47 protein-coding genes and 10 pseudogenes (1 of these 57 cut by a window edge) are annotated in these 57,189 nt (G+C 70.5%); 19 read left to right on the top strand and 38 right to left on the bottom strand.

The window, feature by feature from the left end:
* The 5 genes and pseudogenes from GV126_RS29860 to GV126_RS29840 all read right to left on the bottom strand — a co-directional run.
* Positions 1-1,343, bottom strand: partial view of a CehA/McbA family metallohydrolase gene (locus tag GV126_RS29860; RefSeq protein WP_185947470.1) — the 5' portion only. It extends 298 nt beyond the left edge of the window; only the first 1,343 of its 1,641 coding nucleotides appear in the window; it begins with the start codon at positions 1,341-1,343; its stop codon lies beyond the left edge, outside the window.
* A gap of 583 nt (positions 1,344-1,926) precedes the next feature.
* Positions 1,927-3,543: a flavin monoamine oxidase family protein gene (locus GV126_RS29855; protein ID WP_159672518.1), complete on the bottom strand. Its 1,617-nt coding sequence runs from the start codon at positions 3,541-3,543 to the stop codon at positions 1,927-1,929.
* A gap of 89 nt (positions 3,544-3,632) precedes the next feature.
* A complete protein-coding gene (locus tag GV126_RS29850; RefSeq protein WP_159672516.1) occupies positions 3,633-3,968 on the bottom strand; it encodes a hypothetical protein in 336 nt (111 codons plus the stop codon).
* 827 nt (positions 3,969-4,795) lie between these two features.
* Entirely contained in the window at positions 4,796-5,359 is a 564-nt protein-coding gene (locus GV126_RS29845; RefSeq protein ID WP_159672514.1) for a cysteine hydrolase family protein, read from the bottom strand.
* A 378-nt stretch (positions 5,360-5,737) separates the two neighbouring features.
* Positions 5,738-6,035, bottom strand: a pseudogene (locus GV126_RS29840) (IS5/IS1182 family transposase); the annotation flags it as partial.
* A gap of 518 nt (positions 6,036-6,553) precedes the next feature.
* Between GV126_RS29840 and GV126_RS36805 the strand changes: the two are divergent.
* Complete coding sequence (locus GV126_RS36805; RefSeq protein ID WP_419796038.1) at positions 6,554-6,748, top strand: hypothetical protein; 195 nt, start codon at positions 6,554-6,556, stop codon at positions 6,746-6,748.
* On the opposite strand, the gene GV126_RS29830 is transcribed toward GV126_RS36805, so the two are convergent.
* Positions 6,724-8,601: a Na+/H+ antiporter NhaA gene (locus GV126_RS29830; protein WP_159672512.1), complete on the bottom strand. Its 1,878-nt coding sequence runs from the start codon at positions 8,599-8,601 to the stop codon at positions 6,724-6,726. The two genes, GV126_RS36805 and GV126_RS29830, sit on opposite strands and share 25 nt — an antisense overlap.
* A gap of 603 nt (positions 8,602-9,204) precedes the next feature.
* Between GV126_RS29830 and GV126_RS29825 the strand changes: the two are divergent.
* A pseudogene (locus GV126_RS29825) lies at positions 9,205-9,558 on the top strand (cobalamin biosynthesis protein CobW); the annotation flags it as partial.
* A 194-nt stretch (positions 9,559-9,752) separates the two neighbouring features.
* Here GV126_RS29825 and GV126_RS29820 read toward each other — a convergent pair.
* Complete coding sequence (locus GV126_RS29820; protein WP_159672510.1) at positions 9,753-10,355, bottom strand: TetR/AcrR family transcriptional regulator; 603 nt, start codon at positions 10,353-10,355, stop codon at positions 9,753-9,755.
* A 134-nt stretch (positions 10,356-10,489) separates the two neighbouring features.
* The gene (locus GV126_RS29815) at positions 10,490-11,341 is read right to left on the bottom strand and encodes an oxidoreductase (protein ID WP_159672508.1); all 852 of its coding nucleotides are present in this window, start codon (positions 11,339-11,341) and stop codon (positions 10,490-10,492) included.
* A gap of 220 nt (positions 11,342-11,561) precedes the next feature.
* On the opposite strand from GV126_RS29815, the gene GV126_RS29810 reads away from it, so the two are divergent.
* Positions 11,562-11,747 (top strand): DUF6221 family protein, encoded by a 186-nt coding sequence (locus GV126_RS29810; protein WP_159672506.1) that lies wholly within the window; start codon positions 11,562-11,564, stop codon positions 11,745-11,747.
* A 109-nt stretch (positions 11,748-11,856) separates the two neighbouring features.
* Here the strand turns inward: GV126_RS29810 and GV126_RS29805 are convergent, their stop codons facing one another.
* Entirely contained in the window at positions 11,857-12,150 is a 294-nt protein-coding gene (locus tag GV126_RS29805; RefSeq protein WP_159674248.1) for a DUF6624 domain-containing protein, read from the bottom strand.
* Positions 12,151-12,996: 846 nt separating this feature from the next.
* Between GV126_RS29805 and GV126_RS29800 the strand changes: the two genes are divergently transcribed.
* Positions 12,997-13,452, top strand: a complete 456-nt coding sequence (locus tag GV126_RS29800) for an SRPBCC family protein (RefSeq protein WP_159672504.1) — start codon at positions 12,997-12,999, stop codon at positions 13,450-13,452.
* A 146-nt stretch (positions 13,453-13,598) separates the two neighbouring features.
* Here GV126_RS29800 and GV126_RS29795 read toward each other — a convergent pair whose 3' ends face one another.
* The 3 genes from GV126_RS29795 to GV126_RS29785 all read right to left on the bottom strand — a co-directional run bounded on the left by GV126_RS29795 (position 13,599) and on the right by GV126_RS29785 (position 14,868).
* Positions 13,599-13,997 (bottom strand): hypothetical protein, encoded by a 399-nt coding sequence (locus tag GV126_RS29795; protein WP_159672502.1) that lies wholly within the window; start codon positions 13,995-13,997, stop codon positions 13,599-13,601.
* Between the two features lie 17 nt (positions 13,998-14,014).
* On the bottom strand, positions 14,015-14,323 hold the full coding sequence (locus tag GV126_RS29790; RefSeq protein ID WP_236570168.1) for a DNA-binding protein: 309 nt from the start codon (positions 14,321-14,323) through the stop codon (positions 14,015-14,017).
* A 302-nt stretch (positions 14,324-14,625) separates the two neighbouring features.
* Positions 14,626-14,868 (bottom strand): hypothetical protein, encoded by a 243-nt coding sequence (locus GV126_RS29785; protein WP_236570167.1) that lies wholly within the window; start codon positions 14,866-14,868, stop codon positions 14,626-14,628.
* A gap of 327 nt (positions 14,869-15,195) precedes the next feature.
* On the opposite strand from GV126_RS29785, the gene GV126_RS29775 reads away from it, so the two are divergent.
* Positions 15,196-15,363 carry a hypothetical protein gene (locus tag GV126_RS29775; RefSeq protein WP_159672498.1) on the top strand — a complete coding sequence of 56 codons (168 nt, stop codon included), beginning with the start codon at positions 15,196-15,198 and terminating at the stop codon, positions 15,361-15,363.
* A 458-nt stretch (positions 15,364-15,821) separates the two neighbouring features.
* On the top strand, positions 15,822-16,352 hold the full coding sequence (locus GV126_RS29770) for a hypothetical protein (RefSeq protein ID WP_185947467.1): 531 nt from the start codon (positions 15,822-15,824) through the stop codon (positions 16,350-16,352).
* A gap of 545 nt (positions 16,353-16,897) precedes the next feature.
* Here GV126_RS29770 and GV126_RS29765 read toward each other — a convergent pair.
* Positions 16,898-17,416, bottom strand: coding sequence for a nitroreductase family deazaflavin-dependent oxidoreductase (locus tag GV126_RS29765; protein WP_236570166.1), 519 nt, complete (start codon positions 17,414-17,416; stop codon positions 16,898-16,900).
* Between the two features lie 612 nt (positions 17,417-18,028).
* On the bottom strand, positions 18,029-18,904 hold the full coding sequence (locus tag GV126_RS29760) for a LysR family transcriptional regulator (RefSeq protein ID WP_159672494.1): 876 nt from the start codon (positions 18,902-18,904) through the stop codon (positions 18,029-18,031).
* Positions 18,905-19,026: 122 nt separating this feature from the next.
* Here GV126_RS29760 and GV126_RS29755 point away from each other — a divergent pair, with 122 nt between their 5' ends.
* A complete protein-coding gene (locus tag GV126_RS29755) occupies positions 19,027-20,025 on the top strand; it encodes an NADP-dependent oxidoreductase (RefSeq protein ID WP_159674242.1) in 999 nt (332 codons plus the stop codon).
* Positions 20,026-20,238: 213 nt separating this feature from the next.
* Positions 20,239-20,784, top strand: coding sequence for a phosphatase PAP2 family protein (locus GV126_RS29750; RefSeq protein ID WP_159672492.1), 546 nt, complete (start codon positions 20,239-20,241; stop codon positions 20,782-20,784).
* Positions 20,785-21,158: 374 nt separating this feature from the next.
* Here the strand turns inward: GV126_RS29750 and GV126_RS29745 are convergent.
* Positions 21,159-22,031: pseudogene (locus GV126_RS29745) on the bottom strand (aldo/keto reductase family oxidoreductase).
* 131 nt (positions 22,032-22,162) lie between these two features.
* Here GV126_RS29745 and GV126_RS29740 point away from each other — a divergent pair.
* Complete coding sequence (locus tag GV126_RS29740; RefSeq protein WP_159672490.1) at positions 22,163-22,603, top strand: winged helix-turn-helix transcriptional regulator; 441 nt, start codon at positions 22,163-22,165, stop codon at positions 22,601-22,603.
* Between the two features lie 446 nt (positions 22,604-23,049).
* Here the strand turns inward: GV126_RS29740 and GV126_RS29735 are convergent, their stop codons facing one another.
* The 4 genes from GV126_RS29735 to GV126_RS29720 all read right to left on the bottom strand — a co-directional run bounded on the left by GV126_RS29735 (position 23,050) and on the right by GV126_RS29720 (position 29,688).
* On the bottom strand, positions 23,050-25,461 hold the full coding sequence (locus GV126_RS29735; protein ID WP_159672488.1) for a prolyl oligopeptidase family serine peptidase: 2,412 nt from the start codon (positions 25,459-25,461) through the stop codon (positions 23,050-23,052).
* Positions 25,434-27,218, bottom strand: a complete 1,785-nt coding sequence (locus GV126_RS29730; protein WP_159674240.1) for an N-acetylglutaminylglutamine amidotransferase — start codon at positions 27,216-27,218, stop codon at positions 25,434-25,436. Before GV126_RS29730 ends, GV126_RS29735 begins: the two co-directional genes overlap by 28 nt.
* Positions 27,219-27,480: 262 nt before the next feature.
* Positions 27,481-28,671 (bottom strand): carboxylate-amine ligase, encoded by a 1,191-nt coding sequence (locus GV126_RS29725; protein ID WP_159672486.1) that lies wholly within the window; start codon positions 28,669-28,671, stop codon positions 27,481-27,483.
* Positions 28,672-28,941: 270 nt separating this feature from the next.
* On the bottom strand, positions 28,942-29,688 hold the full coding sequence (locus GV126_RS29720; RefSeq protein ID WP_159672484.1) for a transposase: 747 nt from the start codon (positions 29,686-29,688) through the stop codon (positions 28,942-28,944).
* Between GV126_RS29720 and GV126_RS29715 the strand changes: the two genes are divergently transcribed.
* Positions 29,687-30,220 carry a GNAT family N-acetyltransferase gene (locus GV126_RS29715; RefSeq protein ID WP_159672482.1) on the top strand — a complete coding sequence of 178 codons (534 nt, stop codon included), beginning with the start codon at positions 29,687-29,689 and terminating at the stop codon, positions 30,218-30,220. The two genes, GV126_RS29720 and GV126_RS29715, sit on opposite strands and share 2 nt — an antisense overlap.
* Positions 30,221-30,505: 285 nt before the next feature.
* Here the strand turns inward: GV126_RS29715 and GV126_RS37765 are convergent.
* A pseudogene (locus tag GV126_RS37765) lies at positions 30,506-30,616 on the bottom strand (IS21-like element helper ATPase IstB); the annotation flags it as partial.
* A 162-nt stretch (positions 30,617-30,778) separates the two neighbouring features.
* The gene (locus GV126_RS29710) at positions 30,779-31,516 is read right to left on the bottom strand and encodes an SDR family oxidoreductase (protein ID WP_159672480.1); all 738 of its coding nucleotides are present in this window, start codon (positions 31,514-31,516) and stop codon (positions 30,779-30,781) included.
* Between the two features lie 218 nt (positions 31,517-31,734).
* Here GV126_RS29710 and GV126_RS29705 point away from each other — a divergent pair.
* Positions 31,735-32,558, top strand: a pseudogene (locus GV126_RS29705) (helix-turn-helix transcriptional regulator).
* Positions 32,559-33,014: 456 nt separating this feature from the next.
* Here the strand turns inward: GV126_RS29705 and GV126_RS29700 are convergent.
* Entirely contained in the window at positions 33,015-33,908 is an 894-nt protein-coding gene (locus GV126_RS29700) for an aminoglycoside phosphotransferase family protein (protein ID WP_159672478.1), read from the bottom strand.
* 566 nt (positions 33,909-34,474) lie between these two features.
* Here GV126_RS29700 and GV126_RS29695 point away from each other — a divergent pair.
* Both GV126_RS29695 and GV126_RS29685 read left to right on the top strand, forming a co-directional pair.
* The gene (locus GV126_RS29695; protein ID WP_159672476.1) at positions 34,475-34,735 is read left to right on the top strand and encodes a type I restriction-modification system subunit M N-terminal domain-containing protein; all 261 of its coding nucleotides are present in this window, start codon (positions 34,475-34,477) and stop codon (positions 34,733-34,735) included.
* Between the two features lie 313 nt (positions 34,736-35,048).
* Complete coding sequence (locus GV126_RS29685) at positions 35,049-35,465, top strand: GNAT family N-acetyltransferase (RefSeq protein WP_159672472.1); 417 nt, start codon at positions 35,049-35,051, stop codon at positions 35,463-35,465.
* A gap of 39 nt (positions 35,466-35,504) precedes the next feature.
* Here GV126_RS29685 and GV126_RS29680 read toward each other — a convergent pair.
* Together GV126_RS29680 and GV126_RS29675 are read right to left on the bottom strand one after the other, a co-directional pair.
* Positions 35,505-36,199, bottom strand: a pseudogene (locus tag GV126_RS29680) (IS5 family transposase); the annotation flags it as partial.
* 278 nt (positions 36,200-36,477) lie between these two features.
* Positions 36,478-36,858 (bottom strand): winged helix-turn-helix transcriptional regulator, encoded by a 381-nt coding sequence (locus GV126_RS29675; protein ID WP_159672470.1) that lies wholly within the window; start codon positions 36,856-36,858, stop codon positions 36,478-36,480.
* Positions 36,859-36,949: 91 nt separating this feature from the next.
* Between GV126_RS29675 and GV126_RS29670 the strand changes: the two genes are divergently transcribed.
* Positions 36,950-37,879, top strand: a complete 930-nt coding sequence (locus tag GV126_RS29670; RefSeq protein WP_159672469.1) for an NADP-dependent oxidoreductase — start codon at positions 36,950-36,952, stop codon at positions 37,877-37,879.
* A 140-nt stretch (positions 37,880-38,019) separates the two neighbouring features.
* Here GV126_RS29670 and GV126_RS29665 read toward each other — a convergent pair whose 3' ends face one another.
* Positions 38,020-38,184, bottom strand: coding sequence for a hypothetical protein (locus GV126_RS29665; protein WP_159672467.1), 165 nt, complete (start codon positions 38,182-38,184; stop codon positions 38,020-38,022).
* A gap of 446 nt (positions 38,185-38,630) precedes the next feature.
* On the opposite strand from GV126_RS29665, the pseudogene GV126_RS29660 reads away from it, so the two are divergent.
* Positions 38,631-38,993: pseudogene (locus tag GV126_RS29660) on the top strand (SDR family oxidoreductase); the annotation flags it as partial.
* A gap of 343 nt (positions 38,994-39,336) precedes the next feature.
* On the opposite strand, the pseudogene GV126_RS36800 reads toward GV126_RS29660, so the two are convergent.
* From GV126_RS36800 to GV126_RS29640, 5 genes and pseudogenes are all read right to left on the bottom strand, one after another.
* Positions 39,337-39,636, bottom strand: a pseudogene (locus GV126_RS36800) (ATP-binding protein); the annotation flags it as partial.
* Positions 39,630-40,285 (bottom strand): annotated as a pseudogene (locus tag GV126_RS36795) (formylglycine-generating enzyme family protein). The pseudogenes GV126_RS36795 and GV126_RS36800, both read right to left, overlap by 7 nt.
* Before the next feature lie 490 nt (positions 40,286-40,775).
* Positions 40,776-40,898: a hypothetical protein gene (locus GV126_RS37760; RefSeq protein ID WP_419796037.1), complete on the bottom strand. Its 123-nt coding sequence runs from the start codon at positions 40,896-40,898 to the stop codon at positions 40,776-40,778.
* A gap of 145 nt (positions 40,899-41,043) precedes the next feature.
* Positions 41,044-41,334 (bottom strand): hypothetical protein, encoded by a 291-nt coding sequence (locus GV126_RS29645; protein WP_159672463.1) that lies wholly within the window; start codon positions 41,332-41,334, stop codon positions 41,044-41,046.
* Position 41,335: 1 nt separating this feature from the next.
* Positions 41,336-41,896, bottom strand: a complete 561-nt coding sequence (locus tag GV126_RS29640) for a DUF308 domain-containing protein (RefSeq protein WP_159674238.1) — start codon at positions 41,894-41,896, stop codon at positions 41,336-41,338.
* Between the two features lie 808 nt (positions 41,897-42,704).
* Between GV126_RS29640 and GV126_RS29630 the strand changes: the two genes are divergently transcribed.
* On the top strand, positions 42,705-43,289 hold the full coding sequence (locus GV126_RS29630; RefSeq protein ID WP_159672461.1) for a TetR/AcrR family transcriptional regulator: 585 nt from the start codon (positions 42,705-42,707) through the stop codon (positions 43,287-43,289).
* 337 nt (positions 43,290-43,626) lie between these two features.
* Here the strand turns inward: GV126_RS29630 and GV126_RS29625 are convergent, their stop codons facing one another.
* The 7 genes and pseudogenes from GV126_RS29625 to GV126_RS29595 form a co-directional block, all read right to left on the bottom strand.
* Positions 43,627-44,274, bottom strand: coding sequence for a chorismate mutase (locus GV126_RS29625; protein WP_236570163.1), 648 nt, complete (start codon positions 44,272-44,274; stop codon positions 43,627-43,629).
* A 64-nt stretch (positions 44,275-44,338) separates the two neighbouring features.
* Complete coding sequence (locus GV126_RS29620; protein WP_159672459.1) at positions 44,339-45,721, bottom strand: FAD-binding oxidoreductase; 1,383 nt, start codon at positions 45,719-45,721, stop codon at positions 44,339-44,341.
* Between the two features lie 170 nt (positions 45,722-45,891).
* A complete protein-coding gene (locus tag GV126_RS29615) occupies positions 45,892-46,617 on the bottom strand; it encodes an alpha/beta fold hydrolase (RefSeq protein ID WP_201299890.1) in 726 nt (241 codons plus the stop codon).
* 679 nt (positions 46,618-47,296) lie between these two features.
* Positions 47,297-47,854, bottom strand: a complete 558-nt coding sequence (tpg, locus tag GV126_RS29610) for a telomere-protecting terminal protein Tpg (RefSeq protein ID WP_159672455.1) — start codon at positions 47,852-47,854, stop codon at positions 47,297-47,299.
* Positions 47,855-47,866: 12 nt separating this feature from the next.
* Positions 47,867-49,813 (bottom strand): annotated as a pseudogene (tap, locus tag GV126_RS29605) (telomere-associated protein Tap); the annotation flags it as partial.
* A gap of 553 nt (positions 49,814-50,366) precedes the next feature.
* Positions 50,367-52,199: a cholesterol oxidase substrate-binding domain-containing protein gene (locus GV126_RS29600; protein ID WP_159672451.1), complete on the bottom strand. Its 1,833-nt coding sequence runs from the start codon at positions 52,197-52,199 to the stop codon at positions 50,367-50,369.
* Positions 52,200-52,454: 255 nt separating this feature from the next.
* On the bottom strand, positions 52,455-53,348 hold the full coding sequence (locus GV126_RS29595) for an NADP-dependent oxidoreductase (RefSeq protein ID WP_159672449.1): 894 nt from the start codon (positions 53,346-53,348) through the stop codon (positions 52,455-52,457).
* Positions 53,349-53,418: 70 nt separating this feature from the next.
* Here GV126_RS29595 and GV126_RS29590 point away from each other — a divergent pair, with 70 nt between their 5' ends.
* The 3 genes from GV126_RS29590 (at position 53,419) to GV126_RS29585 (ending at position 55,905) form a co-directional block, all read left to right on the top strand.
* Positions 53,419-54,033 carry a TetR/AcrR family transcriptional regulator gene (locus GV126_RS29590; protein WP_159672447.1) on the top strand — a complete coding sequence of 205 codons (615 nt, stop codon included), beginning with the start codon at positions 53,419-53,421 and terminating at the stop codon, positions 54,031-54,033.
* Between the two features lie 268 nt (positions 54,034-54,301).
* Positions 54,302-54,964, top strand: a complete 663-nt coding sequence (locus GV126_RS36780) for a hypothetical protein (protein WP_236570162.1) — start codon at positions 54,302-54,304, stop codon at positions 54,962-54,964.
* Positions 54,922-55,905 carry an outer membrane protein assembly factor BamB family protein gene (locus GV126_RS29585; RefSeq protein WP_236570311.1) on the top strand — a complete coding sequence of 328 codons (984 nt, stop codon included), beginning with the start codon at positions 54,922-54,924 and terminating at the stop codon, positions 55,903-55,905. The genes GV126_RS36780 and GV126_RS29585 overlap by 43 nt, the downstream gene beginning before the upstream one ends.
* A 129-nt stretch (positions 55,906-56,034) precedes the next feature.
* On the opposite strand, the gene GV126_RS29580 is transcribed toward GV126_RS29585, so the two are convergent.
* Positions 56,035-57,189: FAD-dependent oxidoreductase (locus GV126_RS29580; RefSeq protein ID WP_438947869.1), on the bottom strand; the 1,155-nt coding region annotated here is incomplete at its 5' end.

Here is a 57,189-nt window from a genome sequence, read left to right as displayed (position 1 = left end):
GGTACCTTCAACGTCTCGCCGATGCCGGCCTGTCCGCCGTTGCCGGTGGCGGTGAAGTCCAGTGTCACGGACGCCGATTCGGCGATCCAGCTGTGGCCTGCGCGAATGCCTTCCATGATCGCGTCGGTGGCCAGGCCGTCGGCGCGGACGACGTTGTGCGGCAGGCCGATGACCTGCGGGTCGCTGTGGGCGTCGCTGTTGCCCATGGCCGGCAGCCAGCGCGTGCCGGTACGCACCGCCTCACCGAGCTTCTGGTCCCAGGTGCTCACCGCGTGCTCGTCGTCGTAGGTCCACGGGCCGGTCCACACCTCGGTGGCGTCGGCGTCGTCGAAGCCGAACTTCCACTGGGAGGCGACGTATGCGCAGTACATGTGCGCGGGCACCACGAGGCCGCCGCCGCGGCGCACCTGGCGCGCGAAGCGCTTGAAGACGTCGTCACGCGAGCGGTAGCGCCAGTCGATCCACTCGCCGGGCGGCAGGCCGAGGGCGAGCCAGTGGCCGTTGCGGGTGGTGACCTCTTCGCCGGGGACGATCAGCAGGTCGGGCCCGGCGTACTCACCCCACACGCCGTGCGAGGCAGGGGTGTTGTGGTCGGTGGAGACGATGAAGTCCAGCCCGGCGGCCCGGGCGCCGGCCGCGACCTCGCCCGGCAGGCGCTTGCCGTCGGAGTGGACGGTGTGCAGGTGGCAGTCCCCCCGGTACCAGTCGCGCCCGCGCCCTTCGGCTCGCTGCGGCGGGTAGTGGTTCACATGCGCGGGGCCGGACTCGCCGTAGGTCAAGGTCGTCTGTACTCGGTAGTGCATGCCCTGCGGCGCCACCTGGTACGGGCCGAGCACGACGTGCCAGGTGCCGGGGTTGACGGGGCCGGGCAGATATCCGGGGGTGGCGTCGCTGTTGCTGATTTCGAAGGAGGAGCGGAAGCCGCCGGACCAGCCGCGGAATCCCCGGCTGCCCAGTGCGATACCCCGTTCGTCGAAGACACCGATGTCGCAGGAGTTGCCCGGGGTGCCGGGCGGGACGGCGGGCTTGTCGTAAGAGTAGGAGACGGCGATCTTCTGCACGCCCGGGGGGACTTCGACGGGCAGGTGGACGAAGTCCACGGCTCCCGTCTCCAGGAACCCGGTGATGGTACGGGTCACCTCGCGGCCGGCCGGCGGGGCGGCGCCGGAGAAGTCGTCGGCGGCCTGCGCGAACGAAGCCGGAGGCAGGGTGAGGGCGGCCGCGCCGCCCAGTCCGACGGTGAGCAGCCGCCGCCGTCCTACCGCGGCGCCCGGCTCGTGGTCGCCGACGGCGTCCGGGGTGAGGGGATCCGCGTGGTGCTCGCAGTGTCCGTCACGGCACATGGTGTCCTCGGCAAGGTCGGGGCGGCAGGCAAGGTCGGGGTGTCGGTACCTGCCGTATCGTGCAGGTTGTATCGATGCACGTGGTATCGAGACATACGGCAGCGATGCAGCGGCGGCGTTCAGACCCTGGTCTGCCCTGGTGGACTGTGGATGACGACGGGCTGAAGGGCGCACGGCACATGGGCATCGGCCTGCCCGCGCCGCATGCCCGGAAACGTCAGCCGCAGAAACGGCGCGCGGGGACGCCGGCGCGGGGCACAGGCGCTCACACGACGGTACCCTCACCCGCGTCCTGCGCGCCGTCGGCGGGCTCCGCGTCCATGTGGAAAACTGCCCACGACAAACCTGCACACCGGCATTCCCGATCCGGACACTCCGAGGGGGTGGCCGGATCGGTGCCCATCTGGCCCCACGACCGGGACGCCTCACACTACGGCCCGGCCCTCGGGCAGGGGGCCGGGCCGGGGTGTTCGCCGCACGACGACTTCACGTGCGCCTTCTCTACACGGGCATCGTTCTCCACGGAGCGGGTGGTGCTGTCCTCGCCCCCGGAGGCTTCGGGGTTCGGGAGAGGTACGGCAGGTCAGGAGGCCAGGACCCGCTGATGCAGTTCGGTGACGACCTTGCGGGCGGAGGAGATCGCGCCGCACTGCCAGGCGTCCAGATAGCTCAGGTAGTCGCCGGCGAAGTAGACGTTGCCTTGCGCCTGGTTGAGCGGGGCGAACGCCGGGGCGTCGGGGCCGCCGGACATGGAGTGCCAAGCGGCCTCGATGTGCGGGACGAGCTTCCATTGGTGCGAGTACCAGGCGGTGAGTTCCGACCGGTACTTCTCACCGTGGATCTTCACACCTTGAGCGACGGCACGCTCCAGGCGCTGGGCCGGCGTGAGCGCCGAGTAGGTCTCGGAGTGGGCGCCGGTGTTGTAGTAACCGATGACAGTGCCTCGCTCGCCGAGGTGACCGTGGGACGGGTACCAGATGTGGTCGAGGTCCAGGTCGGTCTCGGTGATACCGCCCATGATCTTGAAATCGGTCTCCCACCAGCGGCTCTTGTACTCCAGGCCGATCTTGGATGCCTGGGAGGGCCGCACCGCCCGAAGGGCGCTCTGCACCGCGGAGCCGAGGTTGTGGGAGGTCCGGGCAAGGATCCAGGGCGCCAGCGTGGCGATGCAGTAGTCCGCGTCGATGACCTTGCTGCGGCCGTTTCGGGTGTAGGTGACCTCGACACCGCGGGAGGTGTTCCTGACCTGGGTGACCGCGGCGCCGGTGAGGATCTTGCCGGGCCCGATGGCCCTGGCGAAGGCCACGGGTATCGCGTCCATGCCGCCGACCGGCTGGAACATCAGCATGGCCTGGTCGTAACCGAACTCGAAGGAGAAGTAGCGGCCGACGTTGGAGGCGAAGACCTCGGACAGGGACGGCAAGCCGCCGAGTTCCACGCCCGGGGTGCCGGCGGCACCGGGATCGACGCTGAAGCCGCGGTGCTCGGTGCCGGTGTACTTGTAGTCCGAGCCGAGAGAGCCGTAGCTCTTCAGGAAGGTGAGCAGCCGCTCCTTGTCGTCGGCGGTCAACTCGGCGTCAAGGGCTCCTGCGTTCGCGGCCTTGGCGAGCAGCTCGGAGACGTAGCCGTACACGTCGGCCTTGGCGGTGCGGTAGGCGACCGGGGCTTTCATACCGGTGGACTCGTTGTAGATGAGGGCGCTGGCGTTGGTGTTGGTGAAGACCTCGACCGGCACCCCGAGTTCGCGGCAGTAGTCCAGGGTGCTCATCCACTGGGCGAGACGGCCCGGGCCGCAGTTCATGTACTGGCCCCGGCTGAAGGTCACCTCCTGAGTGACACCGTTCAGGTCGGTGACGGTGTCACCGCCGCGCACGGTGAAGTTGCGACCGCCGACGCGGTCGCGGGCCTCGAGGACGATGCAGTCGTATCCGGCCTTGCCCAGTTCGTAGGCCGAGGTGAGGCCGGCGATGCCTCCGCCGATGACGACGACCTTGGCGGGCTTGCCGTGCCGGCCCTGCAGAGTGAAGTCGCTGCGTCGAGGAGCGACGAAGGGCACCTCCTTCTCGGCGGCGTAGGCAGCGGAGGGGGCGAGTCCGAGAGCTCCCATGGTGGCGAACATGGCCCCGGCACCACCGGTGACCCCGACGGCCCGCAGGAACCCACGTCTGCTGGTGCCCGTTCCCGGTTGAGGCTCTGCCATCTGGCGGATCCCCTTTCAGTAGGACACACCACCCGTCTCCGAGGACCGGTGGTGATCTTGAAAGACGAAGAGATCCTCACAGTGGCGTGTTACAGGTCGTCCCGCTCCGGCGTACCGAGCGCGTTTCCCTCTGTTACATGCCGCGCACGTGCGGTGCAGGCACGGCTGACACGGCGCTCTCCCAGCCAGTCGGCGGCCGCCACGGCCATGGCGCTGTCGGGCGCGAGCAGCGCGTACTGCAGCAGGTTGGACGGCAGCAGCGCGGCCACCCCCACGCTGCACGGGTTGAAGAAGCACTGCAGCACGCACCCGGCGACGACCGCAGACTGCGGGACGTGCGAACTCTCCTGTCCCGAGGAGGCGATCACGGCGGACCGCAAGGCCGACCCCGCCTTCCGCGAGGACAACCGGCGGCGCTTCTTCACGGAGGTCCTTCCCGGTCGCGACAGCCCGCCGGCTCCCCTGGCGGCGCGCGCCCCCCTCGGCCCGCCGGACGATCCGGTCCCAGTCGCCAGCCCTCCACCATTTCGCATGGCTTCGCGTCGGTCGGTGCTGGAGGATCGGATCTCGGGCAGCGCCTCCGCGAAGCTCGCCGATCCTCATCGGGCCACTTCGGGCCGACTTGGCCGCCACCGCCATCGGGTGCGCTCCGTCAGTGGTGAACCGCCGCGATCGGAAGGTGGCCGACAGCCGGGTGCGGTGAACATGTGGTCGTCCACACTGAGCCGGCGTGGAGCCGACAGGGCACGCAACCCGTGCTGGCCATGGAGACGCGGGGCCGGTTCGGGAGTCGGGCCCACGGGCAGATCGTCGGTCGTCCGCCCATCATTCCCGACCACGCCCCGGTGGCTCCGGGCCCGGCCGGTCAGCCACCGCGGTCATCTGGGCGCGGCCCGCCTCGCCGACTTCGACCGGGCCCGGCGCAGTTGTTCCGTCTCAGCGAGGCGTTCAGCCTCGGGCAGCGCGATGGCGGCCTCAAGAACCCCTGGCGTGCCGGCGGACGTCGGCGTCGTACAGGGCCGGGGCCGGGGCGGACGAGAAGGCATGAGCAGGGCGTCGCGCGGGTGGGCGTTCGGCGCTCGACGACCTTGTCGGCTCCTGTCTGGGCGGGGGATGTGCTCGGCGCTGCGCCACCTCCCATCAGTGATCGGTAACCGGACAGGCATATCCGACCAACTGACGAGCCCAGCAAAGAGACACGGCCGAGACGATGCCGCTTTACCATGCACGAGAGGGCGTGGAGGGCCTCCCGCTATTGCGGCGCGATGGCTTTGATCCAGTCCTCGACGGCGACCACATCTGCCCATTGCGGGAACAACTTTTCGGTGAGCATCCGGTGCACCTCGGGATCGGTGTCGAGGCAGGCATCCGCCAGGACGGTCAGGCCGAAGTCCAGGTCGATGGCGTGCCACAAGGTGGACAGCACCACAGCGCTGGTGGCGATGCCGGTGAGAACAAGGCTGTCGATACCGCGAGCCCTGAGCACCAAGTCGAGGTCGCTGCCCGAGAATGCGCTCCCCCGTCTCTTGGTGACCACAATGTCTCCCTGCTGGGGTGCGACGTCGTCGTGAATCTCGGTGCCAGGGGCCCCCTCGGTGAACAGGCCGGCCCGCACGACGTTTGTCATCACCTTGTTGCGGGGGCTTACTTCTGGATCGCCCGGCCGTAGTCCGAGCACCACATAGATCACGGTGACGCCTGCAGCCCGAGCACCGTCGATCGCCCTGCGCAAGCGCGGCAGATATCCGGAACCGTCATCGGCGATCGCCACGACGTCCCGTTGGACGTCCATCACCAGGAGTGCGCTGTTCGCCATGCTTGCCGCCCTTCTCCGTCGAGATGCAGGAGCAAGTCTGGTGGAGCAACCGGGCTGCGGTGGAGTTTCGGAGATACTCGCAGCGCTGCCCCGCAGTGAAGCGCTGCGGGCCTGACGGGGACTCGATTTCCTGAAGTCGAGTCAAGGCCCGTCCGTCCCCTCACCCTGCCGGGTTTCGTGAGTCGGGGTACGCAAGGTTGCGGAGTTCCGCCCCCCTACCCAACTCAGCGGGCCGCGATGAAGGCGGTCGCCGCGAAGCTGGACATCTTGGGGGCGCGCGAATTCGTCTGCGGGCGCCATGGATTCCCCTGGCTTCCCCTGCTTGGACCGCGGGCCGCCCTCTCCTGCCGCCCGGGTCAACACATCCGACCGGAATTACTAGAGCCTGTCTGACAAATGATCATCTGGTCGGTTCGCGGAGCCAGAGGATGAGGGAGGCCAGTACGACTCCGGCGCGGTAGCGGTCGGCGAGCTTGTCGAACCGGGTCGCGATGGCGCGGAACTGCTTGAGACGGGCGAAGCATCGTTCGACTACGTTGCGGTCGCGGTAGGTCTCCTCGTCGAAAGTGGGCGGCCGACCGCCGAGGCGCCCTCGTCGTCGGCGGTCGGCCGTCTGATCGCGGCGCTCGGGGATCGTGGCGCCAATGCTCCGGCGACGACGCAGGTGGCGGATCGCCGGTCGGCCCTGCCTCCCGTGTGAGATCACCTGTGAGACCGGCGACGCCAGCTGCATCGGCGAAGCGACCAGCAGCCTCGGCCTCGGCTCGTGCACCGATCACATCGAGGTGACCGCCCGGGCCCCGCGCCGACTGCGGACCTACGAGGCCGGCCTGCGCGCCTCGTTCATCACGGCCCGGGATCATCCCCGCCCCGCAGCACGACCGCGGCCCCGGCGAGGACGTCATCCACGGCAACCTCCCCGGCTCCGGAGCCCGCGACCACTCCCACTCTGCCGCCGACGTCATGTTCGGACGCTTGCCCCGCTGAACGGCCACGGTCCGGCCCCACGGGGCCGGGCCCCGCTGAGCGGAAAGGAAGGGGCCATGCCGATCCACCTGGCCGAATACACGCTGCGAGAGCCGGACGACCCGGTGAAGACCGACCTCGAACCGGTCCACACGCACTGCCGCACCCACCTGTGCGACGCCGAGGCCGGAGACCGCATGGAGACCCTGTTCGGCGTCATCGTGCGCGGTGGGCACCGACAAGCTGCACGTCATCGGCGACTGGCACGCCGTCTTCCCCGAGGCCGGCGCCGTCACCGAAGTGAAGGTCAGCCACGTCGAGTCTGAAGACCTCGGGATCAGTCCGGGAGACCTTGTAGGGGACGTTCACGAGTGTGGCGCAGACATGACCGTGTTCCGTCATGTGGAGACAGATGCGCGTTGACGGGCGGCGCGGACGGCGGCGGTGAGGCCGGCGAGGTCGTAGGCGCCATGGTGTCTGCGCCCGTTGATGAAGAAAGTGGGGGTGCCGGCCACACCGCTGAGGTCGGCCGACTCGACGTGCTCGGCGATGCGGGCTGCGCCGGCGTGGGCGCGCAGGTCCTGTTCGAAGCGCTCCACGTCCAGGCCGACGACGGCGGCGTGGGCACGCAGGTCTTCGACACGGAGGGCTTGTTGACGGCTGAGCAGCAGGTCGTGCATGTCCCAGAAGCGGCCCTGGCGTGCGGCTGCTTCTGCTGCTTCGGCGGCGAGTTGCGCGTGGACATGCACGTCGGTGAGGGGAAGGTGGCGCCATACGTAGCGCAGGTCTCCGAAGTCGGCAAGGAGTTGCCGGACGACGGGCTCGGCCTGACCGCAGTAGGGGCACTCGTAGTCGCCGTACTCCACGACGGTCACAGGTGCGTGGTGTGGCCCTCGGATGTGATCGCGGTCGGCATCCACGGGCACGGCCAGGTCGACGATCGTCTCCGCCTTTCCGAACAGGGCCCGCAGCCGCAGCGCGGGTGGCAGAAGTTTGATCGCTGCGGTGACGAGCCGGGCTGTCAGGAAGGAGCAGACGGGTGTGGCGAGGATGCCGAGCTTGGCCTCGTCCAGGCGTGCGCCGTGGAAGGCGAGGGTCGCGATGAGCAGGGAAACGGTGAATCCGACGCCGCTCAGCGCGCCGCCGGCGGCTGCCGCTCCCCAGCCGACCGGGAGGCGCAGTCGCCCGCGGGAGGCGAACGTGGTGAGCGCACAGGACCCGACGATTCCCAGGGGCTTGCCCAGAACGTAGGCGATGAGAATGCCCAGGGTGACGGGCGAGGTGAAGGCCCGTGCCAGTTGGTCGCTGCTGATCTCGATGCCCGCGTTGGCCAGGGCGAACAGTGGAACGAACAGGTAGCTGGTCCAGGGGTGGTAGATCCGTTCCAGACGCTCGTTGGGGGAGATCGCCGAGGCGATGCCGGCGCGGACGGACCGCTCCAGTTCCGGGGTGGGCTGCTCACGGAACAGCCGGAACAGGCCGCTCGCGTGTTCCAGGTCGGCTCGGGAGGCAGGGGAGGCGTAGGTGAGCAGCCCCAGAGCGAGACCGATCACCACCGGGTCCACACCCGACTCGAGCAGGGCGACCCACGCGACGACGCCCAGCAGCGCGTACACGCTGCCGTGGCGTACCCCGAGTCGCAGGCTGAGCAGGACGAGAGCGAGGATGCCGATGGCCACGGCGAGTGCGGGCGCGGCGATGCCGTCGCTGTAGGCGAAGGCGATGACGCCGAGGGAGAGGAAGTCATCGACCACGCTCAGCAGGAGAATGAAGACCCGCAGCCCGGGCGGCATGCCGCGGCCCGCGACGGCCAGCACGCCCAGGGCGAACGCGGTATCGGTGGACATCGCCGCGCCCCAGCCCTGCTCACTGCCGTGACCTGCATTGACGGCTAGGTAGAGGACGATGGGCACGATCATGCCGCTGAGCCCGGCGACGAGCGGCAGCGTGAGCCGCTTGCGCTCGCGCAGTTCGCCCATGTCGAACTCACGGCGTGCCTCCAGACCCACGACGAAGAAGAAGAACGTCATCAGTCCGCTGTTGACCCACTCCCGAAGGCCGAGCGAGATCCCGTACGTGCCGAAGTGGACAGACAGGCGGGTGTGCCAGAACGACGTGTATGCCGAGGGTGCCGCGTTGACCCAGACGAGTGCGGCGAGCGCGGCGGTGCCCAGTACCGCGGCACCGCCGGTCTCGGTGTGCAGGAAGGCACGCAGCGGGGAACGCGATCCGCGGCCGCAGAGCGTCTGGCGTGTGTAAGCGTCTGATGGGGACACGGGTCAGATTCTCATCCGTGACGTGCCAGCGGGCCTGCGCACGAGAGCCGGTGTGTTGGCCATGACCGTGAGGGGACAGACGAGCCGCCCCACCGCATGGCCCTGTCCTCGTACGCGGACAGCTCCGCACGCGTCTCCCGGTCGGCCAACTCTGCCAGCCCCTGCCCGACGGCCGCATCAACCGCCTGCTGATGCCGGGAACGCAGTTCGTCCGACAGCACCCATAGAAAGTGCCCTGCCCCCGGGCGCTCAGCCGTGATCGGCTGCCTGCGCGCTGCCCTGGCACCTGCACTGTTCGAATCACAGCCGGGCGCGCCCACAGCTCGAACTGGTGAGCAACTGCTGCTGGTACTCGCGAACAGAGCCACCGGTGCAATGCACGGCAGCGGATGCACTCAATCGCCGACCTCCTGACCGCGGTGCGGTCCGGGCTGCTGCGGGTGGTGCATCAGGTCGAAGCCGGTGACCTTCCGTCCGCCGCCCGAGCGCCCCGCCCCGGCGCGCGGCCGAGGACTTCTTCCCGGCGGCGAGCCGGCCGGCCCCGATCCGGTCGGCGTGCGGGTGCCGGCCCTTGCCGAAAAGGTGGCGCAGTTGCCCCTCGGTGACGAGGTCCCCGAACTGCTGCGGCTCGCAGGGGAGGACAGGTACCGACTTGCCGTCGTGGAACTCTGGGACTCCGTCGAACCCCAGGCCATGGCCGGAGTCATCGCCGCCGCAGGCGCACCGCTCGCGCTGACCGGGGTGGCCACCGTGATCGATCCGGCCCTCGTCCTGCCGTACCTGTCCGACGGCGACGACCTGGCCGACGTCGGCCTCGCCGCGGCCCCGACCGACCAGCGCACGGTCGCCGACACCTTCGCCCGGCAGCTGGAGTACCCCACGGTCATCGCCGTCGGGGAGGACGGCTCGCACGGGCAGGACGTCGAGGCCGCCGACGGCACTGACCACGCGCTGCTCCGACGCGCCCGACGGCCAGGGTCCGGCCACACGTCTGCTGTCACATGTCGCCAGGGGCGGGTTCCGCTGCGCGGTGAAGCTGCGGTGCCTTTCCGGTCCAGGCGGGCGGCGGGGGCGAAAGGCGACCGGACGGCCGCAGGCCGCCGCGCCCGCGCAGTCGTACGGCGGCCTCTCGCGACTCTGAGCCTGCCCCGTCAGGCCGTCATCACCTTGCGCCAGACCTCGATGATGGTCGCGCTCGCCCGGCCCAGGTCCCCGCCCGGGGTGCTGGAGGCACGGTAGAAGGTGCGCTCCGTCATCCAGCACAGGGCGTCCGCCACGGCCTGAGCGCTGGTGGGACCGTCCCCGTCGGGGAGGCCGGCGCTTTTCAGGACGTGCGTCATGGTCCGGGCGAACCGTTCGACGGTCTGGTTCCAGGCCTTGCTGATGACCGGGTGGAGCGCCGAGTACTCGACGGCGGCACGCATGACGGTGCCGTGGTCCCGCCACACCTGCTCGGTCGCGTGGACGGCTCGTTCCATGGCCTCCACCGGCGGGACGGATGTCTGCTGGTCCGTGGCGTCGGCGTACGCCTTGATCGTCCGCATGGTCCGTTCGACGAGGGCCGCCAGCACCTCGTGCTTGTTTCCGAAGTAGAAGTACAGGGATGCCCGGGAGATCCCGGCCTTCTGCGCGATCGCCTCCACGGTCAGGTTCTCCGGACTCGTGTGAGCGAGCAGCGCTTCGGCGGCATCCAGAAGAGCCTGCTCACGCAGGTCTCCCTTTCGGGGGGCATCACTGCGCCTTCCCACGGTCATCTCCCCTGTGTTCGACTCCGCAGCACTTTACTTCGACGGCGGGGCGGCGGTCCGGCCGCGGGTTACGGCGCTGCCCGGGCCGTCCGGCCCACGGGCCCGGCCGGTGTGAGCCGGCCGGGCACTCGTCCGGTGTGTCAGTTGCTCGTGATCTGCGCTCCGTCGGGGAAGTCCGTGGTGCGCGACAGGGCTTCCCAGGCACGGATGTCGTCGTCCACTGCCTCCCGGGCCTGCCGGATGAGGCGCAGGGCGTCCGACCCCAGAACCAGGTGGGCGGGCGGCTCGGGCACGTCCAGGATGTGCAGCAGGGCCTCGGCGGCCTTCCGGGGGTTGCCCAGCTGGTTCCCGCTGGCCTTGAGGCGCGCCGCGCGGATCGGCTCGAACAGCTCGTCGTAGTCGGGGATCGACCGCTCGGCTCGGGTCATCGACCGGCCGGCCCATTCGGTGCGGAACGAACCGGGCTCGATGGCCGTGACGTGGATACCGAAGCCCGCCACCTCCTTGCGGAGGCTTTCGAGCATGCCCTCCAGGGCGAACTTGCTGCCGCAGTAGGCGGACATGCCCGGCACGGCCATGAGGCCGCCCATCGAGGTCACCGCCATCAGGTGTCCCGAGCGACGCGCGCGCATCTGGGGCAAGGCCGCCTTCAGCGTGGCAGCGGCACCGAACACGTTGGTCTCGAACTGGGCGCGGACGGCAGCCATGGGGGTTTCCTCGAAGACACCCTCCAGGCCGTAGCCGGCGTTGGCTATCACCACGTCCAGCGGGCCGACGGTCGATTCGGCGTCGTTGATCACTTGGAAGACGGCCTCGTCATCGGTCACGTCGAGAAGACGCCCGTGCGCCCTGCCCGGCGCCAGCGCCTCGAACGCGGCCAGGTCGGCTTCCTTGCGGACTGTGCCCACGACGGTGTGTCCCGCGTCCAGGGCCCCCTCGGCGAACGCCCGACCGAGTCCGCTGCTGACCCCGGTGATCAGAAAAGTTTTCACGCCACACTCACATCCTTTGTCCGTGGCGGCGTGCCGCCATGACAGGTTCCCCGCCACGTCTTCCAATCTACATCGTGTCGAGTTTTTTCGACACCGCGACGATTTTTCCGCCCCGCGCCTGTCCGCCGCGCCGCACACGGCAGAGCGCCGGGGCTCGAAGCCCCGGCGCTCTGACGTGCGGATGTGAGGTGCTCGCACCGGGACACGAGGTGCTACGGCGATGACGAAGTCCCAGCCGGCCAGCGGCCCGGCGGGCGCCGACCAGCGACCCGGCGTGGACTACCCGGCCCTGAAGAACGGCCTGGACTACGCGGATTCACGTCACGCAGGGCTCGCGTACGCGCTCAAAGTGCTGGCACAGTCCTACGCCGAGCACCCCCAGTACCGCCCGGAGTGGCGGCCGTAGGCCGACCAAGAGACATCCCCTAGCGGTGTCGGTCACGGCTGTCACCCGAGCGCGCAGCGCGGCGGAGGCCGGTCTCGCGCCCGTCCACTTCCGTCCCAGCTCGCCCGCCCTACCCGACGCCAGCCGCGACCTGCTCGATGTACCTTTCCAGCGGCTGGAACCCCCAGGCGGCTCGAAGCGCCTCAAATTCGTCCGGGTTCCGATGGGGGTACCGGACGAGCGTGCCGTCGGGACCCTGCGTCAGCTGGGTGCGGAAGATCTGCTCCTCTCCCTGGGCGATCCGTACCCGGTCCTCCAGCAGTGCGCCGTGCTGCGGATCGGCGTCGCCCGCGGACACGGCGCCCGCAAGCAACTCGAGGCACTCCTGCTGGAAGTCGGGCTGCCGGTCGGCATGCTGAGCGATCAGTCAAGCGGCCCCGGCGGCCTGCCGTCCGACCATCGCCTCGCCCGGCCACCCGGCTCGGCAATCAGCTCTCGCAGCCACGTGGTGTTCGCCTGGTCGACGGCCCGCCACCGACGCCGTCCACCAGGGCGCCGTGCGCGCGGGCCAGGTGCACGGCGTGGTGCCCGGCGCGCTTCCTGTGCGCGGACGTCGCCGAGCACCTCCGCCAGGCCCCGCCCTACGAGGCCGCCTACGGCCTGCGTACCTTCTTGCGTCGGCCCCCGCCATCTGCTGACGGCCCTGCGGGACGGGCTGGTCGACAACGCGCCCCTCGTCTTCTCCGCGCTGCACAGCGACGCCGAAGGCCGGGGGCCGTCCGCCACGGTGGCACCACGCCAGGAGTTCATCCGGCTGCGCGGCGAGGAGCCCATCCCCCACCCGACTGTGGATGCTCGCCCCGCAGGTGTGGCAGGACCCGCTCACCGGGCACGGCTTCGACGTCGAAGCGGTGGAGCTGTTGCGTGGTGCGCCCGAAGACGACAATCCGGTGACGGTCCAGCTCGTCCGCGCACGCGCCGAGCGCCCGCCCCGCCCTCGTCAGGGCCTGGGAGGGCGAGCCGGCGGACCAGCCGGCGAGAGGGTGAGCGGCTGGCGGTGGTTCGGCCTCGACACTCTTCCGCAAGGGCTGTTCGTCTGCTCCACCCAGATCCTCACCGCCTGGCGTCCAGACCTGCCCATCGCAGCATGCCCCGACGCACTTCACTCCGTTCCGGTCGCCGACGACGGCGGTGGGACCCTGACAGGTTGTGGTGTTCCTTCGGCTCCGCACCGGAGCCGACGCGTACATACCGCTGTACCGTGCCGTCCATGAGGTCTGTCACCGTGTCCATCGACGTGCCGCACACGCCCGAACAGGTCTATGACTTTCTTGACGTGATGGCGCATCACGAGCGGTTCACCGACCATTACTTGACCAACTGGCGTCTCAGCGGCCCGGATCGGGGCATCGGCTCGTGCGCCACAGTCACCGCCGCGCTGGCCGGCACGAAGACCGACGTCACCATCGAGGTCGTCGAGGCCGACGCGCCGCGCCGCATCGTCGAACGCAACGTCAGCGCGGGCGGCCGGCGACTGGCCCACGGCACCTACACCATCGAGCCCCGAACCGGTGGGAGCCACGCCTCGTTCACGTACGCCTGGGTGCGCGCCCCGCTCGCCGACCGCCTGCTGGCCCCCCTCGTCCGGGCCACGATGCGGCGCGCCAACCGCACGGTCATGCGGCGCCTGGCCGCTGAGTCGGCACGCCACCTGTCCGGCTCCTGACCACGGCGGGGTCGGAGATGTGGCCTGTCCTCAGAACGCGTGGAACGCCTCACACGGCGGCTCGAACGAGGGATCGGGCAGGCGTGACGCACGGAGGTCGGAACTGGTTGGTCCCGCCCTTCAGCGGCGCTTTTGAGAGCGCCGGATCAGCACTGCCACAGGAACTTCGCGCGGCCACACAGTTCGCAGGCGAACGCATAGGCGCCGCCGCAGCCGCCGAAGTTCATGGCGGTGCTGTGGTCCGGACCTTCCTCAAGCTGGACGACCAGCGACATAGGAGGGGCGCATGACAGGCAGGACGGGGTCTCGTCGCCCTGAATCCAGGCGGGCCTACCTCCGAAGTGGCCGAGCACGGATGACGCGGAATGGGCGTTTCTCGCTGACCACTCTTCGCTGGCTTTGTCGTAATCGGGCTCGTCGACATGCACCAAGCTGACCGCCCGCACGGAACCGAGCAAAAGCAGGTCCTGATCGACATCGTCAGGCTGGGGCAGTGGCTGAAGACCATCCGTCGGAAAGAGCAAAGCCTGATGAGCTATCGTCAAGACCTGTGGATCACCGATCAGAACCAGTTGATCGTGTCCTTTAGGAGGCGAGTGAATTTCGCGCGGATTGTCGCGTTCGCTCGCCAGGTCTTCTCGGCCTCGACGCTGGCGGTTGTCACTCCGGCCTGCCCGACCGAGTTTTCCGCGGGTGTCAGGTGACCGTTGGCGATCAACATCCCGACGCGGGTGAGCGCGATGCCCAGGTAGCGGCCGGCTTCTGGCTGGGACATCCACGCGTCGTCCTCGACGCGATCTGCCTTGAGCAGGAAGTAGCCGTGTTCACTTCTCGGCCTTGACCGCCGCTGCTGGCGTTCTTCGCGCATCATGCGGCCGTCGCCTTCGGCCGCTCGACCAGGTGGCCGCGTTCGAAGCGGGCGCCTGCCCGGACGAGGGCGACGAGGTGGGGTGCATGCGAGGAACTGCATCGGGCCATTGCACGAAGTGCAGCAGGGCCACGGAGTGCCGGCCGGTGCCAGAGGCACTCCACCGGTCCGGGTCACCTGAGCAGTCGACGTGACTGGACCTGCATCGATCATGAGAGTCGTCACGGCCAGGACTCTACGACAGACCGGTGACATCACCCGGAACGGTCTGGCCCGGCCCCCGCCATCGTCGTGACCAACGTGCCTCACGACCACGCAAACGTCTGACCTGCCGAGAACGTTCTCTCATCCGAGACAACCGTCGGACGAAGGGCGGGCACGTAGTAGATCACCCGGACCCCGTCGACGTCATCCACGTAGTCGCGCAGCAGGGTCTCGGGCACTGAAGTGCCCAGCTCGGGATTGACGCTGATCGCGACGATCGCGCGGTCCAGGCGGTGCGTCTCGGCCGCCGTCAGCTTCTCCAGCTGGCTCAGCGCGGGCTCCACCAGGACGACCTGGGACCGGCGCGGTGCGTGCTCAGGTGGCACCGGGCTGCTCGCCGGCGAGGCGCTCCGGGTGGCCGTCGCGGGCTTCCTCCCACAGCACGCCGGACTCCGCGGCCGGGTAGCCGTTGGCGGCGATGTCCTCCCGCACCGATGTGAGGACGTCAACTTGGCGCGCTGGTCGGTCGCGTACGCGCGGATCGACGCGGCCGCGTTCTCATCGAGGGGCTGGCGGTCGGGCACGGGGGCCGACTGCTGACGGACCTGTCCCAAACGCTGGAGAAGCTGTCGGCCACACCGACCGGCCGCATCACCGTCCGCACGCAGTACATGGAGCGGGCCATCCCCCAGTACCTGGGCATCCCCGCTCCCGCCGCACCCTGCTGGCACACCGCCCACGCAGACCTGCACTGGGCCAACCTCACCAACCCTCCGCGGATTCTGGACTGGGAAGGATGGGGCGCCGCCCCGGCAGGCTTCGACGGCGCCATTCTCTAGGCCTGTACCCTGCTGGAGCCGGCGACCGCCGCCCGCGTACAGGCGGCCTTCCCATCCTGGGCAGCCCGACCGGCCTGGCCGCCGAGGCGACCGTGTGCGCCATGCTCCTGCAGACCGTCGAGCGAGGCGACAACCTCACCCTCACCGATCCGCCCCATCAGTGGGCCGCCGCCCTGCGCCGCCGCGCTGGCGCGTGAACTCCGCAGCCATCTCGTTGCCCCGTTTGGGCCGGGCCCCAGCCACAAGGAAACGGAAGGCGGCACGGGGCTTTTCCTTAGGGGCTCTGAGCCATTGGCTTCACGTGGTGAGCCAGCTGCATGGTGATGCTGTCCATGGCCGCCCAGTTCACAGAGCTCCTCCCGCTTCGGCTTCATGACACAGGCGCTCGCCGCCATCACCCGCGGCTGCCAGGCCCAGGGATACACTGCTCAGCCCCACCCCGACCGGAGGTCCTCTCAGTGCTCCCCGCACGGGTACTCGCCATTGCCCCGTTGGTTCTGGTGATTCTCGCCCTGCCCGGCTGCTCTTCCCCCTGGGGCTGCACCGACACGACGGCAAAGCGCGGTGAGTCCGGTGTCAGAGTGCAGGTCGAGGACACCTCTGGGCGGCCTCTCGGCGTCGCCGCCGAGATCGTTGACTGGCGCCTTGAGCCCCACCCGCAGGTGCTCTCCGAAGGTGACAAGGTCCACTTCCACTACCGCTTCGACGGCGCCGACAAGACATCCGGCCCTGCAGTGGATGCTTGCGCCGTCGATAAGGAGCGCGTGGCGTTGGGGTGTCAGACGGTTTACTCGTCCGGGGCGTGGCCCGAACCGGACGGCGCCCTCACAGGCGACGACTGGCTCGCCGTCGAGCACCCTGAGCAGGTTTCCGAAGTGCTGTTGATCCCCAACGACCAGTCCTTTGACAGACGAACCTGCGAGCAGGACATCAAGGACGGCGGTGGGACGCATCCTCCGAAACCGGCCGGCAAGGGGGACCAGCTGTAAGGAGGTCAAGGTGGTTGAGCGCGATGTACGGGTCTGCGCCCCGGGTGTCTAGGCTGTTTGGTGGTCTGGTGGTGCGCCCATCGCCCCGGCCCGACCTTGCTGCGGCCGCTCCGAATAGTCAGGCTCGGCCACCGCATCGGCTTCTTGATCGCTCGGGGCCAGTCCCGGCCGGACCGGGGCGGCAGCACGCGGGACCGCGCTTCCTGGGTGGCCTCCTTGCAAGCGTTGGTCAGCGTGCGCTTGGAGTCTGCTGCCCGAAGGGCTGCGCGACCTCCCGGTCGGCGGGGTCAGCTTCGTCCCGCTCACCGGCCCCGAGGGCTACCTCGACACCGCCGTGCACGCCGTCCACCGCCCCGACCCCGATGCTGCGATCACCCGCTTGCTGGCCGTGATCACCGGCCCACGCTCCCCCTTCGGCGCGGCCGACCCCGCACGCAGCGTCACCTCCGGCTCCGCCGACTGAGCGCCGACCGCACTTCACGGCGCCGGGCCGGCCGCCTCGGCCACCACTGGCTCGGTGGCGCGGGTGAGGAGCGCGGCCTCGCTCAGGGCAGGGCGAAAGCAGGTGCCATGTGCCGTCCCGGTCCATCCGTTCTCCGCAGTTCGAAGATCGGGAACTGCCGGGTGGTCCTGGTTCGGTAGACCCCGATGCGGGGAGCCAGCCGGACGAGTTCGGCGAACAGCTTCCGGTGTTCGTCACCGGACAGTTCGTGGGCGACGACATCGTAGGATTCCGTCCCGATCTCGACGTGCGCCTCGGCGTTCGCGCGAAGGTTGTACACCCAGGCCGGGTCCTTCGGCGCACCGCCGTAGGTGCCGACGACGAGGATGCGGCCGTCGATCACGAAGTACTCCAGCGGAGTCAGCCGCGGCTGCCCGGACCTGGCGCCCGTCATGGTCAGCAGCAGGACATCGGCGCCCTCAAAGGTGCCGCCGACCTTCCCGCCATTGGCCCGGAACTCCTCGACGACATCTCTGTTGAAAGCCCTGAGTGCCGCAGGGTCACTGCCGAGATCGGATTCACGCAAGGCGGCTATGGCCTTGTCCGTGTCGCTGTCGGCCACCTGTCCCTCCCAGAACCTCTTGGCGCGTGCGCCTCTTGTGCTGCCACGGCGACGGCGGACGCAGACGCCAGACCGACAAGGCCGTCGGCCTGCCGGGACCACCGGCCGCACGGTCCAGTGTCGGACACGGTCGGCCTCCCTTCCAGGCCGGTCCTGACCGATGGACCGGGAAGCTGGGTACTGGCAGGCCCACCCACGGCCGGCGCCCACACGGGCACCGTGGGGGCGAGCAGAACGGAGCTTGAGGAGTTTCTGCGGGCGCGCCGGGCCGCCGTCCCACTCGTCCGACCCGCGAGCAGGAGCTCGCCCGATGAAGTTGCCGTCCCTCCCCTGCCGTCACGCGCGTGGTCGCAGCTGGCGCGCCCTTCCGTTCTACCTGGGCGACGATCCTGCTCATCGCCCGCATCCTGTGCGCTCCTGTAGGTCACGGCCATGCGGCACCCGGCCGACCGGTTGCCTTTCAGCAGGTTGGACTGAAGCGCCGCGCCGTTCCCACGTTCAAGGCCCGGCGTCATCGGCAAACGCTGCGCCTTGAGGTCGACCGTTCACCTTGAATAGCTGAGCGGATTGTCACGCCGTGATCATCCGCGTCCCTCGCCGGCGCGGTGCCGGTCAGGACGGCGGGGCGGTCAGGACGGCCTTGGCAGCCAGCCGGAGATTCTTGATCATCGGATTTCGATCGCCCTTGCGGCTGATCAGGACGACCTGGCTGGGGGGAGCGCCCTCGATCGGGACGGTGACGAGGTTGGGGCGCAGTGAGCTACGCCGATCGCCGATCGGGAGCACGGCGATCGCCTCGCCACTTGCGACGAGTTCGAGCTTGTCCTCGTAGCTCTCGATCGGCGGCACGTCGGTCCCGAGGATTCGGTAGGGGGCCCAGTCGGTGGTCTCCAACGCGCAGGGCGCCTCCTCTTCACCGGCCAGTTCTTCCGCGGTCACCGATGCGCGGTCGGCCAAGGGATGGTCCCGCGGGACCACGAGCATCCGGGGCTCTTCGTACAGCGGGGTGGCGAACACGTCGTCGGCGGCAAGCGGCAATGGGGCTCGCGTGATCAGGGCGTCGACGCGCTGGTCGGACAGTGCCCCGACGTCGCGGCAGCTCAGATGCCGGGTGGTGATCTGGGCTTCTGGGTGACGGCGGCGAAGCTCCTGAACGGCGGCAGTGACTACCAGGTCTTCGACGTAGCCGATGGCGATTCGTTGGCTCTGGGCTTGTTCGCGCACGGCCAGTTCGGCCTGCCGGGCGGCCTGCAGCAGGGCTTGAGCTCGAGGGAGGAATGTCTGGCCGGCCGGAGTGAGCCGGGTGCCCTGGGGGGTGCGGTCCAGCAGTCGGGTGCCGAGATACTTCTCGAGCCGTTGGATCTGGCGGCTCAGCGCCGGCTGAGCCACGTGCAATTCGGCGGCGGCCCGGCCGAAGTGCTGGTGCGCCGCCACCACGGTGAAGTAGCGCACCAGCCGCAGTTCCAGGTCCTGTCCGCGATCGTTCACGCGTCCAGCATATGCGTCATGCCGTTTCGGAATGACCAGGTTGCCGAACCGGTCTTGGACGGCCTTGCCGTCCTCGGCCTTGACTGAAGGAGCAACGTTTCCCCGAGAGAGCGACAGACTTGATGAAGGCGATCCGGTTTCACGAAGCAGGCGGCCCGGAAGTTCTGCAGTACGAGGAGGTCCCGGTTCCTGAGATCGGCCCGGGCGAGGTGCTCGTCCGGGTGCACGCGGTGGGCGTCAACCCACCGGACTGGTACCTGCGTGAGGGGATGAAGGTCATGCCGGCCGAGATGAGGCCGGCGCTGGAGTTCCCCTTGATTCCTGGAACGGACATGTCGGGCGTGGTCGAGGCGGTCGCTCCGGACGTGTCGGGGTTCACAGTCGGTGACGAGGTCTTCGGCATGCTGCGGTTCCCCGGATTCGAGGGCCGGACGTACGCCGAGTACGTGGCAGCGCCGGCTTCTGACCTCGCTCACAAGCCAGCCGTTATCGACCACGTACAGGCGGCCGGGGCGCCGATGGCCGTGCTTACGGCCTGGCAGTACCTGATTGATCTCGGTCACGACGTGCCGTCTCCTTTCACAGGCCAGGTGCACCAGCCGGTGCCGATCACGCCGGGGATGACCGTGCTGGTCAACGGGGCAGCCGGTGGAGTGGGCCACTTCGCGTTGCAGTTGGCGAAGTGGAAGGGTGCCCACGTCATCGCGGTGGCCTCGGGTCGGCACGAGCAGTTCCTGCACAAGCTCGGCGCCGATGAGATCATCGACTACACCACGACGCAGGCCGCGGACGTGGTCAGCGGCGTCGACCTGGTGATCGACACCGTCGGTGGCCCGGACAGCCGACGCTTCCTGACCGTGCTCAAGCGCGGAGGCACCATGCTTCCGGTGTTCTTCGCCCAGTACGACCCGAAAGAGACGGCGCGTCTGGGCATCACGGTCTCGAACATTCAGGTACGTTCCAACGGCCCCCAGCTTGCCGAGATCGCGCGCCTGTTCGATGAGGGCAAGCTCCAGGTCGGCGTGGACAGCACCTACTCGCTGTCTGAGGCGGGCAGCGCACATGCACGGGCCGCGCAGGGGCATATCCAAGGCAAGATCGTACTGACGGTGGTCTCGTGATCGCTGAACTCCCAGCAGGCGTTGGCGAACTTGCCCAGGCCGCCCAGACGTCAGACGACGAGCGCGTCATGCTGAGGACGGCGGCGCGCAGGGCGGTGAGGGTGAGGCGGTGCCGCCAGGGGACGAGCAGGACCGAAGACGCGCGGTGGAGGGAGATCGGCCGACCGGCGAAGTGAGGGACTGAGCCGGGATCAACGGGTGACTCGCCTGGTCATGGACGTGGAAGCAGAGCTGTGTCGGCTGGAAGCCCAACCGCTGCGGCGGGTGGCGGGTTGGCGGCCGGGGTGGGTGCGGCAGTGCATGCCGGCGGTAGCGGAGGCCGCGGAGCAGACCCGGCTGTGGTGGGCCGTCGCCGCAGTGCTGGCAGGGCGGGGCGTGCGCGGCAAGCGCGCCGCGCTGGCCGGGCTGGCTGCGATGGCGGCAGCGGAGACCGTATCGAACGCGGTGGTCAAGCCGCTGTTGCAGCGGCGCCGCCCACCCGAACATCTTGTTCCGCACGACGATGTGCAGGACCGCCCGGACTCGCCGTCCTTTCCGTCCGGGCACACCGCGGCCGCCGCCGGATTCACGGCCGCCGTGGCCAGGGTGTGGCCGGCGGCCGGTGCGCTGTGCGCCACGGCGGCCGGCGCGGTGGCTGTCCAACGCGTCCACTCCGGCGCCCACTACCCCAGCGACGTGGTCGCGGGCGCGGCAATCGGCGTGGCGACAGCCGAGTCGGTGCGGCGCCTGCCTCGCCATGTCCATCGGTTGATCTGGTGAACAGTGGGTGTCAGTGCTGCTGCGGCGGGTGTCTGCCCGCGTCTGCATGGTGACTCGGCCGACACGAAACATGCAGGTGATGACGATGGCTGAAACGAACCGTCCCGCCATCGACAGCCGCACCGCGTCGGGTGAGCAGCCGGTGGGGGAACTGGTGCAGCGAGCGTCGTAGCAGCTCACCGATCTGGGGCGGGCCGACATGCGGCCGACCCGGGCGGAGATGAAGCAGAAGGGCAAGGGCTCGGTGTGCTGATCGGGCAGGTTGGGTGACGCGGCTGGCTGGTGTTTGGCCGCTGATTCCGGTGTGGGGCCGGTGGTAGTTGTACCAGTCCAGCCAGTCGCGCGGCTTGTGGGCCGTTCAGCTCTGGGGGCGTTCAGCGGCTGATCTCGTCCAGCTCGGTCAAGTCCTCATGAGAGAGACGGAGTCCCGCGCCGGCGATGTTCTCGCGCAGGTGCGCCGTCGATGACGTGCCAGGGATGAGCAGGATGTTCGGTGATCGCTGCAGCAGCCAGGCCAGTGCGACGGACATCGGTGTCGCCTCCGATCGAGCGGCGACCGCCGAGAGCGCCGAGGACTGAAGCGGGGTGAAGCCCCCGAGGGGGAAGAAGGGCACGTACGCGACGCCGTCAGTGGCGAGCCGGTCGATGAGCTTGTCGTCGTGGCGGTGGGCGAGGTTGTACATGTTCTGCACGCACACGATCGGCGCGATGCTCCGTGCCTCGGTGACCTGCTCCTCGGTGGCGTTGCTGACCCCGAGGTGGCGGATCAGACCCTGCTACTGGAGTTCGACGAGCGTCTCGAACGCCTCGGCGAGCGAGCCGGGCTGGGGACCTTCGGCGTTGCCGAGTCGAAGGTTGACCAGGTCGAGTACGTCGAGCCGGAGGGACTTGAGGTTGTCGTGGACCTGGCGGCGCAGATCTTCGGGTCGCCGGGCCGGAGGCCAGCCACCCTGTTCATCGCGGGTCGCGCCCACCTTGGTCACGATGTGCAGCGACTCGGGATAGGGATGCAGTGCCTCGCGGATCAACTCGTTGGTGACGCGCGGCCCGTAGGCGTCGCTGGTGTCGATGTGGGTGATACCGAGGTCGACCGCTTCACGCAGAACCGCCAGGGCACCCTCGCGATCGGCGGGCGGCCCCATGACCCACGGGCCGGCCAGTTGCATGGCGCCGTAGCCGAACCGGGTGACGGTCAAGTCACCCAGAGTCCAGGTGCCGCCGGGAAGAGAGAGGGAGGGTGTGCTCATCTTGGTGCCTTTCGTCGTGCACTCGGGGGTGGCGCCTGCTGCCTCCCTGCATCAGCATGGGAGAGAAACTTCCTGTCGGGAAGTAGGCACTTTGGAGTGCGTAACCCACCCATCGGTGAGAGGTGCGATCAGTGACGACGGTGAAGGCGGACCAGAAGAGGGCTCAGGCCAAGGTCGAGTACAACGCGTTCCTGGCGGGGTGCCCCAGCCGGCAGCTGCTCGACCGGATCTCCAACAAGTGGGTCGTCCTGGTCCTGTGTGCGCTGGGCGGCGACAACGACGCCGACCAGCCCGGTGCGGCACACGCAGACGCTCCGAAGCCGATGCGTTACTCCGAGATCTATCGCCTTCTGGCCGGGGTCAGCCAGAAGATGCTGACCCAGACGCTGCGGTCGCTGGAGCACGATGGCCTGCTCACCCGAACCGTGACGCCGACCGTGCCGGTCACCGTCTCCTACGAGCTGACCGACCTCGGTCTCTCGCTCCACCACATGACGCGCGGGCTCAGAAACTGGGCGCAGACGCACATGGACGAGGTCCTCGCACACCGTGAGAAAGCTCGCACCGCCTGACGGCTCACACCCATCCGCCCGACAGCTCTACCTTCTCGGCGCTACATCCTCAAATGTGAAGACACCCCCATAACGCACAACGTACTTGTGCGCGTCCTGAGCTTCGGACCGAGGCTCACGAGGGCCGGACAGGTCTTCCCAGTCGGAAGGCTCGGGCTGGGTCGGGACAGGGGACGGCGCATGGCGGGTGCCGAGGTGGACGGTGAGGCGGGCGCCTGAGTCAGCGTGCATCTCCAGGTGGAGGCCGTCGGTGTCAGGGGCGCCGGGCGGGGTGTTGTGCACAGCGACGATCACGGGTTCGGCCATACACGGTCAACGAGCCGTACTCAGGCACCCCACCTCGTCGCCCTCGTCCGGGCCGGAGCCCGCTTCCGACGCGGCCGGCTCATCGAGCGCCCCGCCACCGCTGCGGGTGGGGGCGGAGCGGAGCGGGGACGCCTCGGCGGTCATGGAGCCCAGTGGATGGCTTCCTGGCCCAGCAGATGGCGCTGCATCCAGTCGGCCGCGGTCCGGCGGAAGAGGCGGCGGTTGTCCGCCCGCCGGAAGTCGTGGCCTTCCTGCCGCAGCAGCAGCAGTTCGGCCTCCAGGCCCCGTTCCCGCGCGGCCCGCACGAACTGCTGGGACTCCCCCACCGGCACGTTGGTGTCGTGTTCTCCGTGCACCGCCAGAACCGGGACGCGCAGCTCGTCGATGCGGCTCATCGGCGACAGCGCACGCAGCAGGTCGCGGTCGCGCTCCGGATGGCCGTACTTGTGGACGGCGGACTCCGCGATCCACGGCTCGGTGCCGGCGAAGAAGGTGAGCAGGTCGGACATCCCGCAGACCGCCACCCCGGTGCGGAACAGCTCCGGGTGCCAGACCAGCGAGGCCATGGTCAGGTAGCCGCCGTAGGAGCGGCCCATCACGGCCAGGCGGCCGGGGTCGGCGAGGCCTGCCAGAATCGCGTGGGCGGCGCAGTCGGCGACGTCCTCGATCGCCGCGAACCTGCCCGTGCCGAGGTCCGCGTCGACGAAGGAGCGGCCGTACCCGGAGGAGCCCCGGACGTCGGGGGCGAAGATGTCCAGCCCGCGGCCGAGGAGTTCGTGGTAGAGCGTCTGCAGGACGGGACGTTCCTGTTCCTCGGGGCCGCCGTGCAGGTGCAGCACGCAGGGCGCCGGCTCGTGCGCGGAGCGGCCCGGCGCCCGGTAGTACCAGCCGCCGAGGCGCAGCCCGTCCCGGGCGACGGGGCGCAGCGGGAACGGCCGGACGGGAGGGTGGCCGCCGGGGCCACCGGGGATGGCGTCCTCGTCCCTCGAGGACCAGGGGGTGCGCAGGGGCAGCCCGTGCGGCAGCCACCACACGCCGGGTCGGCGCCGGGACCCCGACAGCGCCAGTACGGGGCTGTCCGGGTCGGAGCCCGGCGCCATGCGGGTGATCACTTCGTGGGGCAGGGCCGGGCCGGTCAGGGAGGCGTCGGGCTCGGCCGTCGCTCCCTCGGTGGCCAGGGACGTCGCGCCCCCGGCGGCCTGGGTGGTGGCTCCCCCGGCCCGGTGCGTGGCGCGGTCCGCGGACCCGGCCGGCGGCAGTGCGGTGACTTCCAGGTCGCTGACGCCGCGCACGTTCCACGCGAGCAGGGCGCTGCGCGCGTCGTGGTGGAGGACCAGAAGCTCCAGGTCGCAGTCGTCGCGGGCGGCGGCCACGCGCTGTCCCCGCCACTCCCCGCGCGGACCGAGGCTCACTTCGAGGAGTGCGGCGAACTCGCGGCCGCTGTCGCTGCGCAGCCACAGGGTGCGCTCGTCCGGCGAGAAGCCGCCGATCCACGGGTCGCCGTCGGCGGCCCGCACCGCGCAGGTGACCGCGCGGTCGGTGCGCCGTACGACGAGTGCCTCCCGGCCGCCCCGCGGGCCGCGGCGCACCAGGGCGAAGCGGCCGCTGCGGCTCAGTGCGCACACGCGCAGGCTGGCCGCCCCGGGTTCGCTCACCAGCAGCACCGGCGCGCTCGCACCGTCGGGATCGACGAGGTAGGCGGTCAGGGTCCTGGTGCCCAGCGGCCGCCCGGGGTGGGTCCCGGCCCGCCCGGACTGCGGGCCGACCGGCACGGTCAGCGGCGCCCCGCCCAGCAGGACGGCGTGACCGTCGCGGTGCGCCCAGTCGCCCGGATGGACGGGGACGGGCGGGCCCGCCGGGGCGGTGCCCGCGGCGAGGCCGGCCCGGTCGGGGTCCGCGGGCCCGGGTTCCCTCACGGTCACGGCGAGAGCCGAGCCGTCGTGCGTCCAGCAGCCGAGGTGGGCGGAGGTGCCGGGCTCCCCTCCGGCGAGGAGCCGGCGCCCTGTGCCGTCGGGGCGTACGCACAGGACCCGGGTCAGTTCCCCGCCCCCGGGTGCGGTCGTGTAGGCGATCCACCGTCCGTCCGGGGACCAGGACACCTCGGTCACCGGGTCGGGCTCGGCGTCCAGCAGACGGACCTCGTCGCCGTCCACGGGCCCCGTCCACAGCTGCGGGACACCGGTGCGGTCGCAGATCACGGCGACGTGCCGGCCGCTGGGGTCGACGGACGGGTACCAGCATCCGTGCGCGATCAGGGGCCGGCGTACGTCGTGCTGCGCGGCGGTGTCCGCGAGGACGACGGACTCGGGCGCGGGCCGGGCGGCCGTCTCGTCGGTGTCTCCGGACGGCGCCGCGGGAGGGGACCACGCCGTGTCCCGCGTGTGGGGAACCGCCGCTTCGCCGGCCGGGGCGGCGCCGGCGGCTGGACCGGCGTGCAAGGCCGACCACGCACCGTCCGGGCCCCGGCCCGGCGGGGCGCCGCCGTCACCGGCGCGTGCGGGGCCGGGCCGTCCGCTCGTCCCGGTCAGCGCACGCCGTGCGTCTGCAGCCATGTCTCCCGAAGCGCTACTTGCCACAGTGTGTTGGCTCCTCGCCGGGTGCGGTGGGCATTGGGCGCCGCGAGCAGCTCGGTGACGTACTCCCGGCGGAAGACACCCCGGGCCCGGGCCTCCGGGGCGGGGAGGGGCTCACGGACCCGCTGCAGGACGGGGCCCGCCATGTGCTTGATCGCCGGAACCGGGAAATAGCCCTTCGGCCGGTCCACCACCTCACGGGGCAGCACCTTGCGCCCGGCCGCCTTCAGGACGCCCTTACCGCCGTCGGCGAGCTTGAGCTCGGGCGGGCAGGCGGCGGCGAGTTCGACCAGCTCATGGTCCAGGAAGGGGACCCTGGCCTCCAGGCCCCAGTCCATGGTCATGTTGTCGACGCGTTTGACCGGGTCGTCGACCATCATCACGTGCGTGTCCAGCCGGAGGTCGGCGTCCAGGGCCGTCTCGGCGCCCTCGGCCGCCATGTGGGCGCGGACGAACTCGGCGGAGACGTCCCGCTCGGGCAGGAAGGCGGGTTCGAGGATGGCGGACAGCTCCTGGTGGGACCGGTCGGAGTAGGTGGCGATGTAGGCGTCGGCGGCGCGCCGGCGGGGGACGTCCGCCATGGCCGGGTACCAGTGGTACCCGGCGAACACCTCGTCCGCGCCCTGGCCGCTCTGGACGACCCTGACCTCCTTGGCGACCTGCTCGGACAGCAGGTGGAAGGCGACCACGTCATGGCTCATCATGGGTTCGCTCATGGCCTGCACCGCGGTCTCCAGAGCGCCGGAGACCCGGTCGGAGGGAACCATCAGCTGGTGGTGCCGGGTGTCGAAGTGGCGCGCGACGAGGTCGGAGTAGTGGAACTCGTCCCCGTCCTCGCCTCCCTCGGACTCGAAGCCGACGCTGAAGGTCGCCAGGTCGTTCTGCCCCTCCTCGGCCAGCAGGGCGACGATGAGGCTGGAGTCGAGTCCGCCGGACAGCAGCACGCCCACCGGCACGTCGGCCACCATCCGGCGGCGGACGGCCTTGCGCAGTGCGTGCAGTACCGCGTCCGTCCAGTCGTCGGCGCTCATGGCCGCGTACTCGGGGCGGCGCGTGTAGGCGGGCTGCCAGTAGCGGTGGTCCTGGTGGGACCCGTCCGGTTCGATGACCCGCACGGTGGCGGGCGGCAGCTTGCGGACCCCGTTGAGGACGGTGTGCGGAGCCGTGACCGTCGCGTGCCAGCTGAAGTACTGGTGCAGGGCCACGGGGTCGAGGCTGGTGTCGACGTCACCGGCTGCCAGGAGGGCCGGCAGCGAGGAAGCGAACCGGAGCCGGTCCGCTGTCGCCGTGAGGTACAGCGGTTTGACGCCGAGCCGGTCGCGGGCCAGCACGACCCGGCCGGTGTCCTGCTCGACGACGGCGAACGCGAACATGCCGTGGAAGTGCGTGACACAGTCGGTGCCCCACTGCCGATAGGCCTTGAGGACCACCTCGGTGTCGGAGTCGGAGAAGAACCGGTGGCCGAGGGCGCGCAGCTCCTCGCGCAGCTCACGGTAGTTGTAGACGCAGCCGTTGAAGACGCCGGTGAGCCGGGCCATGGGGTCCACCATGGGCTGTGCGCCGCTCTCCGACAGGTCGATGATCTTCAGCCGCCGATGGCCCAGGGCGACCGCGCCGTGCGACCACACGCCGCGGCCGTCGGGGCCGCGCGGTGCGAGCCGGTCGGTCATCCGCTCCACGGCCGCGATGTCGGGGCGCTCGCCGTCGAACCGTATCTCTCCGGTGAGTCCGCACATCAGCACGCCCGCCTTTCCCTGGACACGGCGCACGAGGGGTGCCCGTTGCTCCCGCGGGGTCCGGATCCGCCGGGCCGCGCCGCGTGAGGTGTACGACTGTGTCCGGGTGTCGAGGGGTCCTGCGTGGTGCGCATGGATGTGACTCCTTCACGGGACGCCGATCCGCGGGGCGCGGACCGGCCTGTGGGCGCCGGTGCGGCACCGGCGCCCGCCTGGGTCGGTCGAAGTGCATGCAAAGACGGGGCGCGGCGGGTTCGCCGTGTCACCCGCTGCCTGTCGAGGCGGGGAACCCGGTTCCGAGGGACCGTGCGGTGGCGGAGCCCGCGGGCCCGGCGACGCGCGGCCGGCGGGCGGACGCCGGACGCGTGCCGCGCTCTCCGCGGGTCTCGGCCGCCAGAAGGTCCGTGCCGGCCAGGAGATCCTCGGCCCGGACCACGCGGCGCAACCGGTGAGCCGCGCTGCCGCAGGCCAGGGCCTCCTCGAGCAGGGCGTGCACGGTGTCCCAGTCGCCGGCCGCCTCCAGCGCCGGGCGGAGCCGGGCCAGCATGCCGGTCAGGACCACCGGGGCCGGGAGGGCCTCCCGGGTCACCGGATCGACCAGGTCGCCCTCCAGGCCCGACCGGGCCGCCCGCCAGGTGGCGGCCCGCAACCAGTCGTGGCGGCCGTCGCACAGGGGCCCCTCCACGCCCTCCAGTCGCGCGACCGCGTCGCGCACGAGGGCCCGGAAGAGCCCGGCGACGAGCACCACCGTCTCCACTCGCGGGCAGGCGTCGCAGATCCGAAGCTCAAGGGTGCTCAGGTGCGCCGAGGGCCGTATGTCCTGGTACATCATGCCGGCGTCGCTGATGACACCGGAGCGGATGAGGTCCGCGACGGCCGCGTCGTACTCGGCCGCGTCGGCGTGGCAGCCCGCTGGGCCCGCGGTGGGCCAGCGCTGCCACAGCATGGTTCGCCAGCTGGCGTACCCGGTGTCGGATCCGAGCCAGAAGGGGGAACTGGCCGACAGCGCCAGCAGGGGCGGCAGCCAGGGCGACACCAGGCACATCGCGCGTACGGCGGTGTCGCGGTCGGGGACGTCGACGTGGATCTGCGCGCTGCAGATCAGCTGCTCGTCGGCGACCCGGCGGTACTCCTGGCGCATGTGCCGGTAGCGCCGGTCGGCGGTGACGTCGGCGGCGCCGACGTCGGCGAGGGGTACTGTTCCGGCGGCGACGACCGCGAGGCCGAGTGTGGCCGCTGCCCGGTCGAGGCGCCGCCGGGTCGACGCCAGGTCGCGGTACAGGCCGTCGAGGGTGGCGTGCACCCCGGAGTTGCTCTCCACCACCGACTGCTGCAGCTCGGAGGTGAAGGGCCTGCCCAGCCCGGCGATCAGCTCGGTGGCGTGCGGGGCGAGTCTTCCGCTCTCCACATCCACCAGATGGAACTCTTCTTCGGCCCCCAGGCGCGCTGTCAAGGCTTCTCCCCAGTGTTTCGATCCCCGACGTCGGCGTACTGACCCGCGGGTCCGGTGCGCCGATCGACGGGTGACCGAGTTCCCGCCACGGCCCTCGGCACGCCCCAAGATTCGCAACTTGTGATATTTCCCCTACAAAGGAGCGATCGCGAAGGGCAGCCCGGCCCGCTGCCGCATCCGTCCCGCGACGACCCGGTCACGGTGCGCGGTATGCCTGGTCTTCCCCCGTCCGGCGCAGGCATGCGCAGGCGCGGTCGTCACGGGTGATCGTCATTGATGGCGGCCAGTTGGATCATGGCTGCTGACCGGTTGGGGGTGGGTTGCGTGGTCGCGGGCCAGGCGTCGGTGGTGCATGAGCCGGCCGAGGGTGCGCTCGATGACCCGGCGGCGGGGTTGGACGCGGAAGCCGCGGGTGGTCGGGTCGCGTTGGACGATTTCGAGGCCGATGCGGATCTGGGCGGCGAGTTCCACGGCTTTGGTCGTGTAGCCGTTGTCGGCCCAGGCTTGGGTGACAGTGGGTGTTGCTCCGCGACCGTTGCCAGAAGGTGGGTGCCGGCCGCGAAGTCGTGGACGCTTGCGGCGGTGACGGCGACGGGGGGGAAAGGCCGAGTGTGTCGGTGTCGACGTGCCGTTTTGCGGCCGGTGCTCTTCTTGGCCGGATCGACTCCCCCGGCGGGGCTCAGGTCGCAGCCGTGTCGCGGTAGCGGGCGACCACAGCGTCTCGCTCCGGCGCCCAGGTCGGGCGCCGGCTCGGCCGGCCAGGGCGAAGCCGACCATGGCCTCTGCGGTGACGACGACACCGCTCAGGTCCAGCTTCTCCAGCAGCGGGGTGAAGGCGGGGACTTCGTTGCTCTTGGCTGCGACCTGGCGCTGGGCGATGACGGTCTGGCTGTCGTGGAGGGCCGCGGCCGGCAGGTGCACGGCGTGGCCGTCGGTGCGCGTGATGACGGCACTGCCGTGTCCGCGAAGCGGGATGTCGGCGCAACAGGTCCTCGCCCGTGAGATGGTTGCTGCCATGACTGTTGGCGCGCCGGGCAGCGAGATTCTCCTCGAGACAAGTCGGCTGCTGCTCAGACCTTGGCGGGTGCACGAGGCCGTCGTCCAGCGTGAACTGTGGACCGAACGTGATCCACGAGTGCCGCCGCACCGCCGAATCGACACGGACGGACACCCCACGGTCGCGGAGCTCGAGGATTCGATCCACACCGACAAGGTGTGGTCGACCGGGTTGTTGGCGGTCGAACGGAAGGCGTCTCGTGACGTCATCGGCTATTGCGGGCTGGTCGACAGCGGGCGAGGATCGACAGGGGAACCGGAGCTGGCATTCGAGCTGCTCCGCAGAGTTTGGCGTCAGGGATACGCGACCGAGGCCTCGTTGGCGGTTCTGGAATGGGCGCGATCGTCTGGGTACGAACGTCTGTGGGCCACCGTCTGGGACTGGAACGCCGCTTCTCGCAGAGTGCTGGCCAAGGTCGGGTTCACCGAGACCGATCGGAAGGAAGTGGACGCGGTACACGGGACCACCTTGTTCACCACGAGACGGCTCTGACACACCCGACGTTCGACCTTGCGGACGGACCCGTGCAGTGGCGCCTGGCGACAGGTGTCCCCGTTCGGGTCGGCAGGCAGAAGCGGATGCGGCACACACTCCACGCCAGGGTGGTGGGGACGGAACATCAGGTGCCCGGCCGAGCCGTTCTCATGGGTCTCGCCGAGCCCGGTGATCGGAGCGCGGTCGGCTGAAGCGTCGCACCGGTCTCCGCCCGTCTCGTCGTCAATCCTCATGACGCTGTGCAGGTCAGCCGTACTCGGGGGTGCACGGTGACTCGCACGCCGACCTGCGACGGGCACGGTGGTCGCATGGTCCTTCAATCGCCCGGTCGGCGATGTCAGAGAACTCGGTGCGGATCGACGGCAGCCGCAGCAAGCGGCAGGCGGAGCCGATCGCGGCGTATGAGACACCGAGGGCAGCGGACTGGTGTCCGGCGGAAGGTGCGCCAGGCGCCCCTCGTGCAGGGACGTGACCGTCGCCGGCGGCCGGCCGAGGGTCCGGGCATTCGGCGCGGGCCCGGTCTCATGGCAACATGCGCCGGAAGGGTGGGAGAGGTCAGCTCTGGGCGGTGGGCCGGACGACGATGTCGTTCACGTCGACCGCGGCAGGCTGTTCCATCGCGAAAGCGATGGCCCGGGCGATCGCGTCGGGCGGGATCGCGATGTCGTCCCGCATCTTCGTGATCTCTGCCCTGACCTGGCTGTTGGTGGACGCCTCGGCGAAGTCGGTCGCAGTCGCACCAGGTGAGACGGTGGTCACCCGCAAGGAGCCGCCGGCTTCCTGGCGCAGTCCTTCGCAGATGGCCCGGACCGCGAACTTGGTGCCGGCGTAGACGGCCATGGTCGGCACGATGCGAAACGCGGCCGTCGAGGCGATGGTGATGAAGTGGCCGGTTCCCTGCGCCCGGAAGACCGGCAGCGCGGCGCCGATCCCGTGCAGCACGCCCTTCACGTTGACGTCGACCATGTGGTCCCACTCCTCGACGCGCAGATCGTCGAGAGGCGAGATGGTGCCGACTCCGGCATTGCTGACGAGTACGTCGAGTCGGCCGAAGCACTCACTGGCCAGCGCGACCAGGGCCTGCAGGTCGTCCCGTCGGGTCACGTCGGTGCGGATGTGCACGGCGATGCCACCTGTCTTCTCGATCCGGGCCACCAGTTCCGCCAGGCGTTCGGAGCGGCGCGCGCCGAGGACGAGTCGCGCGCCGCGTTCGGCGAGCAGCAGCGCGGTTGCTTCGCCGATGCCGCTGCTGGCTCCGGTGATCGCGACCACCTTGCCCTTGATTCCGGACATGTATTGCCCTTTCCGTCTTCGGCGGCGGGGCCGGAGCCGAGCGGCAGCGAGTCTTGGAGGAACGTCCGCCAAGCCGTTGCGCACTGGACGGCCGGGTGCCGGTGTGACCGTGTGAAGGCCGCCGGTCATGCCGCGGCCCGTGCTCGCACACCAGTCTCCGATGGGCTTAGCCTGGTATCCAGACCGTGTTTATTCTGGAACTGAAGGTGCCATCCGCCATGCCCACGGAGCCGGACCAACGCCGTCAGCTCAGCGAATTCCTGCGCAGCCGGAGAGAGCGTCTGACCCCTGAGGAGGTGGGCCTGCCCCAGACCGGCCGTCGCCGGACTCCGGGACTTCGCCGAGAGGAACTGGCACTGCTGGCCGGGATCAGCGCCACCTGGTACACGTACCTGGAGCAGGGGCGAAAGATCCGCGTCTCCACGCAGGTACTCGACGCCCTCGCCACGGCTCTGCGGCTCGACCGGCACGAGCGTGATCATCTTTTCCAGCTTGCCGGTCACGCGCCTGCGGCCGAAGCCGAGGAATGCGAGCCGCTCCCGGCCGAGGCGGGTGCGATCCCCCTGTTGCTCCAGCCGAACCCGGCGTACATCATCGGCGGCAACTATGACGTGCTGAGTCACAACCAGGCAGCCCAGGAGTTGTTCCCGAGGCTCATCACGGAGGCGGACCGGCCCGCCAACTTCGCCCGCTGGGTGTTCCTCGAGCCGGTGGCCCGGGACGTCCTGGTCGACTGGGAACCCGAAGCACGCGGACTGCTCGGCCGACTTCGGACGCTAGCGGCACGCCACTCCGGCGACCCGCGATACACCCGACTGATCGAGGACCTGAACGAGGGCAGCGCAGAGGTGCGGGACTGGTGGCCGCAGTACGAGGTGCAGGCCCGGCACAGCGGTCGCAAACGGCTGCGACACCCACAACGGGGAGCGACCGAATATGCGTACACCGCTTTCACCTGGCCGAACAGCCGGAACAGACGCTGGTCGTCTATGTCGACAGCAGCGAACGGCCCGACGGGAGCGCAGCCGTGACCGGCGAATGAAGGAGGAGACCGACGGCAGTACCAGGGCTCACGGTACGGCGGGCTCACGGTACGGCGGCCTCCCGGCCAGCGGCCACGCGCGGGCGACTGCTGAAGACAACGTGCGACTGCTGAAGACAAGGGGACCGCCTCACCACGGGTGACGCGTGGGTCCCGGCCATTCTTCGATGCCGAGCCGCACGCGGTTACTTCACTGTCGGCTCCGAGGTGGACGCGACCCCGGTGGGGTACGACGAGCCCCTTTCGTCTCGAACGCCGGGCCCAGGTTGCACCCCGTCTCACCGAACCCGGTGCCCCTTCAAGACCTGCATCACCGCACGGCCGTCGACGGTCAGGGTGAGGTGGTAGCGCTCGACGGGCATTGACCTCCCGCAGCGAAGGTTGACCACCGAGTCGCGCACGACCGGACGGATGGAAGCGGGATGGGCCACTGAGGCTCGTCGCTCCGTGCCTGCATCAGCCCCTCAGAACGCGATCGAGCGCTGCCCGGCCTGCGGGTCCCCATGTCGCCTTGCCGCCCGGAAGGCCCCGTTCTCCGTTCTGGCCCATCACCATGACAAACAGGCTCTTCAGCGCGGCCAGTCCGCGGGCGCGCCGGATAGTCCCCTCGTCCGCCTGCGCGTAGACGTCGAAGAAGCGTGAAGCGGCGCCTGCCGGAAGAATGACCCATGCGGCGGCGAGGTCCCACGCCGGATCGCCGGCGAACATGGACCCGAAGTCGATCACGCCCGCGAGCCTCCCGTCCGAGACGACGACGTTTGCCGGATGCAAGTCGCCATGCACCCACAGCGGCGGCCCCTCCCACTCGGGCGCCGCGACGGCGTCCTCCCAGACGGCCCGGACATCATCGGCCAGTTCGTCGGGGACCACGGCGTCGAAGAAGCGGTCGAAGCCGTCCGTGCACTTCTTGGGATGGTCACCGCGGTCCTCACTGATCGGCGCGTCAGCGGGCGCCTCCACGTGGAGTGCCTTGAGGAAGCCCGCCAGGGTGTCGGCCGCGTGGTCGCCGCGGCTGATCGAGGAGGAGTCCAGCGGCACTCCAGGAACCCATGTCATCACGGTCCAGTGCTTGGGGAAGCGTAGGGACGGCTCACCGAACCGCACCGGGGTCGGCACCGGGAGCGGCAGGCGCGGGGCCAACACGGGCAGCCACCGCCGCTCCTTGAGCTGGGGCTCCGGAGTGGGATCCATGCGCTGCATGCGCACGGCCAACTCGGCCCCGAGGCGCCACATCTGGTTGCCCCAGCCGCCCGCCACCTCGCGGATGGCGAGCCCTGCAAGGTCTGGATGCTGCTCCTGCAGCAAGTCACGGACCAGGTCTGCTGTGATCTCAATCTCGGCGCCTGTCATGCGAAGCCACAGTACCGGGACAGGCGGAGGCGGAGTTTGCGCTTGCTGCGGGCTCCAGAACCGCCACGCACTCCACATGATGCGTCATCGGTAAGGGATCGAGCTGGACAGGTCACGAAAAAGCCCCGGTCAGAGGCAGTCCAGCCGCCCGGTCTCCCGCGTACGGGAACTCGGAGCGTCAAACGAGCGTCACGCCGAACAATCTATGCCTCGCGCTTCACGACAGGCCGCCAGCGCCCGAACCGACGACGCGCCGGCTGCGACGGACCAGAGGGACTGGCTGCAGTGAACCCGAGTGCTTCGTCAGGTCCGGCGTTCATGTCTGGTGCGGAGCACATTGCAGAAATGAAGCCCGGGCAGGTGGAGCGGCTTCACTGAAAGGGAACGACGGCTGACGTCCGGTCGACTGATCGACGGTTGACGAGCAACGACCACCGACGATGGTGACGTCCAGGTCCCCAGGCACCGTCACCGGCACGTCGGCGTCGTGTGCTCCTCGTGGGCCGACCCGGCCACCGCCATGGGATGATCCGTCCCATGGAGGGCACCGGCCTGCGGAGGACAGCATGAGTGACGGCACCGGGCATCTGTCCAAGCTCGTCTGGTCGGTGGCCGACCTACTGCGCCGCGACTTCAAGTCTTCCGAGTACGGGCGCGTGATCCTGCCGTTCACGGTGCTACGCCGACTGGACTGCCTGCTAGCCCCGAGCCGGCGCGCAGTGCTCGACGAGGCCGAGCGCACCGCCGGCGAGCAGGAACGTGAGCAGCGCCTGACGGCCGCCTCGGGTTGGCCCTTCTACAACTCCAGCCGGTTCTCCATGGGCTGAGCGACCTGGCGCGGCTGCGCCGGGTGCGGGACCGGATCGACCGGGAGGACGCGGAGCCGCTGAATAAACCTCGGACCAGATCGTCTCGCACAGCAACTCGGCGATCCGGCGTCGCACGGTCATCCAATCCCACGGCGACCAGCGCCGCGGCAGGCAATGTTCGCCCTGTTGACGACTTGGCGGAGGGCCGAATCGACGGTGTGAGGGGTCTGGCGATCGTGGGACCAGGCGCGAAACCCGCTTCTGGCACCGGAAGGCTCAGGTGAGGGAGGAAACCGGTGCCGTCCATGCCGAAACCTGACAGGATCCCCCCATGGAGATCCGTCGCATCACTCGGGCCGAGGCTGTCCAGGACGCCGGGCATCTCTTCGATGTGTCCCCTCTGCCGGAGGCGACTGAGAGGTTCCTGGCGGACGAGCGCCACCACCTCCTGATCGCCTATGTCGATGACGCCCCAGTAGGGATGGTCACCGGCGTCGAGATGACACACCCGGACAAGGGCACGGAGATGTTCCTGTACGAGCTGGGTGTGGACGAGCCGTTCCGCGGTCGCGGTGTTGGCCGGGCCCTGGCGTCGGCGCTTGCAGACCTGGCGCGCGAACGGAACTGCTACGGCATGTGGGTGATCACGGACGAGGACAACGTGGCGGCACGGGCCACTTACTGTCGTGCCGGAGGCGTCCCGGAAGAGAAGCAAGTAGTGCTCGTCTGGACCTTCGACCAGGCGTAGCCCCACAGAGTGGAGCGACCTGCCGCATGAGACCGTGTCCTATGTAGTGAGGCGGATCAGTCGCTTGCAGCAGCACAAAGCGGCGGCGAGGCGGAGAAAGGCGAGGTGGTTACGGGGATCCCGCTCGTAGCGGAGGCTGAGCCTGCAGTAGCCGGACAGCCAGGACATCGTCCGCTCGATCACCCGACGACGGCGGCCCAGGCGTTCGCTGGCCTCGATGCCTTTGCGGGCGATGCACACCCCGATGCGTTTGCCGCGTAACCATGTCCGCATGTAGGGGACGTCATACGCCTTGTCGGCGCGCAGGCGTGGAGGCTCGAAGGGGCGGCCGCGGTGAGGATCCTGTCTCGTTCGGTGACCCTCGACCATGGGCTTCAGCGCTTCGCTGTCGTGGGTGCTGGCGGCCGAGACCCCGACCAGGAGGGACAGTCCGTTCGCGTCCGACAGGACGTGCGTCTTGGAACCCGGCTTACTCCGGTCCACGGGGTTCGGACCTGTGAGTTCGCCGCTTTTTAGCCCGCACGTGAGCGGAGTCGAGGACCACGGGCGAGACGCCATGAAGCCGGCGTCATCGAGTCGGTGCAGCACCGCTTCGTGCAGCCGTCCCCACACACGCCGGCCCGCGACCAGATCAGGAACCGGCAGTGCGCGGTCGACTCCGACATCCCGGAACACGGCGGCAGAGCCCGCCAGGCACAACCGCTGACCAGCACGTAGATGATCGCCGCGAACAGCGGCTTGGGCCGCTCACGTTCGGCTCAGTACGCGCCGGAAAGCCGCGCCAGCATCACGAGGATCACCGCGAGCAGGACCATAAGCGTCCCGCCCGCGCCGGTCGCCGTGGCGAGGGCGGCCCGGGGAGCGAACGAAGCCGTCACACCCGGAGCCCGCGACGAGCGCGATCGTCGTCCCGACGCTGAGAGTCAGCTCCGGCGGGACTGCCGGACTCGGCGCCGCCCACGACCGGCCCCCGCCTACGACCCGTCAGCAGGTCGCTGCCCTGGCGGGGGCCTCAGTCGCTCTGGGCAATCGGCTCGGGATCGGCGTCGAGCGCGTCGAGCACTGCGTCGCCGTGCGCCCTCGCCCACTCGGTCAGCGTATGGATCGGTTCGATCAGCGTCGCCCCGAGCGGGGTGAGCTCGTACTCGACGCGGGGCGGGACCTCGGCGTAGGCGTGGCGGCGGACGAGTCCGTGCGCCTCCAGCCGTCGGAGCGTCTGGGTGAGCATCTTGCGGGAGATGCCGCCGATCAACTCGATCAGCTCGCCATGGCGCACCGGACCCTTGCTCAGGCCGGCGAGCACGACCACCGTCCACTTGTCGGCGATGAGCTCGACCGCCAGACGTGCCGGGCAGTCGGCGAGAAAGAGATCACCGGAACCGAAATCCCTCATGGAGCCAAAGGTTACCTGCGCCAGAGGTACCTGCTGGTTCCTGTCGGAAACCTAGCCTGGATTCCCTCCCCCTTCCAAAGCCAGGAGAGTCATGCGAGTCATTACCCAGCAGGCGCTCGGCGGTCCCGAGGTGCTCACCATCGTGGACGCACCCGAGCCCCAGCCGCTCCCGACCGAGGTCCTCGTCCGCGTCAAGGCGATCGGGCTGAACCCGCTGGAGGCGCGCCTGCGCGCGGGCGAGTTCCCGCTGATCGGCCGGCCGCCGTTCGTCCTCGGCTGGGACATCAGCGGCGTGGTCGAGGAGTCGCCGCGGACGTGGCGCTTCAGGCCCGGCGACGAGGTGTTCGGGATGCCGCTGTTCCCGCAGGCGGCGAGCGCGTACGCCGAGCTCGTGTCGGCGCCGGCGTTGCACCTGGCACGCAAGCCGGCGTCGCTCTCGCACGTCGAGGCGGCGGCGCTGCCGGTCGTCGGGCTGACGGCGTGGCAGGGTCTCGTCGATCTCGGCGGCGTGAGCGAGGGCGACCGTGTCCTGGTCCACGGCGGTGGGGGCGGGGTCGGCCACGTTGCGATCCAGATCGCGAAGGCGCTCGGCGCGCACGTGATCGCGACCGCCAGCGGGAGCAAGCGGAAGTTCGTCGAGGGGTTCGGCGCCGACGAGGTGATCGACTATACGGCGGTCGACTTCGCCGAGGTGGTCCGCGACATCGACGTCGTGCTCGACACGATCGGCGGCGACACCGTCGAGCGGTCGCTCGAAGTGCTCCGCCCAGGCGGTCACCTGGTGACGGCGGTCGCCGAGGATGACCCGGAGCTCATTGCCACCTACGAGGCGGCCGGCATGCGCTTCAGCGGCATCGCGGTCGACCCCGATCCGGTTGCCCTGCGAGGCCTCGTCGAACTCGTCGAAGAGGGCAGGCTCCGGGTCCACGTGCAGGAGACATTCCCGTTCGAGCGCGTCGCCGACGCGCACCGGCTGCTCGACCGCGGGCACCTCCAAGGCAAGCTCGTCCTCACTGTCTGATTCCGTCGTGGGGCCTCGCGTGAGCGCGGCCCCACTGAGACCCGCGCGTATGAAAACTGCCCGTCAGACGGCCTGATGTAGCGTAGGCACCAGGGAGCTCGGGCAGGTCCGGAGCGGTAGTCCACCGACAAGATCACTCGTCAGCGGGTCACTTCCCGGTTAATCAGCACCGGCAGGGGCCCAAGCGACACGTTCAGTGCCGCTGCCAGCCGTTCCATCAACCGATCACGGCTGGGAGCGGCGACGTAGATCTGGCACTCAAGGTCTGCGTTCGCCCCGGCCGGCCCGAACGTACTGTCCTCCATGAGTAGATCCTCCCAGGTCAGGGGTCCCTGCGTAACCCCTTACAGCCTCGACAGCGCCACCCACGGGGTGACTGCTGACCTTGAAGCGCGACGTGAAGTTGGAAAGGGCGAATTGTGCGGACACTCCCCCCACTTGTCCTGCGACAGCAGGCACCAAGATGTCGGCTTCTTGCCGTTCTATCCGGAAGACCTGCCCGAAGCGCAGATTCCCCCGGATTGCCTCTTAGTCTGCATCCGTAACCACGAAGCGCATCTTCGCAGCCCCGCCCGTGCGTGAAGCAGCCCGATCCCGGAGTGAGCGCGGACTCACACCAAGATCCGACTCAACTCGCCAACAGCAGCCACACCAGGCCGGGAATGGTGGCGCGAGCACCTGAGCGAGCCGTCGGAGACCACCTGAACGTCTCGGAACTGATGGTCCGCCTCCGAAGGCGCAGAGCTCGGCTCTTGCACTGGCGGCGCGCGGGGTGCGGGTCGTGGTCCCCCATCGCGGTGATGCGGCCGAGGCCGAGGAGACGGCGCAGCAAGCGCAAGCTGCGGGCGGGTCTGCCGCTGTCGTGCGTCTCGACATCAGCGACATCTCCCCTTTCCGAGCCTTCACTTCCGAGCTGAGCGGACTGCTTGAGCGCTGGGGGGCTTCGCGGCTCGATATCGTGGTCAACAGCGCGGGGGTGGGTGTCTTCGGCCCGCTGGAAACTGTCACGGCCGACGACTTCGACACGGTATTCGGCACGAACGTGCGGGGCACATTCTTCCTCATCCAGTCGCTTGTACCGCTGCTGGCGCGGGGCGCCCGCGTCTGTCTGTAAGCACTTGTTTTGGCTCCACTGCCGGGGTGGAGGGGGCGTGGATCGGTGTGATTCACGCCCCTGTGGCAAGGTGATTTGGCCCCACTTCGATCGGGGGGTTCCGCTGGCCCGGGTAGAGGGTGTGGGCGGTAGCTGTGACGCCTCGGCGGGCCTCCGTCAGCGCATCCCCGACAGGTGTGTGGAGGGTTGCCGACCCGGCTCGGCTCAAGCCGCGGACCTCCCGGTGGCCGCGGCGGCTGGACGAGAACGGGCGATGGTGCGGCCGGCACTGGGACTTGACGGTCGGGCCCGACATGGCTGCGGTCGGTCTCCCGTGAGGAAGGCCAGCGGTTGTCGGTGCAGGTCAGCGACGGGGTTTCTTCTGGGTCTGCGCGAACCGGTAGGACTGCGTGCCAGTCTCGACGATGTGCGCGTTGAACGTGACCCGGTGGACGATCGCTGTGCAGAGACGGGGGTCGGTGAAGGTCTGCTTCCACTCCGAGAAGGGAGCGTTCGAGGCGATCGCGATGGCCTGCCGCTCCTGCCGCTCGGTGAAGATCTGGAACAGCAGCTTGGCGCCGGCCTTGTCCAGGTCGAGATAGCCGGACTCGTCGAGGCAGAGCAGGTCGACGCAGCCGTAGCCGGCGATGAGGCGGGTCAGCTCAGCGGTGTGGAGCGCACGATGCGAAATCCCACGTCGTCGATCCGGAAGGTCGGGTGGCTGCGCCGCCGCACCGACGCCCGGCAGCTCCAGTGCTCGTCGGCCCATCCACCACCACGGAGGACCCGGTAGGCCCCATACACCTCGGCGTCGTAGACGTCTCCCAGCACCAGTCCCACACATTGCCCAGCATGTCGTACAGGCCCCATGCGTTGGGCTGCTTGCCGCCGACAGAGTGGATCCGCCCATCGGAATTCCCCTGGTACCAAGCGACCTCGTCAAGCTGTCCGTACCGCGGGCCAGTAGTGCCTGCACGGCAGGCGTGCTCCCATTCGGCCTCGGTCGGCAACCGGTACCCCTCTGCGGAAGCATCCCACTCGGCCGTCTCGGCATCGACGCACAGGCGATACGCGGGCGTCAGCCCCTCCCGTTGGGACAAGGCGTTACAGAACTGGACCGCATCCCACCACGAAACACCCTCAACCGGCAGCCGATCGCCCTGGGCGCTACTCGGCCGTCGGCCCGTGACTCGTGCGTACCAGGACTGCGTAACCGGGAACGCCGACATCTCAAACGGCGCGACCTCGACCGGCCAACTGCTCTGCGTCCGCCGGTCCGACAACGTCACCTGTCCCGACGGGACCGCAACCATCTCGTTTCCTGTCCCCGCGTCCACAACAGGCCACCCTACCGGCGTCTGCCCATCGCTCTACCGATCTTTCTGACCGGCGGTGGAGCCAGATCAACTTCGTACCCCGTAGAGCCACTTCTGGTCCGTGCGGTGGTGCCCAAAGAAGTGCTGACAAACGCGCCAGGGTCTCGCCGGGCAGACCGCGCTCGGCCGCGTCGGCGAACCCGAGGAGATCGGCGACGCCATCGCCACGTCGGCGCCGGTCCGGACTCTGTTGAGCCGCACGCCGTACGCTGCGGCGTCGGTGGGGCAGAGTGACGGCCCCGTCCGGCGTCCGGCGGTCCGACCGCGCTTGCACCAGACCTGCCCGCCCTGCGACGGCACTTCGCCGGTACCTGCGCCCGCTGTACGTCGGCGGCGCATCTACCCTCCACCCTGTCCCGCGATGAGGCGGGATGGTTCCCCGAGCTGCTGCCGAAAGTCGCCGAGCTGACTGGAATGGCGGACGCCTTCAGGCAGGCTCGATGAACACCACTTGGGGCGCCGCGTGTTCGTCGGCGGTGGCGGCGTGACGGCCCCAGGGGCTGTCGTCGGCGGTTTCGCCGTCGGCGCGCGCCACGATGACGTCGCCCACGGTGCGGACCCGGTCCTTGGCCTGGTGGGTGAGGAGTGCGCGGTGGTTGACGTCACCGGCGGCATGCAGCCACCCGCCGGCCGGCGGCTTGTCGTCTACGTGACCACCCGGAGGGTGTCAGCGACGGTGAGGCATGAACCGGGTGTCAGCCGTTGACCCGGCGGCGCGGCACGGCCACGACGTCCAGGTCCCCGGTCACCGCCTCGCGCGCACTGGGCGCCGGCGGGCCGCCCGCAGCGCGGCCGTGCTGCGCAGCCGTGCCTTGGTCGGCATGCTCACCAGTAGGAGCGTTCGCCCCGACCAGGTCCCGCTCGACGACGGCAGCGCTCAGGCCGCCCTCTCCCACCCGGCCGGTGACGTTCTCCCCGACCGGACCCGCACCGATCACCACCACGTCATACGTGTGAGCCACCATGTCGGTTGCGGGGGCGGCCATGTCAGCTCTCCTGGGCGGCGCGGCCCAGGCGCAGGGCCGAGAGGAGGAAGAAGATGCCGCCCGGGACGGCGTAGCCGATGGCGCCGGTGAGGGCGGGGTCGTCGGCGCCGGCCGACGCGACGAACGAGGCTCCGGCCAGGACCGAGATGGCGCCGCTGAGGATCATCGGCCACTGGCCGCCCAGCCTGCGGCGGGGCACGGCCACGATGAGCTGGACGAGCCCGGACACGATCGCCCAGGCGCCCCACACCCGCAGCACCGCCCCGATCCCTGAGGCGCACGCGATGCCCACACCCGCGGCGGCGACCAGGCTGACCGCCATGTTCACATACAGCAGCACGGGGGATCCGGTGGTGCGGGACGACCTGGCGTCGGCGACGGCGGCACCTACGTCGAACAGCGGATACAGCACCAGGAGCACCGCCCCGACCGGAGTGATCTCGTCCGCCATCGTGAACATCACCAGCGCCCACACGATGGCGAACGCGAACCGCACGAAGTACAGCCGGCGTAGAGCAGACGCCGTTCCGGTAACACCTGATGGAGCAGTAACAGTGCCCACAGCAAACCCTTTCACGCTCACAGCAAAGCCTTTCATTGGATGGGTGGAGGAGAAGGCAGTTCGGCGTGTGCCGCGATGGGGTGGCGCCCCGGGTCAGCGGGAGGGCCCCTTGCGAGACAGAACGTTCTGCATCTACAGAGTGGCAAGGATGCTACGGCGTGTCAAGACCGAACGTTCTACCTCTCTGGCGCATCCAGGCGCCGAGGTCACAGCCGCGTTCTTTCCAGCTGCCCAGCCGTAGTGGTTGGTGGTGGTGAGATGCCGGCGGGCCTCGCCACCGGCAGCCGGGCGGAGCAGACGCCGCCGCCCCGGAAGACCGACCGGATAAACGGATGCCGGAAGTCGCGGACAACGCCCGGCCCGGCCAGCCCCGTGAGTGACCGCGAAGGATCGCCGGGCCGGTGTCCGCCCTGATGCGGTGGTCTCTACGGGCGGAGGCCGCCGCGTAGCCGCCGCCGGCACAGATGCCGAGGACACCGATGCGCCGCGGGTCGATGCCGGGGATGGTGGTGAGCGCGTCGATCGCGTAGGAGATGTCCTCACCGCGACGGTAAGGATCCTCGAGGTCGCGGAGCTCTCCGCCGCTCTTCCCCTGGTGGGCGGGGTCGAACGGGAGGGGCCGTGATGCCGCGCGCGGCCCTGGGCATCCCGCAGGGCGCGGTGAAGTCCCAGGTGTTCTACGCCTTGCGCAACCTGAAGTCGGCGTTGGAGGGCAACGGCATGCCGAAATCGTAGAGATCGGCGCCCGCAGCGCCCTGGGGCCAGGCTGTACCGACCGTTCTCTCCAGCTGTTCGCTAACCTGGGCGTATGAGCCAGAGGACGAGAGAAGGCAGCACGTCGGAAGCGCGATCGCGGCTGCTCACCACGGCGACCAGGATCTTCTACGCGGAGGGGATCCACTCCGTCGGTGTCGACCGGATCGTTGCGGAGGCGCGGGTCACCCGTGCCACGCTGTACCGGCACTTCACGGGCAAGGAAGACCTCGTCCTCGCGTACCTCGACCAGGCCGACCGGGACCTCCGGGCACAGGCCGAGGCTGCTCAGGCGGGCGAGGAGTCGGCGGCGGACAAGGTCAGGGCGATCTGCCGGACCATCACCGCGGGTATCCGGTCTCCGGGATTCCGGGGATGCGCCTTCCTCAACGCGGCAGCGGAATACCCCGATCCGGACCACCCGGTCCACCGGGCCGTCCTGGCCCACCGGCAGTGGTTCCTGGACACCGTCACCGGGTTGCTGGCCCAGATGGGCAACGCGCCCGCCGGACCCTCCGGCCGGCATCTCGTCATGCTCCGGGACGGCGCCATGGCCTCCGGCTGCCTGTCCGACCCGGAACTGGTCTCCGAAACCTTCCTGCAGGGCGTCGAGGGAATCCTGCAGGCCCGGTCCGCCTGACCGACCGGCCGCGTCGTCCGGCGCGGCCGCCCGGTCCGCCGACTGAACGACGGGGGCTCCGGCCATGTGCCACGACCGGCCCTCTCGGCCGGCCTGCCGGACCCGTGCCGGATGTTCAGCCGACGTGATGGTTCTTGGTCAGGGCCGCCAGAGCGGGTGCTCCCGCTCGGCCTACTCCCGCGTGACCGAGCCGGTGCCCATCCCCTGGCGGGCCTCCGGGGCACCCATCGCCATGCGGATGCCTTCGCCTCGCGTGGTGGCCCTGGCGTGTGCCGCGGTGCCGCCGGCGACTCGGAGCGGGTGGCTCCCGCACCGGGAAGACGACGGCACCGGCGGATCAGTGTCGTCCGGCCGGCTCGCCGGAGCGGCACACCGACTGTGTGGCCGTCCCGAGCGCCTGGCGGTGGAGCGTGTCGAGCCGTTCCAGCACTGCCCCCGACCCGGCAGCCAGGGCCAACTGCACCGTGCAGGCGACGGGCTTGTCACGCAAGTGCTCCGTGTCCTTGAGCTCCTGGAGCAGGGCCGTGGTCAACTGGTCGAGTCGCTCGCGAATCGGTCCGAGGTCGGGGCGCGTCGTCGGCGCCTCCTCCGGGTGCGCGGTCCAGCGGGCGAACAGGCCCTTCTGCACGACCTTGCTCGCGGCGATCTGGTCCTGGAAGAACGCCACGGCCGCGTCCGGGTTCACCCCGGCGGCCTCGGCCTGTGTCCGGACCTGTTCCAGTACCTGCGCCTCACGTACCGGGTCTTCGATGGGTGAGCCGGTGCCGAACTTGGACGCCGCCACGTCGTCGCTCACGCGGATACGCTCGATGACGAGATCCGTGAGAGGACCGAGCTTCCTCAGTGGCTCGGCCGCATTGACCGTGACAGTGACGGATTCGGTGTTCGCGGGGGCACTCATGGCCATGGCCTGCGGAGTGGTCAGCACGGTCGCGGCTCCCAGAAGGCCGGTGATCGCGGCGTAGCGGATCAGAGCGTTTCGCACGTTCAATGGTCTGCCTCGGTTGTCGGTGTATGCGGGAGGTGTGCCGTCCTGCTCCAACGGGCCGTCACCGGGCGCGGGACGGAGACGGCAGGGGTGTCGCGTTGAATACGTGGTACGGGTCGTAGCGGTGTTTGGCGGTGAGCAGTCGCTCGGTGTTGGGCCCGTAGGCGTGGGCGATCTGGGCGGCCGCTTCGGGGCCGAGGAGGTTGGGGTAGCCGCCCGGCAGTGCCTCGGGCTCGAGGACGTCGGCCAGTTCGCCCGCCCAGGTGCGGTGCTCCGCAGCACGGGTGTCCCCGGGCTCCCACTGGGCGATGATCTCGATCATGAGGTGTGGGTCACGGTTGCCGAACGCCGTGTCCGTCACGGGTACCCGTGCCGCGGCTCCGTGCAGGCTGTGCAGGGAGATCGCCGAGTGGGGGGAGGTCAGGGTGGCGCCCGCGAGGCTCAGCACGTCACGTACTCCCGAGGTCAGCGACGGTACGGAACGCGTGCGGATCTCGACGTGCCGGCCGAAGGGGAACTGCGCGTCGATGGCCGCGAGCATCTCGGGCATGGTGGTGGGCGCGACCTGGGAGACGAGGGGGGTGCCGAGGCTGTCCAGCCGCGCCAGCGCCCTCTCCCCCGCCGCGGCGTCGTCGCCGCTCCAGGTGGGTGAGAGGAACACGACGGGTCGGCCGTCGGGGCCGGGCAGGACACCGGACTGCACGGTCAACTCGTCCGGGCTTCCGGCCAGTACGTCCGCCAGCCCGGCCAGTACGGACGCGGCCTGCTCCCACCCGAACAGCACCATGCCGGACAGCAGTGTCGGTACGGCGTGCAGGCGCACCCGCATCGAGGTGACGACACCGAGGTTCCCGCCACCGCCGCGCAGCGCCCAGAACAACTCCTGCTCCCGTTCGGCGTCGGCCGTGACGACCGAGCCGTCGGCCAGCACCACCTCCGCGGACAGCAGGTTGTCCAGGGCGAGCCCGAAGCGGCCGCTGAGCGGCCCGCAGCCGCCGCCCAACGTCAGGCCCGCCATACCCACGGAACCGGCGGTGCCGGTCGCCGCGGTCAGGCCGAAAGGCTGCGCCGCGGCGGCGAGATCGGCAGCCGTCGCCCCTCCCGCCACCTCGGCGACCCGCGCCTCCGGGTCCACCGTCACCTGACGCAGGCCGGAGAGATCTATGGTCAGGCCGCCGTCGCTCAGCGCCCTTCCGGCCCAGTCGTGGCCGCCGCCGCGCACGGTCACAGGCACTCCGGACTCCCGCGCGGCCAGTACGGCGGTCCCGACCTCGGCCGCATCCGCGCACCGCACGATCGCGCCGGGGCGGGACGACACGGCGCCGTTCCACAGGGTCCGGCCGGCGTCGTACCGCGGCCCGGTGGACACCACCTGCCCGGCGGGAACGAACCGCCGCAGGGCGTCCGTCAGTCGGCCGAGCTGCTGGTGTGTCGTCACAGTCATGACACCTCTCTCCATGTCTCTGTCGCTGCCTCAGGGATTCTGCGAAAACGTGGTGTGCTGCTCGCCTCGTCAGCCTTCGCCGGCCGGCACGTGGGTCGGTCCGGCCGGCGCCGGCGATGGAGGTTCCGGCCGGGAAGGCGTCGGCCGGCGAACATTCGCGTAGGGCCGGGTCATCGGGTGTGGCGGGCGGCGTCCTCGATGATGTGGGTGACGGTGGCGGGGTGGCTGATCATCACGGCGTGGGAGGCGTCGACCTCCTCTGTGTGTGCACCGGCCCGCCGGGACATGGTGCGCTGCAGGGCGGGGGCAATGGCGTGATCCTGACGGGTGATCAGGCTCCAGGACGGGATGGTGCGGAACGCCTCCTGGACGCTGGCGTCGGTGACGGCCCTGGTGTTGGCGGGACGCTGAACCGCCGCCAGATCGGCGGCCGTGGTCCGGTCGACATCACCGGCGAAGACCTCCCGGAAGTGGTCCGGAGCGATCGACACGTCGGTGCCGTCCGGGACGGCGGTCGACACCAGCGGGACGGCCGGTGAGGACTGGGCGGCCAGGTCACCCACCGTCTCCCCCTTCGCGGGGATGAAACCGGCGATGTAGACCAGGGCCTCGACGTCGGGGTCGGATGCGGCGGAGTTCGTGATCACCGCGCCGCCGTAGGAATGACCCACCAGCACCACGGGTCCTTCGATCGTGGACAGGTAGCTGGACACATAGGCCGTGTCACTGGCCAGCCCCTGCAGGGGATTGGCGATGGCACGCACCGGATAGCCGTCCGCGCGCAGCCGCTCCATCACCCGCGACCAACTGGAGGAATCCGCCCATGCCCCATGGACCAGAACGACCGTCGGCTTCACCGAAGCCGACCGGGACGAAGACCCCTTGTCCGTCGCCATCGCCACACCCGGCGCGGTAGTGGCAGCGAGCAGCGTCAGGGCACCGGCGCCCAGCGCGACCCGACGCGGAACACGAACACGAAAACGCATGATGCGACCTCTCGACTCAACGACGAATTGACGAACATGACTTCACGGTGCGAAGAGCGGATGCCGAGAGCCGGACCCGGCCCGCACGGACGCTGCCCCGGCCCCCACGGGCCCGGACACCGTCGACTCAGCGGGCCGGACGCGACAAAGCAGCCACGGCAATACCGCGACAGGCACAGTGGCGCCCGGCCCACACCACAGGGAGAACGTTCGGTCTCATCATTAGAGTCACCCAACGGCCCCTTGTCAATACCGAACGTTCTATCTCATCGTTTGCCGGCCTGCCGGTACCTCAACGAGGCCCACCGGGAAGTCCAAGGACAGGTCACCGCCGCCCGGGCGAGCACCCGGTCAGCCGTCGGCAAGGTCCAGAGCGTCGCCGAATCCATAACCCGCCCCCCTGACGCCCTGCTGCACGCCCTGGCGGCGGTCAACGCGCTTCGCCAGGACAAAGGCCACACCCCGAACTCACTCGGGCAGCGAGCAGGAACAGCCGACGGGGGAAGGCCGATCGTTCCCCAACGGCCACACGCGCGAGCCCGGACCGATCAGTCGGTCCGGGCTCGCGCGCCGTTCGGGGCATGTCGGGCTACAGCTCGAATTCCAGGTGCTCGATGTCTGTGAAGTGGACCTCCTCGAGGCTCCCGGCGCGGCGGCCGCCGTCCTGGAAGTACACCTCGCGGAGCGCGTCGGCGGCGATCTGCTGGAGCTGTTGGTCGCCGGCGCCGGCCTCCTGGGCGGCGAAGAGGCGGGCCGCGTACTGCGGGGGCAGGGCGACGGTCAAGTGCCGGATGCGATCCTCGTCCGTCGTCCCGATCGGTGCGACGTAGCCGAGCCGGGCCCGGGTGTCGATGACGATGCCGCCGGTGGTCGCCGCCTGCTGCCGGGCCCTGGCCCGGATCTGCGGCTGCCACCGCTTCTTCACCTCGCGCTCCAGACGCGCGGCGAGGTCCGGGCGGGGCTTTTTGATCTGGTCCTTCACGTACCGTTCGACGGTGCGCTGGGAGATCCGCAGCATCTGGGCGACCGCCTTGGTGCCCTTGAGCTGCTTGACCAGGTACCGCATCTGCGCGGGCGCGCTCTTGGGCGCCGGGCGGGTGAAGGCCTTTTGCACCGCGGCGTCCAGGCCGTCCCCGAACAGGCTCATCGTGGCCCTCTCCTATTCTCCGTTGTCGGCGTCGGTGACGGTGCCGTCCTTGATGTAACGGGCGAGGTTGAGCTCCGGGGCGTTGAACCGCTCACGGACCTCTTCGCCCCACAGGACGGTCTGGGTGCCCTCGTGCTTGACCAGGCCGGGGTTGACGCCGAGCTTGAAGCCGCCGGGCAGCGGCTTGCCGTCCCGGTAGGGCAGGAAGTCCAGCGGAGAGGGGCCGTCTGCCGCGTAGACGACGCAGTCGGACAGGATCGCGACGGGGTACTGACCGGTGAAGGCCGCATGCTTGACGATCTTGCGGTGCAGGTTGATGCGGGTGCGGGAGATGACCGCCGCCCGGATGTCCGGCCGCCAGGTGGGCCGGGACAGGGCCCGCCACGGCTCGCCGGGCCGCCAGCCCTCACCGCGGGGGCGCTCGCGCAGCTTGCCCAGGCCGCCCTTGACGGTCGCCTTGATCGCCGAGACGACGACCGCCAGGTCCGGATCGCGTTCCTTGTAGCCGTCCATGGCCGCGAGGAATTCGGCCGGCGCCATGTCCGCGTGCACGCCGAGGTCGGCCATCGTGGCGAGGTAGGCGTCGCGCAGTCGCTGGTACCAGCCGTCCAGGTAGCGGCCGTTGTCGTACCGGACGTACGCCTCGATCGGACGGACCTCGTAGCCGAGTTCCTGGGCGTAGGCGAGGGTGGGCGTCGCGTACCAGGCCGGGCCCGTCGGGTGGTCGCCCTGCGGCGTGAACGGGGAGGGCAGCAGGCTGCCGTCCAGCTCCACCCATTCTTTGCCGACCTTCACCTTCGACAGATCGACGTGGGAGAGGTCGACCAGCCATGAGCCGGGCAGCTTCGGGTCGAACATCGGCTTGTTGACGTGCGTCGGTGCGCCGAGGCCGACGGTCAGGCCGTTGGCGCCGGCGGCGAAGGCCATGTTCACGTCGATGCCGACCAGGTAGCGGTGCCGGCATTCGTCGTCGGTCATCGGCCGCGCCCAGTCGTAGGCCTCCTCGAACAGCTTCTCCGCCGGGCCGCGCACGTGGAAGCGCGGCAGGTCCTTGAGCAGTGGGTGTCCGTCGGGCGCTTCGCACGGGGCGCAGTCGACCGGGTCCTTGCCCAGGCTTCCGGGGTTGTGCTCGGAGTGCCGCTTGCCCGTCGCGTCGGGCTCGGAGGCGCGGGTCGGCGGGTGCAGCGCGGTCATCAGCTCAAGGCCGGTGACGGCGGTGGAGCCGCGCGGCGTCATCACCCGGGACGCGTACACGCCCAGGAGCCGGGCGAGTTCGGCCGGCGGCAGCTGTGCGGCGTTGCCCCAGTGGCGGGAGTCGAGCGCGTGCCACGACGGGATGCACAGCTGCACGCAGGCGCGCTCCGAGCCCTGCGCCGGGCGGTAGATCCTGGCCCACGGCCCGAACCCGCGCTTGGTGAGCTTCCAGTCGGCGCGGGCGGGCTGCTTGATGACCTTGTGGTTCTCCGGAATCCGTCCGGTGAGGCGCTCCTCGTCGGTGAGGGTGACGGGGAGGCCGTAGCGCTTCAGCGCGGCTTCGGTGAGCACGAGCAGCGGGTCGGCGTCCTTGCCCGGGCCGGACAGCTTCGGCTGCCCGAGCTTCGCCTCCTTCAACGTCCACTCCACCAGGGACGGGAGGGACTTGGCGGGCACGTCCAGGATCAGGCCGCCGGTGCAGTAGGCCAGGACCTGTCCGTCGGCGTCGACGTCGACGACCGCGAGCGGGCCGTTCTCGAACCGCGGATCGGTGCCGCCCGCCGGGGTTCCGGCCGGTGCTGCCTTCCGCGCGCCCGGGCGGCGCGACGTCGACGTGTTCCTGCCGGTGCGCGCCGGGCGCGGCGCGTCCTGCTCGGCAGTGGTGGAAGCGGGGGCGGTCTGGGTGTTCTCGTCTCCGGTCATGGTTGCGGCCTCGGAGGCCGGGCCTGTGGCCAGAGTCCGTGCTTCCGCCGGGGCGGGCCCGCCGCGTACACCCCCCGCCCAGCCCGGGAGCACGATACCCGAGCAAGTCAGGCCCACCCCAGAGGTTTCCCCGTGGAAATACCTTGCCGTTTCCCCGTCCGTGGCCCGGCGCGGACCCTGGTCGGCAACGCCGCCACCAGTCCCACCACCGGTCACCCGCGCCGGTCGCCCCATCGGACCGGCGGCCACACCCGGCCCTGGTCTCGCCCCCTTCGAGGACCCCCGCACCGGCCGGTCCAGGACGGGCCGTCCGGGACGGGCAGTCGGGGATCGGCCGATCACGCCGGGCCGAATCACCGCCGGGCCGATCGCCGGCGAGTCGGCCCCCCCCGGCGGCCGGTCGCGGCAGGCGGCCTTGCGCCGACGTCCCGGTGGGCGGACGACCTTCCGGAGCAAGGCGGACGGACGAGCGAGACGAGGGACGAGGGAGACTCCCGTCGGGGCCGCTCGCGGCGGCGCGCCCACGACGGCGGGCGTCCGCCCTTCTCCGCCGCCGTGATCGTCCTGCCCTACGGCAGCACGGCGTGGGGGTGCCGCAGGCCGGCTGCCCGTCCGCTCAGCGCAGCAGTGCGTCGAGGAACGGGTTGGACAGCACGCCGTGGGGGTCGAGCCGGTGGAGGATCGCGACCGCCTCGTCCCAGCCCGGGCCACCCCCGGCGCGGTGGCCGGCGGGAACGGCACGGGTGAGGACGTCCGGGTCGGACCATGCGGCGGTGTGGGTGTAGGCCCAGCCCTTGGACCACTCCACGCGCACCGTGGCCCGGTCCGCGTCCAGGGCCAGAAGGAACTGCTCGATGTCGCGGTAGAAGCGGTGCAGGGCGGGTGTCGTCGGCAGGGAGAGGACGTCGATCCACACGGCGGTGTCGGCCTCGGGCCGGTCGGGACGCGGTCGCAGGGCGGACAGCAGCGGGGGCCGCGCGCCGGGGACGCCGCACACGGACGGATCCTCCAGTCCGGTCACCCGGATCTCCACCTGGCCGTTGACCGGGTACTCGCCGCGCGAGGCGTACTGCGCGAGCAGTGTGCGGTAGAAGTCGGCGAACCGGCTGACCACCCACTGCAGGTCGGCGCGGCGGGTGAGGACGGCATAGCCGTTGGCGGTCTCGCGCAGCGTGGTGGGCCGCACGTACTGCAGCAGATTGCGCGAGGCGCCCCACAGGTCCGAGCGCAGGCCGCCCGCGAGCAGGTGGGTGAGCACGTCGCCGGTCAGCACGTCCCGCACGAGGGTTCCCGAGAGCAGGACGTCGGAGATGTCGCCGGTCAACGCGACTTTCGTCAGCAGGTACTGGACCTGCCCGAAGAGGGGCGCACTGGCCCACGCCCCGGAGATCAGGTCCCCGGCCAGCCGGGCCACCGGCTCGGGGAGGGAGTCGGAGAACGGGTAGTTGTACGGCTCGTCGACCGCGCGGGAGGCGAGCGGCCGTGTGGGGGCGACGGTCCACACCTTCAGCCAGGGGCGGTCGGTGAAGGCGAACCAGATCGCCTCCACCCGGCCGGCGCGGTCCACGAAGCGGGCCAGGGTGCGGGTGCCGGCCGGGGCGCCGGGGGCGGCGAACAGTTCGGTGGCGGGGATGTCCACGAAGGACCGGCAGCGCAGGTGGTGGTCGGCGCCGACCCGCACCACGGCCTCCGTGACGAGTGCGCGGCCGAGGTGGGTGAGGAGCGCGTCGCAGTCGGGCTCGGCCCGGCCGAAGGTCCGCAGGACGTAACGGCCGGCGTGGTCGTCCCAGACGACCGCGGTCAGCTCGGTGACCAGATTGCTCAGCGAGCCGTAGCCGTGGCCGGGCGGAGGGTTCTCGCCCAGGGCGGGGACGGCCGTGCCGTGCGCGCCGATGGCGAGCGCGCCGCCGACCGAGAGGTCGCCGGGTGCCGGCGCGGAGGTGACCCCGTGTCCGGCGGCGCCGGCGAACGCCAGCAGCGCCTCCAGTGAGGCGCCGGCCTGGACCCGGATCGTGGCCGATCCGTCGGCGGCCTGCCGCTCCAGGGACATCGCGGTGAGGTGTGCGGTGGTGTCCAGCAGGACGACGCGGGCCGCGGCGGGGGTGCCGTCGGCCACCGTGAGGGGGGCCCAGCCGTGTCGCTGCCCTTGCGCGCGCACCGTCCAGCCGGCGCCGTGGGCCCAGTTGACGACGTCGAGCACCTCCTGAGGGGTGCGCGGCGCGCACGTCCACAGCTGGTCGGTGCGGATCTCACCGGCCCAGTTCTCGTACGCGCGCCGGTAGAGGTCGATCCCGGCCGGGAAGCCCGGCGGTGGTGCCGGGGCCGCGTACGCGCCGTCCGGCCGGACCAGCCCCCGCATCAGCCACACCGCGCCGCCCGCGGCGGCCGAGGACGCGAGCAGCCTGCGCCGCGACAGTCCGCCGCCCTGGCTCGAAGGACCGTCCGTCATCCCCGCACCCCCTCCTGACCTCCTGCGCACCGGTCCCATCGGGCCGGTTCGAGCACGCACGCTACCCAGCGCGGGAAGACCGGGCGGTCATACAGTCGGCCGATTCACGTGAACGAGTGAATGGTCCGCGGACGGACCCCCTTCCGGACTCCGGCCGTGCAGGAGAATTGCACCCGCCCGCGCGTGGCCGGGGTCATCGGCCGGGTCGGCCTGGTGCCGGGGGCGGCGGGGGCGTCGTCGCCGCGCGAGTCGGCTTCAGATGACGATGACCCGGCGGCCGCGTGTGTGGCCGGCCTGGCTGTCGGCGTGGGCGGCCGCGGCTTCGGCGAGCGTGTAGGTCTTCTCGACCGGGATGTGGAGCTTTCCCCGCGTGATGAGGCCGACGGCCTCGGCGAGTGCGTCGGGGACGCTTCCGGCCACGCCGGAGAAGCGGACGCCGAACCGCGGCGCGTCGAGGTCGGCGATGGAGATCACCTTGTGCGGGTCCCCGGTCAGCTCGACGAGTTCGCGGATCACCCCGGAGCCGGCCAGATCGAGGGCCGCGTCGACGGGGCCGAACTGCCGCACGCGCTCGACCCAGCCCTCGCCGTAGGTGGTGGCGAGGGCGCCCAGGCTGCGCAGATAGTCCTGGTTGGCGGCCCCGGCCGTGCCGATCACCGTGATGCCGCGGTCGCGGGCGATCTGCAGCACCGCCGAACCGACTCCTCCGGAGGCGCCGCTGACCAGCAGTGTCTGCCCGGGCCGCACACCGACCTCGCGAAGGATGCGCAGCGCGGTCTCCACGACGGAGGGGTACCCGGCGGCCTCTTCGAACGACAGGCCCTCGGGCATGCGGGCCCAGGCCGACAGCACGGTGAACTCCGCGTAGGTGCTGGAGCCTTCGCCGAACACGTGGTCGCCGATCTCGACCCCTTCGACTCCCTCGCCGACCTCGTCCACCACTCCGGAGGCGTCCAGCCCGACTCCGGCGGGCAACTCGACCGGGTGGGCGGCCAGGACCTGGCCTTCGCGGACCCGCCAGTCGGCGGGGTTCACACCCGCCGCCCGCACGGCGATGCGTATCCGGCCGGGGCCCGCGTGGGGCTCCTCGGCGTCTATGAGGTGCAGAACGTCGGGACCGCCGAACTCGGCGAAGCTCACCTTCTTCATGCCGCGGACCCTAACACTAACGGTTAGTGTTTTGAAACGGTTACGGATGCGGACTTGATAGGGTCAGGCCATGACCGTGCCATCGTCCGGGCGCCGTGAGCGCAAGAAGGCCGCGACCCGTCAGAAGATCGCCGACACCGCCCTGCGGCTCTTTCTGGACCGCGGGTACGACGCGGTGGGCATCCGCGACGTGGCCGCGGAGGCCGATGTGGCCGTCACCACGCTCTTCTCCCACTTCGCCTCGAAAGAGGCCCTGGTGTTCGAACAGGACGAGGACTTCGAACGCCGGCTCACCCGCGCGGTCACCGACCGGGCACCGGACGAGCCGCTCATCCCCGCCCTGCGCCGCGAGATCCACGCCTTGGTGCGCCATTGCACCGGGGACGCCGCCGCCCCCCTCTGGCGCCTGATCGACGCCTCTCCGGCGCTGCGCCAGTACGAGCAGTCCATGAGGGTGCGTCACGCGGAGTCGCTGGCGAGGGCCATCGCCGCCGACCTCGGCCTGACGCAGACGACCACGGCTTGCCGGAGCATCGCGCGGTGCGTGATCGACGCCTTTTCGCTGGCCCGGGAGGCGGACGACCCGGACGCCGCGGTGGAGGAAGTCTTCCGCATGGCAGAAGCCGCCTGGAATGCCACTTCGCTCTCCTCCGCGGTGACGGGAGGGCGAGCGAGCCGACCGTGAAGACCGCTGGTACGACCGGTCTTGTCGTGTGCAGGATGTTCCTCTGCGTCCAGGGGAGGTGGGCATGGCCGGACGGACGGACCTGCGTCGACGGGCCGACGCGCGGCGGAAGACGGCGGCGGAACGGGGATAGGAGTACTGGGACGAGCGTCCCGACCTGCTGGAACGCTGGCAGGAGGCGATCGTCGGTGCGGACCCCGATCGGTCGGCGGCCAGATTCGCGGTCAGCGGGACCCTGGAGGGCCGGCGGGTCACCGTGTTCGACTGCGTGGACAGCGCGCCCACGCCGCTCTGGTCCCGGCTGCCGCGCCACACCGTGTGGACCGTGCTCCTGGTCGAGCTGCCCGAACCGCTGCCGCTGGTCGCGGTCTCCCGGCACGCACTGGCCGTGGACACCACGGTCCCCCTGCTGAAGCGGCTGGTCAGTGAGCGCCCGCACCGCCACCTGTGCGAGCTCGGCGACCCGGCGTACGACGAGGTCCACGTCGTGGAGACCACGGACCCGGAAGTTGCCCGACAGCTGCTGACGCCCACCGTGCGTGAGTTCGCGGACGACCGGGCCTGGCTGCAGTGGCGGGTCGGCGGCGACCACCTGTGCCATGTGCGCCCGGTCACCACCGGCCCGCTCCCGGACGACGCGGCGGCCGCGACGGCGGAACTCCGCTCGCTGGTCCGCCTCGTGGAACTCCTGGACCAGCGGTCGGGGCAGGAACCGCGACCGGCCGGGCGGCGGCCCGCGACGGCCCCGTCGGCCGAGGAACCCCGCCGCACGAGCAGGACGCCCGGCCCTGCGCCATGTCCCGCGGGAACGCGGCGCACACCGGCGTCTTCCCCGAAGGGCTGCCCCCGGCCGGCTTCGAGGCGTGGAGTGTCGACCTGGGCGCACCCGTGGTCGCCGAGCCCGTCGCCTGCGCGGGCACCGTCCTGGTGAGCTGCGCCGACGGCCACTGTCACGCGCTGGACGCGGTGACGGGCGCACCGCGCTGGCGCGCCGCCGACAGCGCGCTCAAACGGAGCCCCGCGCTCGCCGACGGTACGGTGTTCGTCGTCGGGGACGACGGCATCCTGCACGCCATCGGCGCGGACGACGGACGGGAGCGCCGGCGGCATCGGGTCGGGCGGTCGGCCGCACCGGTCGTCGACAGCGGGCTGGTGTACCTCGTCCACCACCCCGCCTACGTGCTGCGCGACGCGAGCAGGCTGTGGGCGCTGGACGCGGCGACGGGCGAGCCGCGCTGGCAGCGCCTGCTGCCCGACGGCTCGGCGTCCGGCCCGGCCGTGGCGGACGGCCGGGTCCATGTGCACGGCGCGAAGGGGGAGTTGAGCGCCTTCGACGCGGCGAGCGGGGAGCTGCTGTGGCATCGGCCCTCCGGCGACACACAACTCACCTGCTGCACGCCGAGCGTCGCGGACGGCACGCTCTACGTCGGCACCGGGCGGGGCGAACTCCACGCCTACGACGCGGCCACCGGCGACCACCGCTGGGGCAGCCAGGCGGCCGGCGTGATCGACAACACCCCGTCGGTGTCCGGCCCGTTGGTCCTCGTGGGCGACAGCCATGGCGGCGCGTACGCCTGCTCGGCCGAGTCCGGCGAGGCGGACTGGCACCTCCCCAGCCGCTACGGCGCCTCCTCCGTCGCCATCAGCGGCACCGAGGGATGGTTCGTCAGCGGCAAGGCGGGCGTGGGCCTGTTCAAGGTCAGTCTGACGGCCGGCGCGGTCCTGCGAAGGTATCTGCTGGACGGTTCCGGGACGGCTCCGGTCCTGGCCGACGGCGTCGTCCACGTCGGCACCCGCAAAGGCACCCTGCTGGCGCTGGACGCCCGTACCGGCCGCAAGCCGGCGCGCGGGCGTCGGCGCATGCGCATCTGAGGAGGCGCGGCACGGCACGCGCAGCCGGGCCGGCGTGACGCCGTCCCGCACCGCGTTCGATGCCGAGGTGCGCGGTCATGGGCTCAGGGATCGTCCCGGGGCGCGCGAACAGACCGTCGGCCGCCCGCTTCACGCCCGGCCGGCGAACATCTCCAGCAGGCCGCGCGGCGCGTCCTGGGCGAACAGCAGGGCCGCGCCGTGGGCCGAGTCCGCCGCCGCGGCCGCGCTGCGCGGGAACAGCCGCTCCTCGTACGCGGCAAGCGCGGCCTCCACGTCGTCCGGCCGGGCGGCGAGGAACCGGCCCAGCTCGGCACCGTCGAGCAGGGCGAGGTTGGCGCCCTCGCCCGCGAACGGGGACATCAGGTGGGCGGCGTCCCCCAGCAGCGTCACCCCGGGCACGCGGTCCCAGCGGTGACCGGCCGGCAGCGTGTGGATCCGGCGCGGCACCAGCGCTTCATCGGCGTCGGCAACCAGCGAACACAGACTGTCGTCCCAGCCGGTGAAGTGCTCCAGCACGTGTGAGGCGGCGGCCCGCCGGTCCCCGAAGTCGATGGTGTCCAGCCAGTCCTTCGGCGCGTGGAGTGCCACGTAGACGTGCACGCTGCCGTCCGGCTCGCGGTGGGCGAGGAAGCCCCGGCCCGCACCGAGCGCGAAGAAGAACCCGCCGCCCACGAGTTCGGCCGCCCACGGGTGGCGTGTGTCGACGTCCTTCAAGTCCGCCTCGACGAACGACACACCCGTGTAGGCCGGCCGCGCGGCCGACACCAGCGGGCGGATCCGCGACCAGGCGCCGTCGGCGCCGACCAGGACGTCCGTGGTGAACACGGAGCCGTCGGCGAGGGTCACCTCGTGCCGGCCGCCTCCCAGGGGCCGCGCGCCGGTGACCTCGGCGTTCCAGCGGACGGTGCCCTCCGGCAGGGAACCCAGCAGCAGGTCCCGCAGGTCGCCGCGGTCCACCTCGGGCCGTTCACCGGTGCCGTCGTCGGGCTCGTCCAGGTGGACCACCGCGTCCTTGTCGAGCACACGTGTGGCCTGGCCACCCTCGTGCACCAACCCGAGGAACCGCTCGTGCAGTCCGGCGGCGCGCAGTGCCTCCTGCCCGGAGTCGTCGTGGATGTCCAGCATGCCGCCCTGGGCCCGCGCGGCGGGCGAGGCGTCACGTTCGAAGACGGCCGCCTCGATGCCGTGCACCCCCCGGGCCCCGGGGCGCGGGGGCCCCCCGCGTCCCGCCCCCCCGCCGGCCCCCGCGCGGGGGTGGGGCGCGCCGGGCGGCGGGGCCCCCGC

It is taken from the genome of Streptomyces mexicanus, from assembly GCF_902506575.1.
Lineage (GTDB): Bacteria > Actinomycetota > Actinomycetes > Streptomycetales > Streptomycetaceae > Streptomyces > Streptomyces mexicanus.
Note: the sequence above shows the minus strand (reverse complement) of the source record. Positions and strands in the feature narration are given on the sequence as shown.

Bases quoted from the DNA above. Each gene is read 5' to 3' on its own strand.
- GV126_RS29790 (WP_236570168.1), bottom strand. From the start codon at position 14,323: ATGATGCGCGAAGAACGCCAGCAGCGGCGGTCAAGGCCGAGAAGTGAA.
- tpg (WP_159672455.1), bottom strand. From the start codon at position 47,854: ATGAGCCTGTTCGGGGACGGCCTGGACGCCGCGGTGCAAAAGGCCTTC.
- GV126_RS29700 (WP_159672478.1), bottom strand. From the start codon at position 33,908: ATGACAGGCGCCGAGATTGAGATCACAGCAGACCTGGTCCGTGACTTG.
- GV126_RS29855 (WP_159672518.1), bottom strand. From the start codon at position 3,543: ATGGCAGAGCCTCAACCGGGAACGGGCACCAGCAGACGTGGGTTCCTG.
- GV126_RS29675 (WP_159672470.1), bottom strand. From the start codon at position 36,858: ATGAGGGATTTCGGTTCCGGTGATCTCTTTCTCGCCGACTGCCCGGCA.
- GV126_RS29620 (WP_159672459.1), bottom strand. From the start codon at position 45,721: ATGACTGTGACGACACACCAGCAGCTCGGCCGACTGACGGACGCCCTG.
- GV126_RS29590 (WP_159672447.1), top strand. From the start codon at position 53,419: ATGACCGTGCCATCGTCCGGGCGCCGTGAGCGCAAGAAGGCCGCGACC.
- GV126_RS29645 (WP_159672463.1), bottom strand. From the start codon at position 41,334: ATGGCCGCCCCCGCAACCGACATGGTGGCTCACACGTATGACGTGGTG.
- GV126_RS29670 (WP_159672469.1), top strand. From the start codon at position 36,950: ATGCGAGTCATTACCCAGCAGGCGCTCGGCGGTCCCGAGGTGCTCACC.
- GV126_RS29810 (WP_159672506.1), top strand. From the start codon at position 11,562: ATGACGAAGTCCCAGCCGGCCAGCGGCCCGGCGGGCGCCGACCAGCGA.
- GV126_RS29685 (WP_159672472.1), top strand. From the start codon at position 35,049: ATGGAGATCCGTCGCATCACTCGGGCCGAGGCTGTCCAGGACGCCGGG.
- GV126_RS29775 (WP_159672498.1), top strand. From the start codon at position 15,196: ATGGAGCGGGCCATCCCCCAGTACCTGGGCATCCCCGCTCCCGCCGCA.
- GV126_RS29710 (WP_159672480.1), bottom strand. From the start codon at position 31,516: ATGTCCGGAATCAAGGGCAAGGTGGTCGCGATCACCGGAGCCAGCAGC.
- GV126_RS29720 (WP_159672484.1), bottom strand. From the start codon at position 29,688: ATGGCAGCAACCATCTCACGGGCGAGGACCTGTTGCGCCGACATCCCG.
- GV126_RS29730 (WP_159674240.1), bottom strand. From the start codon at position 27,218: ATGTGCGGACTCACCGGAGAGATACGGTTCGACGGCGAGCGCCCCGAC.
- GV126_RS29755 (WP_159674242.1), top strand. From the start codon at position 19,027: ATGAAGGCGATCCGGTTTCACGAAGCAGGCGGCCCGGAAGTTCTGCAG.
- GV126_RS29820 (WP_159672510.1), bottom strand. From the start codon at position 10,355: ATGACCGTGGGAAGGCGCAGTGATGCCCCCCGAAAGGGAGACCTGCGT.
- GV126_RS29695 (WP_159672476.1), top strand. From the start codon at position 34,475: ATGAGTGACGGCACCGGGCATCTGTCCAAGCTCGTCTGGTCGGTGGCC.
- GV126_RS29630 (WP_159672461.1), top strand. From the start codon at position 42,705: ATGAGCCAGAGGACGAGAGAAGGCAGCACGTCGGAAGCGCGATCGCGG.
- GV126_RS29715 (WP_159672482.1), top strand. From the start codon at position 29,687: ATGACTGTTGGCGCGCCGGGCAGCGAGATTCTCCTCGAGACAAGTCGG.
- GV126_RS29800 (WP_159672504.1), top strand. From the start codon at position 12,997: ATGAGGTCTGTCACCGTGTCCATCGACGTGCCGCACACGCCCGAACAG.
- GV126_RS29735 (WP_159672488.1), bottom strand. From the start codon at position 25,461: ATGGCTGCAGACGCACGGCGTGCGCTGACCGGGACGAGCGGACGGCCC.
- GV126_RS29750 (WP_159672492.1), top strand. From the start codon at position 20,239: ATGGACGTGGAAGCAGAGCTGTGTCGGCTGGAAGCCCAACCGCTGCGG.
- GV126_RS29615 (WP_201299890.1), bottom strand. From the start codon at position 46,617: ATGGCGACGGACAAGGGGTCTTCGTCCCGGTCGGCTTCGGTGAAGCCG.
- GV126_RS29845 (WP_159672514.1), bottom strand. From the start codon at position 5,359: ATGGCGAACAGCGCACTCCTGGTGATGGACGTCCAACGGGACGTCGTG.
- GV126_RS29665 (WP_159672467.1), bottom strand. From the start codon at position 38,184: ATGGAGGACAGTACGTTCGGGCCGGCCGGGGCGAACGCAGACCTTGAG.
- GV126_RS29600 (WP_159672451.1), bottom strand. From the start codon at position 52,199: ATGACGGACGGTCCTTCGAGCCAGGGCGGCGGACTGTCGCGGCGCAGG.
- GV126_RS29595 (WP_159672449.1), bottom strand. From the start codon at position 53,348: ATGAAGAAGGTGAGCTTCGCCGAGTTCGGCGGTCCCGACGTTCTGCAC.